This window comes from Neisseria sp., assembly GCF_030530745.1.
Classification (GTDB): Bacteria; Pseudomonadota; Gammaproteobacteria; order Burkholderiales; family Neisseriaceae; genus Neisseria.
Genome location: NZ_JAUMUI010000016.1, coordinates 1 through 57199 on the forward strand (window position 1 = coordinate 1; position 57199 = coordinate 57199).

Below are 57199 nucleotides of genomic sequence, written 5' to 3' on the forward strand. Positions count from 1 at the left end.
AACACATGGTGCAGCGGCGGCCGCGTTCGGGGTCCATTTCCATGCCTTTGGCGCGCTCGAACCAGTTGTCGACATCATAGTCGGCGTCGATAAAGGGAATATTGTGTTTTTTGGCAAAAGCGATGTTTTCGTTTTTGCGGATTTCGTATTCTTTTTTCGGGTGGATATTGGGGTTGTAGAAGAAAATGGTGTAGTCGATGCCGCTGGCGAGCATAGCTTCCATCACTTCGCCCGAGCAGGGGGCGCAGCAGGAATGCAGCAGCACTTTTTTGTGGCCGCCCGGCGGGGTGAGCACGGGGCGCTCGATGGGGGTTACTTCGGGTTTGTTGTCGTTCATGGTGTGTGGCCGTTGAAAGATTTTCAGACGGCCTCAATTAATCAGGCCGTCTGAAAAAAGGTTTTTGAATTCAGGCGTATTTTAGCAGAATCAAGGCCGTGTGAAACCTGTATAATGGCTGCTTTTCCAGCCGTTTTCTGCGCTTTTATTTATGATTTATCCGTGGCACCAAACCCAATGGCGGCAGCTTGCCGGACACCGCCGCAACCTGCCCAACGCTTGGCTGTTTACCGGCAGGCAGAACACCGGCAAAACCGCTTTTGCACGCCATACCGCCCAAGCCCTGCTGTGCGAGCGGCCTGATGCGGCGGGCGGCCCCTGCGGCGTTTGCCCCTCGTGCCATCTGTTCGCGCAAAACAGCCATCCCGATTTTTACGAACTCACGCCCGAAATTCCCGACGGCGAAGCGGTGGGGCGCAAGCTGTTGCAGATTAAAATCGACGCCGTGCGCGAAGTGGTCGACAACATCCACCTCACTTCCGTGCGCGGCGGGCGGCGCATCGTGCTGGTTCATCCGGCCGAAAGCATGAACCTCCAGGCCGCCAACGGCCTTTTGAAAGTATTGGAAGAGCCGCCCGAAAACGTGCTGTTTCTGCTGGTTACCCATGCGCGCGACAAACTGCTGCCCACCATCAAAAGCCGCTGCCGCCAAATGGTGCTGCCGCCGCCTTCGCACGAAGAAGCCTTGCAGTATCTGCGGCAGCAGGAAACCGACGATGCCGAAAACCTGCTGGCCTTTCACGGCGGCGCGCCCCTGTTCGAGCACCGGCCCGAACTCGACGGACTGCGCGAAGAACTGCTCGAACTTTTGGCCGCCCCGCGCCTGCTGGCGATACTCGACTACGCCGCCGGGTTCGACAAACACAAACAGCCGCTGGCCGTTTTTCTCGACTGGCTGCACAAATGGCTGATCGATGTGGGTTTGGCGCAACAGCATATGCCGCCGCTGTATTACCCGCAACACGCGCAGGCATCGGCGCAAACGGGCAGGCGCACATCCGGCGCGACCCTGTTTGCACTTGCAGGCCGTCTGAACCGCCTAAGCCCTTACGGATATCACACGCTGAGTGTTAAAATGCAGATCGAAAGTTTGCTGACCGAATATCTTGAGTTTTGGCAAAACAAATAACAACCGAACATTAAAAGGGAAAACCAATGACGAATGCCCCCAAAGACATACCCGGCCGCATGATGCGGCTGACACTGCGGGAAAAATCCGCACTTTATAACAGCTATATGCCGTTTCTCGAACACGGCGGCCTGTTCGTGCCCACCGACGATATTTTTTCACTGGGCGACGAAGTGCTGCTGGCTTTAGAGCTTGCCGACCACCCCGGCCAGAGATACCTGCGCACCAAAGTGGCGTGGATCAACCCTTCGCGCACATCGGTTAACCGCCCCAAGGGAGTGGGGCTGGCTTTCGGCGAAGACGAAATCTGCCAGCAGACCAAGATTCTGATCGAAGGCGAACTGGGCAGTGTGCTGCGCAGCGACAGGGTAACGTTTACCCTGTAAGCGCAGATTATCTTTGTGCCGGATGATGTTCAGACGGCCCGAGTCCGATTGGCGGATATTTCGGGCTGTCTGAACGCATTTTTTTTGCGCGGCTTTTTCACAACAAAGCATAGCGCGGTATTACTGCAGAAACACTGCCGGAGCAGGCCGTCTGAAAAAAACAAACAGGAAACCCCATGAAAGACACCGCATCGCTGAACCTTGCCAAACAACTGATTGCCCAAGTATCGGTTACGCCCGACGACAAAAACTGCCAGCGGATTCTGGCCGAACGCCTGCAAAAAATAGGTTTCACCGTTGAAGAAATGCACTTTGGCAACACCAAAAACATTTGGGCGCGGCGCGGCGGCAGTGCGCCCGTTTTGTGTTTTGCCGGCCATACCGACGTTGTGCCTGCGGGGGCGGAGGAGCTGTGGCACTCGCCGCCGTTCGAACCGACGGAGCGCGACGGCAGGCTGTTCGGGCGCGGTGCGGCCGATATGAAAACCAGCATAGCCTGCTTCGTTACCGCCTGCGAGCGTTTCGTGGCCGCTAACCCCGAGCATGCGGGCAGCATCGCGCTGCTGATTACGTCGGACGAAGAAGGCGACGCGTTCGACGGCACCACCAAAGTGGTGGATGCGCTCAAGGCGCGCGGTGAGCGGATAGATTATTGCATCGTGGGCGAACCCACCGCCGTGAACGTGTTGGGCGACACCATCAAAAACGGCCGGCGCGGTTCGCTTTCGGGCAATTTAACCGTAAAAGGCAAACAGGGGCATATCGCCTACCCGCATCTGGCGGTCAACCCCGTGCACACTTTCGCGCCCGCGCTGGCCGAGTTGGCCGCCACAGAGTGGGATGCGGGCAATGAATATTTCCCGCCCACCGGCTTTCAGATTTCCAATATCGACGGCGGCACGGGGGCAACCAATGTGATACCCGGTGCACTCAATGTGAAATTCAACTTCCGCTTTTCCACCGAATCCACCGAAGAAGGCTTGAAACAGCGGGTTCACGCCGTGCTCGACAAACACGGTGTGGATTACGGTTTGGAGTGGGCGTGTTCCGGCCAACCGTTCCTTACCGAAGCGGGCAGACTCACCGATACCGCCCGCCGCGCCATCGCAGAGGTGTGCGGCGTCGAAGCCGGGCTTTCCACCGGCGGCGGCACTTCAGACGGCCGCTTTATCAAGGCCGTTGCCGACGAACTGATCGAACTCGGTCCTTGCAATGCCACCATCCACCAGATAAACGAAAACGTGCTGTTGGAAGATATTCCCAAACTCTCGGCGGTGTATGAGCGCATGATGGCCGATTTGCTGTCAGCCTAAGCGGTTTTATCGAGCAGCGTAAATCCGTTATGATGCCGTCTGAAATAACCATATCAACGCCCAGCCATGCCGCAAACCCTGTTTATCGCCGATTTGCACCTGTCTGACGACACCCCCGCGCTCAACCGCCTGTTCCTGCAGTTTTTACAGGAACAGCAGGGCAGGGCGGACGCGCTGTATATACTCGGCGATCTGTTTGAAGTGTGGCTGGGCGACGATATTCTCAGCAACACCGCCGTTGAAGCAGCCGCCGCGTTAAAAGCATTCGGCCGCACCGCGCCGGTGTATTTTATCTGTGGCAACCGCGATTTTCTGATCGGTAAAAATTATGCCGAACGGGCGGGGATAACGCTGCTGCCCGACATCCGTGAAATCGAGCTTTACGGCACACATTATTTAATCAGCCACGGCGACGAAATGTGCACCGACGATGTGTCTTACCAACGTTTCCGCCGCATTATCCGCAACCCCTTGCTGCAAAAACTGCTGCTCGCCCTGCCGCAAAGCCGCCGCCGCAAAATCGCCGCCAAAATCCGCGCCGCCAGCAAAGGGAAAAAACAGGCGGTGGGGTATACGCCCGTTTCCGACGTAACCGGACAAGGCGTTCAAGCGGCCTTAAACGACCATCCGCAAACCGAGGCCCTTATCCACGGCCACACCCACCGGCCGGCGGTGCACGAACACGGTTTCAACGGCCGCACGGTGAAACGCTATGTGCTGCCCGATTGGTACGGCGGCAGCGGCGGCTATCTGAAGGTGTCGCCCGCAGGGGTGGAAATGGTGGTGCTGAAGGGGTGAATATTCTATATTTTCAATATAGTGGCTTGAATTTAAACCAGTACAGCATTGCCCCGCTTTGTCCTCTTTTAAATTTAAGCCACTATAGCGGATTAACACATCAATACAAGGCAGCAAGCCGCAGACAGTACAAATAGTACGGCAAGGCGCAGCAACGACGTATCGGAAGTTAAGTTAATCCGCTATATAATTGAATCCGCTATAGGGTATTGGAATATAAGAAAACTGCACCTTTCGTAAGTTGGGGACAACTTTCGGGGTGCAGTTTAAAAGTGTTTTCAGACGGCCTCCGGCTCTGCCTCAGCGTTAAATGTCGACAGCTCCTAGCGGCGGTTGAGCAATACGCCCACCACTAATCCGGCCAAGGCGGCGAAGCCCATGGCGTAGTAGGGTTTTTCCTGTACCAGTTCATCAGCCTGTTTTGCGGTATGTTTCACTTTGCGGGCGGCCTGCTCTTCGAAATCATACAGTTTGGTTTTGGCCGAGCTCAGTTTGTCTTGCAGTTTGGCTTTTAAGGCTTTGGCTTCTTCGCTGCCGCTTTCCACGCCGCTGTTGTATAACTCTTCCACATCGTTGAGCACGGAGCGGATTTCTTTCATCAATGCTTCTTTTTGCTGTTCAAAATCGTGTTTCATAAAATCTCCTTGCGGGTTTTGACTATAAGGTAAGGCTTCGGTATTGGCCGATATAAGGCTAAAGCATGTTTCAACACACAGGACGGCACATAAAGCGTCGCCCTACGTGTTGCCCTGATTGGGAATGGGTTACGTCCCTCCCCAATAAGCTCAAATTCTACCGCCATAAATAACGGGGTTTCAACCGCAAAGGAATTTTTGATGAAAAACCCTTGCACAAAATCTGCAAGGGTTTGCGGATGCAAATGAGGTTATTTGATGCGCATATCGCCGGTTTCGACGAAACGCTGGTGCCAAGAAAGGGCTTCCGGCAGCAGGTGCGGCGTGTGCAGGCCGCCTGCTGTTTCGGCACGGTCGAAATAATCGTTCAACTGGTCGCGGTATTCGGGGTGGGCACAGTTGTTGATAATCAGCTTCGCACGCTGGCGCGGTGATTTGCCGCGCAAATCGGCCATGCCCTGTTCGGTTACGATAAACATCACGTCGTGTTCGGTGTGGTCGTGGTGGGAAACCATCGGCACGATGCAGGAAATCGCACCGTCTTTGGCCACCGAGGGCGACACGAAGAACGAGAAGAAGGCGTTGCGGGTGAAGTCGCCGGAGCCGCCGATGCCGTTCATCATTTTGGTGCCCATCACGTGGGTGGAGTTCACGTTGCCGTAGATATCCGCTTCAATCATGGCGTTCATGCCGATAACGCCCAAGCGGCGGATAACCTCGGGGTTGTTGGTGTATTCCATCGGGCGCAAGATGATTTTGTCGCGCAGAAACTCGATGTTGTCGTTGAAACGTTGCAGCGCATCGGGGCTGAACGAGAGGGCGGTGGCGGAGGCCGATTTCATTTTACCGGCGATAATCAGGTCGAGCATACCGTCTTGCAGCACTTCGGTGTAGCCGGTTAAATCATCGAACGGTGCGTCTAACAGGCCGGCCAATACGGCGTTGGCCACATTGCCCACGCCCGATTGCAGCGGCAGCAGGTTTTTCGGCAGGCGGCCGGCTTTCACTTCGTGGGAGAAGAAGTCGATGATTTGCGCGGCGATGGCTTTAGAATTTTCATCGGGGTCGGCGAATTTGCTGTTGCGGTCGCCGCTGTTGGTGAGCACCACGGCCACGATTTTATTTAAATCGCATTCGAGATAGGGCGAGCCGATGCGGTCGAACGGGCCGGTAATCGGAATGGGTTTGCGGTGCGGCGGTACGCCGATGTCGTACACCACGTCGTGCATACCTTCCAGTTTGGCGTTTTGGGCAGCGTTTACTTCAATAATCACTTTTTTCGCTGCTTTCAGCGCTTCGTTACAGTGGCCGATGCCCATGGCGGGAATGATTTTTCCGTCGGCGGTGATGCCGGAGGCTTCGATGACGGCCATGTCGAAATCGCCGTAGAAGCCTTGGCGCATCTGCTGCTCAACGTGCGACAGGTGCATATCTTGATAGGCGATGTTGCCGGCGTTGATGCTGTTGCGGATGCCGGGGTCGGACTGGAAGGGGTTGCGGAAGCTTACACAATTGGCGGCAGCCAGCACGCCGTCGCATTCGGGGGCGGTGGAGGCACCGGTGATTATGCCGATGGCAAACGCTTCGCCGCGTGCGTGGGCGGCTTTGGCGCGTTCGGCAATGGCGGTGGGCAGCTCTTTGGGATAGCCCGCGCCGGTAAAGCCGCTGACAGCGACGGTCATGCCGTTGTGTACAAATTCGGCAGCTTGTTCGGCCGGCATGATTTTAGCGCGCAGGCCTTCGTGTTTTACGCGTTCTGATGCGTTGGCAGTCATGAGTGTCTCCTCTTGGGAATGGGAAACCGCTTTCCCCAAATTATTCGGGCGGTTCCGTTAAACGTTCAATAATGGTGTTCGGGAAAACGGCTGCCGTGTAGTAGGGTGTAGCCGTTCCATTCGGCAATATATAGTAAAGGTTTTGCGGTGTAAAGAAGGCGGCGGCCGTCGGGTTGCTGCGGTATGTTGCCAAACGTTGAAGTGTCCGGCGGTGCGCGGCCGGCCGGGGGGGTACCGTTTGATTGTGCGGCAGGGCAAGCTTTAATCTTCTGCGGAAACGGCCAGCAGCACGCTGCTGATGTCGGCAGGCAGAATGGCCAAAGCCTGTTTTACGATTTCGTGGGGAATTTCGCGGTAAAACGCTTCGGCGATGCTGCCGGCAATGGCGGCCAGCGTGTCGCTGTCGCCGCCGAGCGAAACGGCCAGGCGCACGGCGTGTTCGAAACTGCTGCTTTCCAAAAATGCGGTTAGCGCCTGCGGCACGCTGCCCGCGCAGCTTGCATCGAAGGTGTAGCCGGGGCGGATTTCGTCGCAGCTTCTATCCAAACCGTAACCGAACATTTTTTCGGTTTGCCGTTTGATAAAGGCTTTGCTGCGCCCCGTGCGTGCCCAGTAAACGGCAGCGGCCACGGCTTCGGCGCCTTTGGTGCCTTCGGGGTGGTTGTGAGTGATGACGGCGGAGGCGCGGGCGCAGGCAAGGGTTTCGGCCAGCGTGCCGAATGCCCAGCCCGCCGCCGATACGCGCATGGCAGAACCGTTGCCCCAGCTGCGGTAGGGTTGCGGATCGGGCTGCATAATCCAGCGTTGGAACGATGCGCCGTAGGCGCCGCGCGGTTCGGGATAGCGGCGGCACCATGCCTGCATCACGGCGGCCAGATCGGTGCGGCAGCCGCCGAGTACCCAGTCGGCCACGGCGGCAGTACAGACGGTGTCGTCGGTAAAACCGCTTTCGGGTGTGAAGAAAGTGAAGCGGGTACTTTTGCAGGGGGCGTGTTCGAAACGCGAACCTGCAATGTCGCCGATGGCTGCGCCTAACATGGTTCTGCCTTGTTTGTGCGGGTTTCAGACGGCCTTAACGCGTTTGCCCGGTTACGGCGGCTTTCAGACGGCTGTAGCCTTCTTCGTCCATTTTATCGAGCGGGATAAAGCGCAGGCTGGCGCCGTTGATGCAGTAGCGCAGGCCGCCTTTGGCCGGCGGACCGTCGGGGAAAACGTGGCCCAAATGCGAATCGGCGGCGGCGCTGCGCACTTCGGTGCGGCGCATGTTGTAGCTGAAATCGTTGTGTTCGGTAACGGATGAGGCGTTAATCGGGCGGGTGAAGCTCGGCCAGCCGCAGCCCGAATCGTATTTGTCGGCGGAACTGAACAGCGGTTCGCCGCTGACCACGTCGACATAAATGCCGGGCGCGGACAGGTGGTCGTATTCGTGGCTGAAGGCATATTCGGTGCCGTTTTGCTGGGTGATGCGGTATTGCTCGGCGGTGAGCCGTTTTTTCAGCTCGGCATCATTCGGTTTGCGGTAGGCGGCGGCATCGAAGCCTTTGCCGTTTTGCGGGGCGGTTTTGCCGGGCAGCGGTTCGTCGGCTTTGCGGATGTCGATGTGGCAGTAGCCGTCGGGGTTTTTAACCAGATAGTCTTGGTGGTATTCCTCGGCTTCGTAAAAATGTTTCAGCGGCAGGTTTTCCACCACTAAGGGTTGGGCGTATTTCTGCTGTTCCTGCTTCAGCGCGGCGGCAACCAAGGCCTGCTCGGCCGGGTCGGTGTGATACACGCCGGTGCGGTATTGCGTGCCGCGGTCGTTGCCCTGTTTGTTGAGGCTGGTGGGGTCGATAACGCGGAAAAAATATTGCAGGATATCGTTAAGGCTTAGTTTGCCGGTATCGTAAACCACGCGCACGGTTTCGGCGTGGCCGGTGTTGCGGCGCACCACGTCTTCATACGAAGGGTTTTCGGTGTTGCCGTTGGCGTAGCCGGAAACGGCGTCAACTACGCCGTCGATGCGTTGGAAATAGGCTTCCAAGCCCCAGAAGCAGCCGCCGGCAAGGTAAATGGTTTTGGTGTTCATCGCAGCAGGTTCCTTTTTCTGAGTGGGTGTGTAGAAGGTGTGTTTCAGACGGCCTATATCGGCTTCATGGTTTTCTATAGCAGTATTTTCCAACATACGGGCAGTTGCACGGAGGGCCTCCTGTTTTTTAAATGATTGGAGAAAAGCGGCCTGTTTCGGTATTTTAAGAGAACGTGATGCTGAAAACCATGCTTTTCCGTTATATGGCAAGCGTCGGAAACTCACACGGTTTGATGTAAAACTGACGGGAGGATGGATGCGGCTTGTGGTTTGGGGCTTGGCGAAATTCGCTCAGGCCGTCTGAATATTTTCAGACGGCCTGTTTTGCCTCTGATAAGACATTAAACGCCAAACGGTTTAAAATAACCGCTTCAGGCCTGTCTGACAAGCCTGAAGCGGCAGCAGGATTATTTGTACTGTCTGAGGCCCGCCGCTTTGTATTTGGCCTTAAACCGAATCAGTTATAAACAGGAATCCACATGAAAATCAGCACCCGGTTTGATGCCGGCGCCGTAACCGTAATCAATGCGGAAAACCCCGCCGATATCCGCCTGCAACTGCGCCCCGACAACGCCTCCGATTTCGCCCAATGGTTTTATTTCCGCCTACAGGGCGCGGCTTATCAGAATTGCGTGATGCACTTTGAAAACGCCGCTTCCGCCGCCTATCCCGCCGGTTGGGAAGAATATCAGGCCGTGGCTTCTTACGACCGCCAAAACTGGTTCCGCGTGCCCACCCGCTACGAAAACGGCGTGCTCACCATCGAGCACACGCCGCTGGCCAACAGCGTGTATTACGCCTATTTCGAGCCGTATTCCCATGAGCAGCACCTCAACCTGCTCGGCGACGCGCAAGGCAGCGGGTTGTGCCAGATAGATGACTTGGGCAGCACCGTGGAAGGCCGCGACATCAACCTGCTCACCATCGGCAATCAGGCTGCCAGCGATGTGAAAGTATGGATAACCGCCCGCCAGCACCCCGGCGAAACTATGGCCGAATGGTTCGTAGAAGGCCTGCTTTCGCGTCTGCTCGACCCGCAAGATCCCACCGCCCGCGCGCTGCTGGATCAGGCCACGTTCTATATCGTTCCCAATATGAACCCCGACGGTTCGGTGCACGGCAACCTGCGCACCAATGCCGCCGGTGCCGACCTCAACCGCGAATGGCAAAACCCGACCGTGGCGCGCAGCCCCGAAGTTTATTATGTGCGCGAAAAAATGCTCGAAACCGGCGTGGATTTGTTTTTAGACATCCACGGCGATGAAACCATCCCTTTCGTGTTTGTGGCGGGCACCGAAGGCGTGCCCTCGTATAACGGCCGTATCGCCGGATTGGAAACCCGCTTCAAAAACGCCTTCGCCGCCGCCAGCCCCGATTTCCAAGACGAACACGGCTACGCGCAAGACGCGCCCGGAGAGGCCAATATGGCCATGGCCGCCGCTTGGGTGGGTGAGCAGTTCAAATGCCCGGCCTACACGCTGGAGATGCCGTTTAAAGACAACGACAACCTTCCCGACGACGATTTCGGTTGGAACGGCCAACGCTCGCTGCGTTTGGGCGAAGCGGCGCTTTCCGCCATTTTGAGCGTGTTGCCGCAGCTGCGTTAAAAGAGGCCGGGCGGCGGAGCCGAAGACAGTACAGACAGTACGAAACCGGTTCTGTTACCGCTTCAGCGGCTTACAAAATCGTTCTCTCTGAGCTGAGGCGGGGCAACGCTGCACTGTTTTAAATTTAAGCCGCTATAAAATTATCAGGCCGTCTGAAAACCTGTTTTTCAGACGGCCTTGAAGTATTTTGCAAAGGTGTTTCAGCTTATCGGTTGTTTTTGTTTGCCAATGCCGCTTTGATATAGGCAGTAAACAGCGGGTGGCCTTTGCGCGGGGTGGAGGTGAATTCGGGGTGGAACTGGCAGGCGAAAAACCACGGGTGGCCGGGCAGCTCGATGGTCTCCACCAAGCGTTCGCGCCCTGCGGACACGCCGCCGATCACCAACCCCGCTTTTTCCAGCTCGGGCACGAAGTTGTTGTTCACTTCGTAGCGGTGGCGGTGGCGTTCTTTGATTTCGGTGCTGCCGTAGATTTTGGCAGCAAGGCTGCCGGGCTTCAATTCGACTTCCTGTGCGCCCAAACGCATGGTGCCGCCCAAATCGGCGTTTTCGTCGCGTTTTTCCACACTGCCGTCGGCGGTTTGCCACTCGTCGATCAGCGCCACGACGGGATACGGGGTTTTCAGATCGAACTCGGTGGAGTTGGCACCCTGCAGGCCGGCCACGTCGCGGGCGTATTCGATCAGTGCAATCTGCATACCGAGGCAGATGCCCAAATAGGGGACATTGTTTTCGCGCGCGTATTTGACGGCGGCGATTTTGCCTTCCACACCGCGCACGCCGAAACCGCCGGGCACGAGGACGGCATCCATATCGTGCAGGCAGCCGGTGCCTTCTTTTTCGATGGCTTCGCTGTCCACATAGGTAATCTGCACGTCGGTTTCGGTGTGGATGCCGGCGTGTTTCAGGGCTTCGGTCAGCGATTTGTAGGATTCGGTCAAATCCACATATTTGCCGACCATGGCGATTTTAGCGGTGTGTTTGGGGTTTTTGATGGCGTAAACGATTTTTTTCCATTCGGTCAAATCGGCCTGCTGCACGTTGAGCTGCAACTGCTCGCAAATAATGTTGTCGATGCCCTGGTTGTGCAGCATTTCGGGGATTTCGTAGATGCTGTCGGCATCGTAGCTGCCCGCCACCGCGCGCTCTTCCACATTGCAGAACAGGGCGATTTTGCGCTTTTCTTCTTCGGGCAGAATGCGGTCCATGCGGCAGATCAACACGTCGGGCTGGATGCCGATTTCGCGCAATTCTTTCACCGAGTGTTGGGTGGGTTTGGTTTTGATTTCGCCGGCGGCGGCGATATAGGGCACATAACTCAGGTGCACGTATAAGGTGTTGTTGCGGCCGAGCTGGCTGCGCATCTGGCGGATGGCTTCCAGAAAAGGCAGCGATTCGATGTCGCCCACGGTGCCGCCGATTTCGACGATGGCCACATCGTGCCCCGCCGCGCCTTCGTGGATTTTACGTTTGATTTCGTCGGTGATGTGGGGGATAACCTGCACGGTGCCGCCCAAATAGTCGCCGCGGCGTTCTTTGGCGATCACCTGTTCGTAAACCTGGCCTGCGCTGAAGCTGTTGCGGCGCAGCATGGTGGAATTGATAAAGCGTTCGTAGTGGCCCAAATCGAGGTCGGTTTCGGCGCCGTCTTCGGTAACGAACACTTCGCCGTGCTGGAACGGGCTCATGGTGCCGGGATCGACGTTGATATAGGGATCGAGTTTGAGCATGGTAACGTTCAAACCGCGCGATTCGAGAATGGTGGCAATAGAAGCGGCGGCGATACCTTTACCTAATGAAGATACGACGCCGCCGGTTACGAAAATAAACTTGGTCATGATTTTTACCGCTCGTTTCGAATGCGCGATTTTACCTTGAAAGAAGGGCGTTTTCAATAAGGCGCAGGCCGTCTGAAAACCTTTCAGACGGCCTGTTTGGAAATCGGGCGGGGCAGTGCGGCAATGCAGCCGTTATGCGCGGGTCGGGTATGCCTGACGGCTGTATTTTTATCCCGATACCCTTGCACAACCTCCGGATGCGGATGCAGTTCAAGGCGCAGTAGCGCAGCGGGCAACGCAGAAATGCGCGGCAGATGGGGATTTTGCGAAAGCTTCCGTCCTGTGTTGCCGTTTAAACGGCGGTATGTTGTGTGTGTGTTTGGGTGGTTTTTTTCTTGTTTGAAAACAGGCTGTCGTAAACAGCCCAAGCCGCAAGGCCGGTGTAGCCGAGCATGGACAGCACGCCGATAACGGCAAAAATGGGCATCAGGCGGTCAATCATGGGTATCTCCGGGTAAAGAAACGTTTGGATATGTATTGATTTATGATCTTGCTTTTTTTGGGGCTGCTTGCGCAGCCTGTTTTTTATTTTCAGTCAATATTTTTAAATATTAAAATTTTGTTGTCAATTTATATGACAATAAATTGATATTTTTAGAGAATAGTGTTGTAAATTTATGTAATCAATAGTTTGGAATCGATAACGTTGTTGGCCGGACGATGGGAACAAAACATGCAGCGGGCAGCGGAAAGTCCGAGGCCGTCTGAAAGGGCGGCGTGTCGTTGCCCGTGCCAAGCGCTGCGCGTACAATTCCGGCCTATGAAAAAAACATGCTTCCATTGCGGGCTGGATGTGCCCGACAACATTTCTTTAACCGTGGTTTACGAAAACGAACCGCGCGACACCTGTTGTGCGGGCTGTCAGGCCGTGGCGCAGGGGATTATTGATGCGGGGCTGGGCAATTACTACAAACAGCGCACGGCCGATGCCGAAAAAGCGGCGCTGCCGCCGCAGGAAATTCTCGACCGCCTGAAACTTTATGATCTGCCGGAAGTGCAGGCCGGTTTTGTGGAGGCGGGAACGGGCGAAGAGCGCGAGGCGGTGCTGATGCTGGAGGGTATCACCTGCGCCGCCTGCGTGTGGCTGATCGAGCAGCAGCTTCTGCGCACGGCGGGGGTGTTGCGGGCTGATCTGAATTACAGCACCCGCCGCGTGCGCGTGTTGTGGGACAACAGCCGCGTGCTGCTTTCCGATATTCTGCTGCGCATTCAGAAAAGCGGTTACAGCGCTGCTCCTTACGATGCCCATAAAATGGAAGAGCAGGTGCAGGCCGAACGCAAGCAGTTGCTGATACGTTTGGCGGTGGCGGGTTTGTCGATGATGCAGACAATGATGTTCGCCGTGCCCGAATATCTTTACGGCAATGAAATCGAGCCGGTTTATTTGGGCGTTTTGCATTGGGGCGCGTTTTTGATGGTGCTGCCGGCGATGTTTTATTCGGCGGTGCCGTTTTACTGCGGCCTATGGCGCGACCTCAAAAACCGCCGCACCGGCATGGATACGCCGGTGGCGGTGGCTCTGATTCTGACGTTTTCGGCCGGCGTGTACAGCCTGCTCAGCGGGGCGGGGCAGGGCATGTATTTCGAATCGATTGCCATGTTTGTGTTTTTTCTGCTCGGCGGCCGCTATATGGAGCAGATCGCAAGGCGCAAGGCGGGGGATGCGGCCGAGCGGCTGGTGAAGCTGGTGCCTGCGTTCTGCCATAAGCTGAGCGGTTATCCCGACAACGAAACGGCCGAAGAGGCGGCGGTGGTACAGCTGCGCCCGGGCGACGTGGTAGCGGTGTATCCCGGCGAAGTGATTCCGGTAGACGGTACGGTGCTGGCCGGTGAGAGCGAGGTAAACGAAGCCATGCTCACCGGCGAGAGCCTTCCCCTGCCCAAACAGGCGGGCTCGGCAGTGGTGGCGGGCACGCTCAACACGTCCGGCCCGCTGGTTGTCCGCACCGATCAAGTGGGCGGCGGCACGCGGCTGGCGCATATTGCGAAACTGCTCGACCGCGCTTTGGCGCAAAAACCGCGTTTGGCCGAGCTGGCCGATAAATATGCCTCATCGTTTATTTTGACCCTGCTGGTTATGGCCGTGCCGGTTTTTGTGGGGTGGACGATATACGCCGGCCCCATGCAGGCGTTGTGGATTACCGTGTCGCTCTTGGTGATTACCTGCCCGTGCGCGCTTTCGCTGGCTACGCCCACCGCGCTGGCCGCTTCCACAGGCGTGCTGGCTTCAGACGGCATCTTGATCAGCGGCAGCGGCAGTTTGGAAACTCTGGCTCAGATTGACGATGTGGTGTTCGACAAAACCGGCACGTTAACCCGAGGCACTTTGTCGGTTATCGAGGCGCGCCCGTTAGGCCGTCTGAACAGCCGCCTGGCCGCTGCCGTTGCCGGTGTGCTGGAAGCACAGTCGGAACACCCTGTGGCCAAAGCCATTCTGGATTATGCCGAACGTTCGGGCGCCGAAGGGCAGCACGAAATCCGTGCCGGACAGCGCACCAACCATGTGGGCAGCGGCGTGAGCGCACGGCTCACGGTAAACGGCGAAACGCAAATCTGGGCGTTGGGCAAGGCGGATTTTGTGGCGGGCATATCCGGCAAGCTGCCCGAAGCGGGCATGATCGAGCACGGCGGCGGTTTGGTTTACCTCGGCAACCAACAAGGTTTTCAGACGGCCTTTCTGATGGCCGACGAAACCAAAGCAGGCATTGCCGATATGCTGGCCGAACTTAAAGCGCAGGGTGTGCGGCTGCACCTGCTCAGCGGCGACCGCAGCCCCGCCGTAGAAAACCTTGCCCGCAGTTTGGGTTTGGACAGCTACCGCGCGGAAGCCTCGCCCGAAGACAAACTGGCCTATGTGGAAACCCTGCAGCGGCAGCAGCGCAAAGTGCTGATGGTGGGCGACGGCATCAACGATGCCCCCGTGCTGGCGCAGGCCGACGTTTCCGTGGCCGTATCGGGTGGTGCCGACGTTGCCCGCGAAGGGGCTGATGTGATACTGCTGAACGAAGATATGCGCGTGTTGCCGAAAACCATACGGCAGGCACGCCGCACCCGTTTGGTTATCCGCCAAAACCTGGTTTGGGCCAGCGTTTACAATCTGATTGTGGTGCCCTTGGCCGTGTGCGGTTACGTTACCCCGTGGGTGGCCGCACTGGGCATGAGCCTGAGTTCGCTGGTGGTGGTGGCGAACGCTTTAAGGCTGTTGAAAAAAGAGGCCGTCTGAAAAAACTGAGCTGTCCCCCCAAAAGTTGGACACCCGCCAACTTTTGGGGGGACAGCTCAGTTTTTTCAGACGGCCTTTGTCCTTATCGGGCAGCTTTACAACGAACGTGCCACTTCAACGATTTCAAACACTTCCAGCGTATCGCCTTCCATGATTTCGTTATAGTTTTTCAGCATCAGGCCGCATTCGTAGCCCATGCGCACTTCTTTAACGTCGTCTTTGAAGCGTTTGAGCGAAGCAAGCTCGCCGGTGTGGATAACCACGTTGTTGCGGATGAGGCGGACATGGGCGTCGCGCTTCACGATACCGTCGGTAACCATACAGCCGGCAATATTGCCTACTTTCGACACGCTGATAACCTGACGGATTTCCACCGAGCCGATAACCTGCTCTTTCTGCTCCGGTGCAAGCATGCCGCTCATAGCGGCTTTTACGTCGTCGATGGCATCGTAAATGATGTTGTAGTAGCGGATTTCCACGTTTTCGGTTTCGGCGAGTTTGCGGGCGGAGCCGTCGGCGCGCACGTTAAAGCCGATGATGAATGCTCCCGAAGCAATCGCCAGGTTGACGTCGCTCTCGGTGATGCCGCCCACGCCGCTGTGCAGCACGTTGACTTTCACCTCGTCGGTAGAAAGTTTTTTCAGGCTGCCCGACAAGGCTTCGTAAGAACCCTGAACGTCGGCCTTGATAATCACCGACAGAGATTGCGCCTGTCCCTCGCCCATATTGCTGAACATGTTTTCCAGCTTGGCCGCCTGTTGTTTGGCCAAACGCACGTCGCGGTATTTGCCTTGGCGGAATAGGGCGATTTCGCGGGCTTTTTTCTCGTCTGCCAGCACCATCGCATCTTCGCCGGCATTGGGTACGTCCGACAAACCCAGAATTTCCACAGGAATAGACGGGCCGGCCTCATCGATTGATTTGCCGTTTTCGTCCAGCATCGCGCGCACTTTGCCGAAAGCAGTACCGGCCAAAAGCATATCGCCTTTTTTCAATGTGCCGCTTTGTACCAGCAGTGTGGCAACGGTGCCGCGGCCTTTGTCGAGACGGGCTTCGACGATAATTCCTTTGGCGGGTGCATCAACAGGTGCGGTCAGTTCCAATACTTCGGCCTCGAGCAGCACCGCCTCAAGCAAGGCGTCAATGTTGATACCCTGTTTTGCCGATACATCAACAAACTGGGTATCGCCGCCCCATTCGTCGGGTACTACCTCGTGCGCGGTCAGTTCTTGGCGGATGCGCTCGGGGTTGGCGGCTTCTTTGTCGATTTTGTTTACGGCCACCACCATCGGTACGCCTGCCGCTTTGGCGTGGGCGATGGCTTCGATGGTTTGCGGCATTACGCCGTCATCGGCAGCCACCACCAGAATCACGATATCGGTGGCTTTGGCACCGCGTGCGCGCATGGCGGTAAACGCTTCGTGGCCGGGCGTATCGAGGAAGGTGATCACGCCGCGCGGGGTTCCTACATGGTAAGCCCCGATATGCTGGGTAATGCCGCCCGCTTCTCCCTGTACCACTTTGGCGCGGCGGATATAATCGAGCAGCGAGGTTTTGCCGTGGTCGACGTGCCCCATTACCGTTACCACCGGCGGGCGCGGCAGCTGTTCGGCTTCTGCATGTACGGCTCCGTCGTCTAAAAATGCTTCGGGATCGTCGGCAGCGGCGGGCTTGCCTATGTGGCCGAGTTCTTCCACCACAATCAGCGCGGTATCTTGGTCGATGGATTGGTTGATGGTTACCATCATGCCCATCTTCATCAGAGCCTTCACCACTTCTACGCCTTTTACTGCCATTTTGTGTGCCAAATCGGCCACGGTAATGGTTTCAGGTACCAATACTTCATACACCACAGGTTCGGTCGGTGCTTGGAAAGCGTGCTGGTTGGGTTCGAGTTTGAGTTGTTTTTTGCCTTTTTTACCGCCGCGCACACGATCTTCCCGGCCGGTATTTTGGTTGCGGCCTTTGCCGGCTTTACCGCCGCGCGGGCGGTTGTCGGCATCGTCCCTGCTGTGGCGTTCGTCTTTTTTCGAACGTACCGGAGATTCGGATTTACCCGGCGACACGGTTGAAAGCGGAGCCTTTTCAGACGGCTTGGCAGAACGCTGTTCGGCCGCTTTTCCTTCTTTGGCTGCTTTCGCGTCCTGCTGTGCCTGCAGTTTGGCCGCTTCCCGGCGGGCCTGGCGCTCCTGCTTTTCTTTCAACAGTGCTTCCTGATGGGCACGCATGGCGGCGGCACGGCGGGCTTCTTCGTCGCGCTGCGCCTGCTCTTCCGCACTGATTACCGGGCGGGTTGCCGCAGGCTGCTGTTTTGGCTCTTTGCTTTTGCCTTCTGCTGCTTTTTCTTTTTCGGTTTCGGCTGTTTGAACCGCTTTTTCTTCCTGTTTGGCCTGTTGTGCAGCCCGCTCTTCCTGTTCGGCCTGCAGGCGTGCAGCTTCGGCCGCCGCTTTTTCGGCCTCGGCACGTTCTGCCGCTTCCCGTTCGGCCTGTGCGGCTTCTTCGGCCGCCATCTGCTCCCGTGCCACCTGCTCTGCTTTGGCCCTTGCCTCGGCCGCCAAGTCTTCGGATGGCGGAATCACCACTTTGCGGCTGCGGCGGCGGGTTTCCACCTGCACCCCGCCTACGGTGCTGACTTCGGCTTTTTTACGGCTGATGCTGATGGTGCCGCTGTCGCTGCCGTGCGATTTTTTCAGGTAGGCCAGCAACTGTTGTTTGTCGTCGGAAGTGATGCTGTCGCTGCCGCTGCTTTTGTTCACGCCGGCGCTGGCAAGCTGCTTCAGCAAGTCTTCCACGGGTTTTTTAAGTTCGGCGGCAAATTGTTCTACGGTTGTGTTACTCATACTTCACCCCCTCAGTTTTCTTCGGTAAACCAGTGTTCGCGGGCAGCCATAATTACCTGTTTGGCCTCTTCTTCGCTCACTCCGGTGATTTCTATCAGCTCGTCAACGGCCAGTTCTGCCAAATCGTCGCGGGTGGTAATGCCTGCCTGCGCAAGGTCGCGCAGCATTTCCTGGTCGATGCCTTCGAGGTTGCGCATATCTTCGTCGATATCGTCGAGCTTTTCTTCCGAAGCAATGGCCAGTGTGAGAATGGCATCGCGTGCCCTGTTGCGCAGTGTTTCTACGATGGCTTCGTCAAAACCTTCAATTTCCAACAGCTCGGCAGCAGGCACATAGGCTACTTCTTCCAATGTAGCGAAACCTTCCTGCAATAGCACTTCGGCAGTTTCTGCATCCACGTTCAGATGCTCGGTAAACAGTTTGCGGATAGCTTCGTCCTCGGCGGCATTGCGTTCTTCGGCTTCAGCCACAGTCATGATGTTAAGTTCTTTATCTGTCAGCTCGGCTGCCAGACGGACGTTCTGCCCGCCTTTGCCGATGGCCAGTGCAAGTTGGTCTTCGGCAACAATTACATCAACCGACTCTTTGCCGTCGTCTTTTTCGTTTATGACGATACGGTTTACCTCTGCGGGCGACAGTGCATTGATAACAAATTGTGCGGTTTCGGGCGACCACAGCACTACATCGATGCGCTCGCCAGCCAGCTCATTGGTTACGGCATTTACGCGCGACCCCCGCACGCCGATGCAGGTGCCCTGCGGATCGATACGCTGGTCGTTGGCTTTGACGGCGATTTTGGCGCGGTTGCCGGGATCGCGGGCAGCTTCTTTGATTTCAAGAAGGCCGTCTTCGATTTCAGGCACTTCCATTGCAAACAGCTTCACCAGAAAGTCGCGCGAAGTACGGCTTAGAATAACCTGCTTGCGGCCGGAGTTGCCGATTTCGTCAACCCGAAGGAACAGTGCGCGCACGCGGTCGCCGTTGCGGAAGTTTTCGCGCGGAATCATCTGATCGCGCGGCAGCAGGGCATCAAGCCTTCCGATTTCAATAATGGTGCCGTGGCGCTCCACGCGCTTCACGGTGCCCATAACTATATCTTCTTTCCGTGCCAGAAATTCTTCTAAAATCTGCTCGCGTTCGGCATCGCGGATGCGTTGCAGGATAATCTGCTTGGCGGTTTGTGCGGCTTGGCGGCCGAAACCTTCGTTTTCCAGCTGTTCTTCGTAATACTCGCCGATTTGAATGGTGGTTCCGGGGATTTCTTCTTGGATTTCTTCAATGGTTTTTTCCACATCGGGATAGGTGTAGTCTTCGTCGGCAACTATCAGCCAGCGGCGGAAAGTTTTATATTCGCCTGTATCGCGGTTGATTTCCACGCGCACATCCATATGCTCGCGGCCGGCTTTTTTCTTGGCGGCGGTGCTCAACGCGAATTCCAGCGCGTTGAATACCACTTCGGAATCCACGTTTTTTTCGCTAGCCAGCGCTTCGGCCAGTTGTAACATTTCACGACTCATTTTTTTAATTCTCCGTTATAACGATATTTTTAAAATTTAAATTCGGGGCGCAGGCGGGCTTTGTCGATATTGTCCAACCCGATTTCGGCGGTTTTGCCGTCGAACGAAATGCGCACGGTATTGTTTTCGCAGGCTTCGATGCGGCCGATAAAGTTTTTCTGGCCGTCTATCGGCAGGCGCGTTTTGATTTTGGCCTGCTGCCCGGCAAAGCGCACGAAGTCGGCGGCTTTTTTCAGCGGGCGGTCGAGACCCGGGCTGGAAATTTCCAAGCGTTTGTAGTCGATGTCTTCCACCATAAACAGGCGGCTCAAATGGTTGCTCACGGTGGCGCAGTCTTCCACGGTGATGCCGCCTTCTTTATCGATAAACACACGCAAATCACCTTGCGCGGTCAATTCGAAATCCACCAGCTCGTAACCCAAGCCGGGCAGGGTTTTATCGAGAATTGTTTGAATATCCATAGTGCTCCGGAAACAAAAAAATGGCCGCGGGGCCATTTTTCGTGAAAACTGAAAAATTTTCTTATTATAACCGCTCTGCCTGCAAAAGCAAAGTAAAGATGTTGGCGGAGATTGAAATTCGGGCCGGTGTTTCGGCGGAACTCTGTCCGCCTCACCCGCCCTTGCGCTAAAGCCATGCCGTATCCAATATTTTCTTGACCAAGTTTGGCGGTTTCTATATTATCCGCGTTTCGTCTTTTTGAAGCCATCGTCTTCAGCCAACTTCGTATATCTTTCAAGCTTTCCGTTAAAAAGCTTTCTTACATGATTTGCTCCGCTTAAGGGCATATTTGCAGGTTGTCGCCGATGTTAACCACAAGCCGTAGGGCTTGCGACAACCTTGCGTACATCTTTTTCATTAGTAAATAAATACGTTATCCCATGCTTCAAGGCCGTCTGAAAACGTTCGGACGGAATGCGTTGTTGTTCCTTCCAGGAAAACCATGTCTGTAAAATTCGCCGACTTAAATCTCGATAAAAATATCTTGTCCGCCCTTTCGAGCGCGGGCTACGAATCGCCCACACCCGTTCAGGCACAATCTATCCCCCATGCTTTGGAAGGCTGCGACATCATGGCCTCGGCCCAAACCGGCTCCGGCAAAACCGCCGCTTTTCTGCTGCCCACCCTGCAACGCTTAACCCGCCGCAGCGACAAACCCGGCAAAGGCCCGCGGGCGTTGGTGCTTACGCCCACCCGCGAATTGGCGGCGCAGGTAGAAAAAAACGCCCTCACTTATGCCCAAAATATGAAATGGTTCCGCACCGTGAGCATTGTGGGTGGCTCTTCGTTCGGTTATCAAATCCGAGCCCTATCCAAACCTATCGATTTGATTGTGGCCACTCCGGGCCGCCTGATGGATTTGATGGACAGCGGCAAAGTGGATTTCAGCCGCCTTGAAGTGCTGATTCTCGACGAGGCCGACCGTATGCTCGATATGGGCTTTATCGACGACATCGAAACCATCGTCGCCGCCACCCCCGAAACCCGCCAAACCCTGCTGTTTTCCGCCACTTGGGACGGCGCGGTGGGCAAACTCGCCCGCAAGCTCACCAAAAACCCCGAAGTGGTGGAAGTGGAACGTGTTGACGAGCAAGGAAAAATCGAAGAGCAGCTTCTGTATTGCGACGATATGCGCCATAAAAACCGCTTACTCGACCACATTCTGCGCGATACCAATATTGATCAGGCGGTTATTTTTACATCTACCAAAGCCATGACCGAAGTGTTGGCCGACGAGCTCTACGACAAAGGTTTTGCCGCCAACTGCCTGCACGGCGACATGCCGCAGGGCTGGCGCAACCGCACACTGATGGATTTGCGCAAAGGCCGCTGCAAAATCCTGGTCGCCACCGACGTGGCCGCACGCGGCATCGACGTGCCCGCTATCACCCACGTTATCAACTACGACCTGCCCAAACAGGCCGAAGATTATGTGCACCGTATCGGCCGCACCGGCCGCGCCGGCCGAACCGGTTTGGCGATTACGTTTGCCGAAGTAAACGAATATGTGAAAGTGCACAAAATCGAAAAATATATCGGCCGCAAACTGCCTGAAACGGCCATTGAGGGCATGGAGCCCACCCGCCGGCGCAAACCCGCCGGTAAAGCTAAAGGCAAAGGCGGCTGGGACGGGCGCAGGTTTGGCAATAAAAAAAACGGTGAAAAGAAATTCGACGGCAAAAAGCACGGTGGTAAAAAATTTGCAGCAAAAAAAACCGGTGCCGCCGACGCTTTCGGCAAGAAAAAAACGGCAGGGGGAACGGGCAAGAATGCCCGCCCGTCGAGATGATTTCTGTCGGGGCTTATTGGATTGGCCCCTGCGGCGCAGCAACGCCGTGGCAGAAATAAAGTTTTACGCTATATAATCAAGCCCGCTATGATCCGACTATAGCTTCAAACGTTATGAGGCCGTCTGAAAACAAAATACTTTCAGACGGCCTCATAACGTTTGAAGCTGAAACGGAAACGGGAATGGGTTTCGCAGCAGGTAAAAGATTATTCGTCGTCTTCCCGTTGGCTGTTGATGCGTATTGCCGTGTGAACGGTGCCGGTGAGTGCGGCGGGCAGGGATTTGTCGGCAGAAAGTTTCTGCAGGTAGGCTTCGTCGATATCGCCGGTGGGATAGCGGCCGCTGAAGCATGAGGTGTCGAACGAACCAATGGCGGGATTGAGTGATTTCACCGCTTGTTCCAGTTCGGCCAAATCTTGAAAAATGCAGCCGTCGGCACCGATTTCGCGGGCGATTTCGTTTTTGTCGCGGCCGTTGGCAATCAATTCTTCGCGGGTCGGCATATCGATGCCGTATACGTTGGGATAGCGCACTTCGGGTGCGGCCGAGGCGAAATAGACTTTGCGGGCTCCGGATGCGCGGACCATTTCGACGATTTCGCGGCTGGTGGTGCCGCGTACGATAGAGTCGTCGACCAGCAGCACGCTTTTGCCTTTGAATTCGGACTCCATCGGGCTGAGTTTCTGGCGCACCGATTTTTTTCGGGTTGCCTGCCCGGGCATGATGAAGGTGCGGCCGATATAGCGGTTTTTAATCAGCCCTTCGCGGTAGGGTTTGCCCAAGTGGTGTGCCAGTTCCATCGCGCTCGGGCGACTGGTGTCGGGAATCGGCATGACAACGTCGATATCTTCGGGAGGCAGCTCGCGTTTGACCTTTTCGGCCAAGGCCACGCCCATATTCAGCCGGGACCGGTAAACGGATACGCCGTCGATTACCGAATCAGGACGTGCGAAGTAAACATACTCAAACAGGCAGGGGCTGAGGCAGGCGTTTTCGGAGCAGGGGCGCGAGAAAAACTGCCCGTCCAGAGAAATGAAAACGGCTTCGCCGGGAGCGATGTCGCGCGCCAAATCAAATTCGATTGCATTAAAGGCAACCGATTCGGAAGCCACGGCATAGGCGGTGCGGCCGTCTGGACCGGTTTGTGTGCCCAGCACCAGCGGGCGGATACCGAGCGGGTCGCGGAATGCCACCATGCCGTAGCCGGCTATCATGGCCACTACGCCGTATGCGCCGCGCACGCGTTTGTGCAGTTTGGCGACGGCATCGAAAATATTGCCGACGCTGAGCTGGGAAGTGCCGGAATCGGTTACTTCGCGGCGCAGTTCGTGGGCAAACACGTTGAGCAGCACTTCCGAATCGGAGCGGGTGTTGATGTGGCGCAAGTGTTTGTGGCACACGTTTTCATACAGCTCTTCGGTGTTGGTGAGGTTGCCGTTGTGCCCCAGCACGATGCCGAACGGCGAGCTGACGTAAAAAGGTTGCGCTTCGGCGGTGCTTTCGGCATTGCCTGCGGTGGGGTAGCGCACATGGGCGATGCCGGCGTTGCCCGTCAAATCGCGCATATTGCGGGTGCGGAATACGTCGCGCACCATGCCTTTGCCTTTGTGCATATGGAAAATGCTGCCTTCCACGGTAACGATGCCGGCGGCATCCTGTCCACGGTGTTGCAGCATTTGCAGGCCGTCGTAAAGGCTTTGGTTTACAGGTTGGTAGGCTACCATGCCCAATACGCCACACATTTTTCTCTCCGGATATTTTAAAGGGGTTGATACTGTATTTTATCTGCAACGGCACCCGGCAGATAGGGGACCGCGAATTGGGCCAGCGACTCGAAATAGCCGGCGCTGAGCGATTGGCGCCAGCCGTCGGTTTGCGGCAGGTCGGTAAACGAGCAGGCGATTACCGCCAGCGTAACCAGCAAAACACCTTTGAGTGCGCCGAATGCGCCGCCGAGCAGGCGGTTGAGGCCGCCCAAACCCACTGTTTTCGCGGCGCCGGTGAGCAGCGAACGTAAAAAACGCTGCACCAGCCATGCAGCGGCAAACAGAACAATAAAGGACAAGGCCACAGCCAAGGGGCGTGATTCGAACGAACTGAAGGCGGTTTCCGAAAACGGCACGGCAAATGTTTTGGCCGCAACAAACGCCACAATCCAAGTGATTAAAGAGGCCGCCTCGGCGATCATGCCGCGCATCATCGAAACGATGGCGCACAGGCCGATCAGGCCGAAGGCGAGAAGGTCGAAAGTTGTCATCAGGGCTGTCCGATCACGATACCGTTGGCGCCTTTTTTGCGCAGTCTCTCCAAAGCCTTGCCGGCGGTTTCCCGGTCGGGGTAGTGGCCGGTGCGCACGCGGTAGACTTTGCCTTTTTCGGTTTCTACTTCGGTGATGTAGGCGCTTACGCCCGCATCGGCCAGTTTCTGCTGCATTTGCTTGGCTTGGTCGCGGTTACGGTATGCGCCGGCCTGGATAATGGCTTTGGAGGAGGATCTGCCTTCCAAAATGGCTTTGGGATCGCTTTTTTCGACCGATGCCTGCGCGGATTTGTTGCTTAGTGCGTCTTGTGCGGCTTTGCGGTTGGCTTCCTGCTGTTTTTTCCTGGCTGCTTCTGCGGCGCGCTTTTCAGCTTCGGCTTTGGCGCGGGCTTCTTTTTGCGCTTTCAGACGGCCTGCTTCCTGTTCGGCCGAACGGGCGGCTTTCCGGCGTTCGGCTTCTTTGGCTGCGGCCTGCTCGCGCGCTTTGCGCGCCTGTGCTTCCTGTTGGGCTTTTTGCGCCGCTGCTTTTTGCTGTTCTTGGTGTTTCAAACGCTCGCGTTCTGCTGCTTTTTGCTGTTCCTGCTGTTTCAAACGCTCGCGTTCGGCCTCCGCTTTTTGCTGTGCCTGCCGTTTCAGGCGTTCGGCTTCGGCTTTTTTGGCGGCGGCTTTGCGTTCGGCTTCGGCATCGGGTTCGACGCGGTTGTTAATCACCACCACGGGCGGCGGGGCGGTTTCTTCGGGTTTGGGCTGCGGCTTGGATTGCGGTTTCTGTTGGGGTTTGGATGCTTCGGCCTGAACGGGTTTGGCAGCGGGTTCGGCTTCCGCCGTTTTTTTCCCTGCTGCTGCTTTTGCGGCTGCGGCCGTTGTGGCGGTTTGGGCGGCGGATTCGGATGCCGTTTGCCCCGCAGGTGCCGGCGGGGTGGCAAGCGGATTGTTCAGTTCGGTGGTTTCGGTGTCGGCCGGAGCGGGTTCCAGCACGGCGGCGGGCGACAAATCGGAAGCATCGTCGGAAGAGGCGGCCTGATTATTGGCCGGTGCTGCCTGCGGCGCAGTTTCTGATGCGGCGGAGGCGGTTTTTTCGATGCTGATGTTTTCGGCGGCTTCGTCTCCGCCGCCCCGGTTCAGAACATTGGCGAGCAGGATGCCTGCCAATATCACCAGCGCGGATGCGCCTACCAGGCGGCGGCGGTTTTTGCGTTTCAGTTTTTCGTATTCGTTCAGTGAATGGAAACGGTTGTCTGACATGAATCTGCCTTGTTATAAAGCGGCCATGACTTCGGCCACGGTATGGAAAGAACCGAAAACGGTGATTCTATCATTTTCCCCGGCTTGCGCCAAAGCTGCCTGATAAGCCGTCTGAATATTGTCGAAGCTGTGCACGGCATCAATGCCGCAGCGGTTGAGTTTTTTTTCTATTTCTGCCGCAGACATGCCGCGCGGCAGATGCAGCGGCGCGATATACCATTGGTCGAACTGGTCTTTCACAATGTCGATAACGCCGTCTGAATCTTTGTCGGCCAGAATGCTGAACACGGCGGTGCGCTTTTCGGCGAAAGGCAGGGCAACCAGCCCTTGGCGCAGGGCACGGGCGGCGTGCGGGTTGTGGGCGACGTCGAGAATGGTGAGCGGGCGGCCGGGCAGCACTTGGAAGCGGCCGGGGTTGTGAACCAGCAGCAGCCCGCGTTTGATGGAGCCGATATCGATGGGCAGGTGATGGTTGAGGCATTCGATAACGGCCAGCGCGCAGGCGGCATTACCCAATTGGCAGGCGCCGCGCAGGGCGGGCACGGGCAGGGCGTTGCGGTTGCGTTTGAGGCCGTCTGAACGCCCCGATGCGGCGTCGGGGTGGAAGTGGAACGACCATTGCTGCTGTTCCAGGCGGCTGAAACCGAAATCGCGTTTGGCCAAGAGCAGGTTGGCGCCTATGCTTTCGGCGTGCCGGCGCAGCGATTCGGGCGGCGGGTTTTGGCCGCAGACGGCGGGTTTGCCGCTGCGGAACACGCCGGCTTTTTCGTAGCCGACCGCTTCGATAGTGTCGCCCAGAAACGATTGGTGGTCGAGATCGACGCTGGTTACGACGGCGCAGTCGGCATCGAAAACGTTTACCGCATCCAAACGCCCGCCGAGGCCGACTTCCAGCACCATCACGTCAACGTTTTCGCGCATAAAGATATCGACGGCGGCCAATGTGTTGAATTCGAAATAAGTGAGGGAAATTCCGCCGCGCGCCGCTTCGATGCGCTCAAACGAGGCTGTAATCGCTTCGTCGCTTACAGGTTCGCCGTTGATGCAGATGCGTTCGTTGTATTTGAGCAGGTGCGGGCTGGTGAGCGTGCCCACTTTGAAGCCGGCCTGCCTGTAAATCTGGGTGAGAAACGCGCACACCGAGCCTTTGCCGTTGGTGCCCGCCACTACCACCACGGGGCATTGCGGCTCGAGCCGCATGGTGTTTTTCACTTCGCCCACGCGCGACAAACCCATGTCAATCAGCCCCGCGCTATGGGCGGTTTCGAGATGCGATAACCAGTCGTTTAATGTTTTCATTTTGAAGGTGATAGAAGGTAATAAATGTGTGTGGAGGCCGTCTGAAAACAGGAAGTGCAGGAACGGTGTTTCAGACGGCCTTGAAAGATAGGGTTAATCTTTAGGCTGCCCCCAGCGTGCCCAAACCAGCAGGCGGCGGAAGTTTTCGCGATCCGCCATATCGGGCAGCACAAACTGCCACAGAGTGCGGCCGCCCAAATCCCATTTCAAAAACAAGGCATAAGGCGAAATCAGGCTGCCCGGGCGCAACACGGCTTCGAAAGCGGTTTGCGGCCTGCCGACAAACACTACCGCACGCCCCTGCGGGCTGACGGCGATTTTGTGCACGGCATCGGCACGGCGCAGGTTTTGGTTGTGCCACGCCCGGAAAAAGGTGGCGGCCAGCAACAGCAAACCGATGATGCGCGCCGCGCCGTGAAACGCGGTAAGGCAGAGATAAGCCGCCCAAAGGTGCAGAAACACAGTCAGGGCTTTGCCGGTGCGTGAAGGTTTGAAGGCTGTCTGAAAAGGGCGCATCTTACCTCATGTTGTCGAATACGGGGGTAATGTCCAGCCCGGCTTCTTCCATATCGAGCACCATGTCGTGGATTTCCACTTCGAAATATTCCCAAAAGGCTTTCAGGCCCATATCGGCCGGCCACCGGCTGCGGGGGATGTCCCAACCGGAAATTTCGGCTTCAAAAATGGTTTGGTAGCGATCGTGGAAATAGGAAACCACCGCTTCGGGTTCGTCGAACTGCGGCACGAGAAACACCGAGCAGTTGGCGCGGATTTGTTCCAGCGTCAAATCGGGCATATTTTCATCGGCCTGTTTGAGCCAGTCGAGAAAGTTTGCGGTGGGCTTCAGCACCACGGCGGTGCGGTCGACAAAATACATGGCTTGTCCTTACGGGTAAATTTCAGACGGCATTGTACTGAATATCGGCAAGGTGCGGGGGCTTTCTTGGCGTCCCGGTGCCGGGTATGCCGCAGGCGGCTGTTTGTAAAGGCTACGGCAGAATATTTACTTATAATCTTTCCAAGCATAGAATAAATAAAAATTATTATCTTTATATCGGAAAGGTAATGAGAAGGGTTTTATGGATGCTTGCTGCGGGTTGTGTGGCGCAGGTGTCGGCGCAAGGGCAGGAACAGTTGGCTGATGCCGGCGAAATCAGATCCTTGAAAGAGTTTGCTCCGCCCAAACCGGTTACGCCCGATGCGGCTCAGGGCTATATGCCCGAAAACCAGTTCGACCGAACCGACCGCAGCGGTTACTATTTTGTAACCGGCAATATCGACAAAGCCATGCGCCCGGTGAAGGCCAACAGTGGCTTTTACGGCCGCAGCTTCTACAATTCGGCCTCAATCCAGGCGCGCGGTGCGCGGTTTTACGGCAACGCCAATATCAACCACACCAAGGCCGGCGACTATAAAGACGGCGGGGGCAGTAAAGCCGGCTGGGGCTACAGCCGTTTCAACCAAGCTTTGGTGTTGGGTTTTGTGCCGTCTGAAAACCAGGAATACCGCCTGACTTATCTGCACGACCGTATTGATGACGACAAACAGCCGCAGTTTGCCAACGATGCGGTTAAAACCGACCGCAATATCGTCCGGATGGGTGCGCGCTGGGGCGGTTCGGATTTAAACAACACCCTGCGCGCTGAGGCGGGCTTTACCCGCCTGGACCGCCGCGCCGACAATTATTCGCTGCGAAGCGGCGGTACCAACCGGATATTTGTCGGCCTCGACCGCAAAATCTTCAATTTTTCCCTCAAACACGATTATGGCAGGGGAAAATTCCACAATGCTTTCATTGCGGGCTACCAGCACGACAGCCACGACGGCATCCGCCATACCCGTACCGACGTGCTTGACTTTCCCAATGCCTACCGTTTCGCCGGCATCCGTACCGGCAGCTACCGCCTTTCCGATACGCTGGCCTACCGTTTCGACAACCGCCACAAACTCGGTTTGGGGTTGGGCTATGAATACAATGATGCCGAGGTGCGCAAAAATACTGCGCAACTGCCCAACCCTGCAAACCCTGCCCTGGCTTTCGCCAGTGCACAGCAGGTGTGGCGGGATTATTACGGTTTCGACTTTAACGGCAAAGTTCGCCGCGAGGCCTTTTCGGGGGAGCTGAAATATGATTTCACCCCGTCGGAACTGCACAAATACAGCATCAGTGCCGCCCATATCGAACGCATCGGCGACAACACCGAACGTTTCAATTCGCTGGCCTCGTTGGTATACGACCGCCGCAGCGGCGCGCGGCGCAATCAAAATCCTGCCGCCGCCATGGTCGGAAACCCGTTGCTCAAGCCGGAAGGGCATAACTTTGTCAGAATCAGCGCCGATCTGAAAAACAGCGCCTACAACGGCTACATGGATTCCCTCATGGGACGGGGCTGGAATGCCGGCGGCTCGCTGATGTACGACAAAGTGAAAAACCTGATTATCTTCGACCGTGCGCGCGGCCAGGCCGGTGTGGCGGCAGACAACGGCGGCATCATTGTACGCAATGCGGATGCAGACATCGTGTCGGCCGATATTTATGCCCGCTACAATTTCAATCCGCGCTGGGCGGCCGGGGCAAAAGCGTTTTACCGTTACGGCCGCAATGCGGACGACGGCAGGCCGCTCTACCAGATACGGCCGTTCGAGCTGGCCGTGCAGGCCGACTATAAAAATTATTTCCGCTACGGAAGCTACAGCATGGGTGCGGCAGGGCGTTATGTGGCGAAGCAGGCGCGCGGCGATTTCGACACGGCGTCGGGTCTCGGCATCGACCGGCGCGAGGCTGCCAAAAGCTTTGCAACGGCCGATGTTTATGCTGCGGTGAACGTGAAAGACCGCTACGGCCTGCGCGCGGGTGTCAACAATATTTTCAACCGCAGGTATGCCGACTTTATCAGCGGCGATCATGTGGAAGCGCTCGCGCCCACACGGGTGGTATATGCGCCCGGGCGGACTTATTGGCTGAGCCTGCATGCGGCGTTTTAAGGCTTTCAGACGGCCTGCATGAAAATGCCGTCTGAAACAATATAGGAGAAAAAAATGCACAGACGCAGATTTTTAAAATGGGGCGCGGCACTGGCGGCGGCAGGCGTTCTGCCTCCGGTATCCGCCGCCAGAGCCAAAGAGGCGTTTACCGTATACGGTGCACCTGCACTGCCGACCATGACCATCGCCGTAGCCGCCCTGCAGGGCAGGCTGGCGAAGCAGGCGGCGGTGTCGGTAAAAACCTGGCGTTCGCCCGACCAGCTGCGGGCGGGCGTGGCGGGCGGCACGTTCAAGGTAATGATGAGCCCGAGCAACGTGGGCGTTAATCTGCGCAACCAGGGGCGCAAAGTCGGCATGGTGAACATTCTCACCAACGGCATCATTCAGCTGGTGGGCAAGGGTAAAGCCATTGCGCATCCGCGCGAATTGGCGGGAAAGCGGGTGATTATCCCGTTTAAAAACGATATGCCCGACATTGTGTTCCAAGCCTTGCTGAAAAAGCTGGGTATCGATGCGCGTCAAGTGCACATCACCTATGCGGCGACGGGCGCGGAAGCCGTGGGGCTGTTTTTGAGCCGCAACTTTGATGCCGCGCTGGTGCCCGAGCCGCTGGCCGCCGCCGCCGTATTGCGCGGCAAAACCATGGGGGTGAACGTGGTGCGCGGTTTCGACGTTGCCCGCATGTGGGGGCAGGCTTTCGGCACCCGGCCGGTGATTCCGCAGGCGGGGCTGATTGCCGATACGGACTTCTACCGCGCCAACAAAGCCAAATTCGACCTCTTCCACCAAGACTTGAAAAACGCGCTGGTGTGGATAAACGCCAACCGCCAAAGCGCGGCGGAAATCGGCAAAAACTATCTGGCCGCGCCCGTGCCCGCGATTGTTTCGGCCATTCCCCACGCCAACCTTACGGTAACCAAAGGCTCGGAGCTGAAAAACGGCATCATGGCGTTTTATGAAGAACTGATGCGTTTCAACCCCAGGCTTTTAGGTGGCAGACTGCCCGACGACGGCTTCTTTTTATAAGGACTTCCGGCCGCCCGTACAAAAACGGGCGGGGCGGCTTTCAGACGGCCTTTTCGCAAAAACGGAACGGTAACGATGATTAAAACCGACAAAATACGCAAACGCCAGGCGGCAGTGTTTTATGTGGCCGACTATCTGTGGGGCGGCTTCGCCGGCTTGGGTGTGGCCATGATGGCGGTGGCGCTGTGGTCGTGGGGCAGCACCTTGGCCGGTGAATTTATACTGCCCGCACCGACCGGCGTATTCACACAGGCCGTTGCCCTGCTGCGGGATTACGAAACGGGCGGGTTGGGTGTTTCGCTGTGGAGGGCGGCCGCCGGTATCGGCGTATCGCTGCTGCTGGGTACGGCGGCAGGGCTTTTGGCAGGCAGTTTTCAGACGGCCATGGCCATGCTGAAACCCGTGATTACCGTTTTATTGGCGATGCCGCCGATTATCTGGGTGGTGATGGCGCTGTTTTGGTTCGGTTTCGGCAGCCCGAGCGTACTGTTTACCGTGATCATTATCGTTACGCCGCTTACTTTTGCAAGTGCGGCGGCAGGCATGGCGGGCATCAACAGGCAGTACGGGGAAGTGTTTGACGTTTACCGCACGGGCCGTCTGAAAAAAATCCGCTATTTCTACCTGCCCCACCTTACCGGCTACATGATTTCCAGTGTGGGCGTGGCAGTGGCGATGGGGGTGAAAGTGGTGGTGATGGCGGAACTTCTGGGAGCGGAGGAGGGGGTGGGCGCGCGTATCGCCGATGCCCGGACGATGCTGGAAACTTCTACGGTGATGGCCTATGTGTGCCTGATAGTCGCGCTGGCGGCGCTGTTCGAATATCTGGTAACCAAGCCTTTGGAAATCCTGTTTATGCCGTGGAGGAGGTAATGTTGGAAATGTCGCATGTGCGGTTCGACATCCTGCGCGATGTCGTGGTACGCGATTTCAGCCTCACCCTGAGGCCGGGCGAAGTGAAAACCCTGTTCGGCCCCAGCGGCTGCGGCAAAACCACGGTTTTGCGCCTGATCAGCGGCCTAGAAACGCCCAAGACAGGCCTTATCCGCAACGGTTTTAAAAAAACCGGCTTCCTGTTTCAGGAAAACCGGCTGTTGGAAAACCTCAGTGCGATGCAGAACATTACCGTTTTTATGGAAAAAGCCGATGAAGGCGCAGTGGCGGAATTGGCTGCCGAGGTGGGATTGGGCTCGGGCGACTTGAACAAATACCCGGCAGAACTGAGCGGCGGCATGGCCAAGCGGGTGGCTTTTCTGCGGCTTTTACTCAGCGGCTGCGGCCTGGCCCTGCTCGACGAACCTTTTGTGGGGCTCGACAGGGATCTGCGCGATATTCTGGCCGGAATGCTGACAGAAAAAATCCGCCGCCGCGAACTGGCCTGCGTACTGGTAACGCACGACCGTTTCGAAGCGGTGCGGCTCAGCCACGAAATCATGCTGCTCGCCCCCAAAGGCATGGCCGTTTGCCGGCGGGTGTGTTTGAACGAAGATTTGGCAGATCGCGATACGGCCTATGAAACAAGGGTGGCGGCGGAGCAGTTTCACGGAATCCGCTATTATGAATAATTTCTTCAGCCACCCCATGCGCGGCTTTTTTACCGCCGCAGCCCTGTTCGGCATTCTCGGCAGCGCCTGTTTTTTCGTCAGCCGCGATGCTGTTACGGTGCACCGCCTGTTTTTCCTCAACCTGCTGCCTGCCTGTGCCTACAGCGGCTTTCTGCTGACCGCCATGCCAAGTTGGACGGATTACCGCGGCAGTATTGCCGGCGCGGCCAAAATGCTCGGCGGCACCGTTGCGGCGGCATGGGCGGTTTCGTTTTTCAATGTACGGGCGGGTGCGGCTCTGCTTGCCTGCTTGTGGCTGATGCTGTTGTTTTTTTGCGCCCGTATGGTTTTTTTGGGCAAAGACCGCCGCAATTTTTCTGTTTTAATGCTGCTCTTTTTGTTGGCCGCGTTTCAGACGGCCTATGCTTTCAGCCTCGACGGCCGCTTTCTCAGGGCGCAGCTGCACCTGAACATTGCCGCCACCGTGCTTATCGGTTTCCGTATCAGCATCGTGATGGGGGCGGAAGCATTGAAAGAATGCCGTCTGAAAGACCCGCTGTTTGTTCCCAACGCCGTTTATAAAAACATGGCGGTTGTTTTTCTTGCCGCCTATGCCTTTATCGAGCTGCTGCTGCCTGCCGAAGCGGCGGGCTATGCCGCTTTGGGCTGCGGCTGCATCCTGCTGGCAAGGCTCAAAGAGCTGCACCACCGTGAGCTGCTGCGCAAACACTATCTGGCTCTGTATTACGCCGTGCAGCTTTCCGGCGCATGCGGTTATTTGTGGCTGGGTGTCGGAAAAATCCGCATGATGCCGGATACCCCGCCGCTGCACCTGATTGCTTTGTGCTGCATGTTCGGCACTGTTTTGCTGGTTTTTATTACGGCGGGTTTGCGCCACAGCAGCTTCGTTCGCCTCGACTACCCCAAACTTTCCCGCGCAGCGTTCGCCTGTCTGGCCGCCGCCGCCGTATCGCGCACGCTGCTGTTCGGGCACGGCGCATGGTTTTATCTTTATCTGCCCGCGCTGTTCCTTGCCGCTGCCTTTACCCTCTACCTGGCCGATTTTGTGCCGGTTTTTAAAAACCGGCCGTTTTACGGCGATCCTGAGTAACAACAGGCCGTCTGAAAGTGTTTTTTCAGACGGCCTGTTGTCCGGCAGGGTTTACAGCCGCACTTTCTCGATGCCGCCGTTGTTGGCTTTTTCAACGAAGTCGTTCTGCCAGTTGTCGCCGAGGATATGCTTGGCCATTTCCACTACGATGTAGTCGGCGGGCAGTTGGTTGTCGTCGGTGTAGCGGCTTAAGCCTTGCAGGCAGGCGGGGCAGGAGGTGAGCATTTTCACCGGCCCGCCCTGCGGCAGTTGGTTGAGGTTTTTCTCGATTTCTTCCTGCTTGCGGAATTTCACCTGCGTGGCGATGTCGGGCCGTTTGACGGCAAACATGCCGCTCTCACCGCAGCAGCGGTCGCTCAACACCACTTCTTTGCCCATCAGCTCGCTGGTCATTTTGGCGGCGTTCATGGTTTTGATCGGGCTGTGGCAGGGGTCGTGGTAGAGATATTGCTGACCGCTTATGCCGTCGAGCTTGATGCCTTTTTCGAGCAGGAATTCGTGGATGTCGATGATGCGGCAGCCGGGGAAAATATCCTCGAAGCGGTATTTTTCGAGCTGGTCGTAGCAGGTGCCGCAGCTCACCACCACGGTTTTGATGTCGAGGTAGTTTAAGGTGTTGGCCAAACGGTGGAACAGCACGCGGTTTTCGGTGGTCATCTGCTCGGCTTTGGCTTTGTTGCCGCCGGCATCCTGCGGATAGCCGCAGCAGAGGTAGCCGGGCGGCAGCACGGTTTGCACGCCGGCGTGCCACAGCATGGCTTGGGTGGCCAGCCCCACTTGGCTGAACAGGCGCTCGGAGCCGCAGCCGGGAAAGTAAAACACGGCTTCGGCGTCTTCGCCGGTTTGCGGGTTGCGGATAATCGGCACGGTTTTGGCGTCTTCGATGTTCAGCAGCGCGCGGGCGGTTTTAATCGGCACGTTGCGCGGCAGCGGGCGGTTGATAAAGTGCACTACCTGCTCTTTTATCGGGGCTTTGCCGGTGGTGGCTTTGGGGGCGGCTTTCTGGCGGCATGCGCCGATGTGGAGTTTTTTGCCCCATTGGTAGCCTATGTTTTGCAGTTTGAAACCGGCTTCCACCACGCCTTTGCGCAGAATATTGATGGTGCGCGGGTCGGTGGCGTTGAGAAAGGCCATGCCTGCGGCCACGGCGGGGTTGAATTTGCGTTTGCCGGATTTGTGCAGGTAGTTGCGGATGGCTACGGTAACGTCGCCGAAGTCGATGTTGACGGGGCAGGGTTTGACGCAGCGGTGGCAGACGGTGCAATGGTCGCCCACGTCGTTGAGTTCGTCGAAATGTTTGACCGACACGCCGCGGCGGGTTTGTTCTTCGTATAAAAACGCTTCGGTTAACAGGCCCACGCCGAGGATTTTATTGCGCGGGCTGTAGAGCAGGTTGGCGCGGGGAACGTGGGTGCTGCACACGGGTTTGCATTTGCCGCAGCGCAGGCAGTCTTTCACCGATTCGGCGATGGTGCCGAGGGCGGACTGCTCCATAATCAGCGATTCCACGCCCAATAATTCGAACGAAGGCGTGTAGGCGTTGCGCAGATCCGAGCCTTTCATCAGCTTGTGGCGGTTGAAGCGGCCTTGCGGGTCGGTTTTGGCTTTGTAGTCCCAGAAGGGCTGCATTTCTTCGTCGGTGAGGAATTCGAGTTTGGTGATGCCGATGCCGTGTTCGCCGGAAATCACGCCGCCTAAGCTGCGGGCGATGGCCATGATGCGCTCCACGGCTTTGTGGGCCGTCTGAAGCATGTCGTAATCGTCTGAATTAACAGGGATGTTGGTGTGCACATTGCCGTCGCCGGCGTGCATGTGCAGCGCCACAAACACACGCGATCGCACCACTTTGGCATGGATTTTTGCCAAGCCCTGCATGATTTTGGTGTCGGTTTTGCCGCTGAAGATTTCAGACAGGGGTTTCATCACGTCGGCTTTAACCGATACGCGCAGGCGGAAATCGCGGAAGGCGGTAAAGCTGCTTTCGCTGTCGCTCGCTTCGGGTGCGGCGTGCACGGCGGCGCCGTAGCGCTGTTTATAGCCGGCCAGCGGCGCGTCGAGATGGGCGAGCAGCCATTGCCAGCGTTCCTGCACGGCCTCTACATGCGCGAGGGCGTGGTTGGCGCGTTCGCCCAACAGTTCGCTTTTGGGCAGGTCGGTGCCCATCTGCTCGACGGGCAGGTTGCCTTGCAGGTATCGGATCAGCGCTTCGCAGAGGGCGAGTTTGTTTTTAATCGACAATTCGATGTTGATGCGTTCGATGCCGTCTGAATACTCGCCCAAGCGTTCCAACGGAATCACCACGTCTTCGTTGATTTTGAAGGCGTTGGTGTGTTTGGCGATGGCGGCGGTGCGGCTGCGGTCGAGCCAGAAGGTTTTGCGCGCTTCGGGGGTAACGGCGGTAAAACCTTCGCCGTCGCGCGCTTGCGCCAGCTTCACGATGTGGTCGGCCGCTTCGTTTACGGCAGCTTCGTCGTCGCTGACGATGTCGGCAATCAGCACCATTTTCGGGCGGCCCCTGCCCGCCGCTTTGGTGGCGTAGCCGACGGCGCGCACATAGCGCCAGTCGAGGTGTTCCAAGCCGGCCAGTTGCACGCTCTCGTGGCCGAGCAGGTAGTCGCGGATTTCCACAATGGAAGGCGTGGCGTTGGCGACGGTGCCGAAAAATTCCAAACAGATGGTGCGGATGTGTTTGGGCATGGTGTGCAGCACAAAGGCGCAGCTGGTGATGATGCCGTCGGTGCCTTCTTTCTGCACGCCGGGCAGGCCGCTTAGGAATTTGTCGGTAACGTCTTTGCCGAGGCCGACTTTGCGGAATTGCCGGCCGGGGATTTCCAAACGCTCGGTTTTCACGGTGTTCAGGCCGTCTGAAGTGAGCGTGTGCACGTCGAATATCGCGGTGTCTTCGTCGTGGATTTTGCCGAAGTTGTGGCGCACGCGCTCGATTTTCAGCCATTCGCCCTGCGGGTTGACCATTTTCCAATAGGCGAGGTTGTCCAGCGCCGTGCCCCACAGCACCGCTTTTTTGCCGCCGGCGTTCATCGCTACGTTGCCGCCCACGCAGGAAGCGTCGGCGGAAGTGGGGTCGACCGCAAACACGAGTTTGGCGGCGGATGCTGTTTCTTCCACCCGCCGCGTAACCACGCCGGCGCCGCAGTGGATAATCGGATGCGTGCCCTCGAGTCCGGGCAGTTCCACATATTGCACGCCGTTGTGTTTGTCGAGTTTTTCGGTGTTGATCACCGCGCTCATCGCATCGAGCGGCACCGCGCCGCCGGTGTAGCCGGTGCCGCCCCCTCGCGGAATAATGGTCAAATCCAGCTCGATTAAGGCGCGCACCAGCGGAGCGATTTCGTCTTCGCTGTCGGGGTTGACCACTACAAACGGATATTCCACGCGCCAGTCGGTGGCGTCGGTAACGTGGCTCACGCGGGCGAGGCCGTCGAACATGATGTTGTGTTTGCGGGTGATTTTGCTCAAACGCGCCAGAATCTGCGCCCGTTTTTGGCGGGTGGTTTCGAAGCTTTTCTCAAAACGGGCCACGGCCGCTTCGGCTGCTTCAAGCAGTTCGGCCACCTGCTCGTTGTTGTCGCGCCGTTTTTGGATTTCTCCCAAACGGTGCCGCATTTCACCTACCAATGCGGCCAGGCGGGCAGGGTGGTCGAGTAAGTCGTCGACCAGATAGGGGTTGCGCACTACCACCCAGATGTCGCCGAGCACTTCAAACAGCATGCGCGCCGAACGGCCGGTGCGGCGTTGGCTGCGCAATGCCTGCAATATGTCCCAAGCGTGCCCGTCCAGCAGGCGGATAACGATTTCGCGGTCGGAATAAGAGGTATAGTTGTAAGGGATTTCGCGGATGCGTTGGAGGGCGGCAGTCATAAGCGGGCGGTTCCGGAATATTTGTGTTGTGTTTGCGGATTTTGTTTTTCAGACGGCCTCTCAAACCGGATGAGGCCGTCTGAAAGCATAAACAAAAAGGTTCAATGTAATGTAATTTCCGGCTGTTTTCAATGGAAAAATATGGAAGTGCAATATGCAGGGCGTTCATGCAGGCCTGTTTTTTGTTGACAATCCCGCCGTACCGGCACGCGGCGGGCGCAATTATGGCTTGGTATGCACGGGTAAAGCAGATATAATGCGAACCTTACGGCGGGTCTCCCCGCATGGTAATCCGGAACAACGGGTCAGGGGCGGAAGCCAGCAGCCCACTCCGGTGCGCCAGTGCCGGGGGTTTGGCTCGCCGCCCTAATCTGAAAAACACCGGCGCATTGAATAATGCGCCGGTGTTTTTTTTGATCCTTACCGTTTCATATTTTTGTCATACAGTTTCTATTCTGCCCGTTGCCGTTACCAGCCATGCCTTCAAACCGGGGAGGGCGGCGGCGGTTTTTTCAACGGCGGTTTTGTCCATTACTGAAAATGCGGTAGACAGTGCGTCGGCAACGGCGGCATCGGCAGCCGTTACGCTGACGCTGCGGTAACGCGGGCTGCTGCTGCCGGTGTGCGGGTTGAAAAGGTGGGTGAACCTGCCCGCTTCGTCCATGTGCGTGCCGTAGCCGCCAGAAGTGGCAAGGGCTTGGTTTTGCAGCTCAATGTTCAGCAATACGGCGGTTTCGTCATCAGGGTTGCGGATGCCGGCCTGCCATGTGCGGCGGCGTGCGGTATCCAAGGCGCGGATTTCGCCCAAGTCCACCAGCGCCTGTTCCAGCCCGGCATTGCGCAGCATATCGGTGATGCGGTCGGTGATGTAGCCTTGGGCGATGCCGTTGAACGACAAGGCCATGCCGGGCTTGTCAAGGCGGACGCTGCGGCTGTCGAATCCGACGGCGTTGAAATCCGCCAGTGTCAGGGCAGCCGCCAAATCGGCGGACGGCGGGGCGGACGTGCTTTGCGGATGGCGGGCGAAGTGCTTGGCGTAAACGTTCCACAGGGGCTGTATGCCGGGGTTGAACGCGCCCTGCGTGAGCGCGTGGATGCTGCGGCTGAGGCTGAGCAGGGCTAAAAAGTCGGCGGGCGGGTTGTTCAGGCGGCCTGTTTGGTTCAGGTGCACCAGCAGGCTGTCGTCGCGGTAGAGGCTGAAGGTTTTTTCTAAACGCGCTATTTCGGCCACGGCTTTGACAATCAGGTTTTCGGCAAAACGGCGGTCGGGGTGGTAGAGGCGTATTTCGGCACCTGCGCCCAGCGCGATACCCTGCCAGACTACGGGTTCGGGCAGCGTTTTGCCGGCTGCCGCGCCGTGCCGCCAGACGGAGGGTACGGCGGCAAGGGCTGCGGCTGCGGCGGTGATGCCGATAAAGCGGCGGCGGGAAAACTTCGTGGTCATGGTCGGCTCCGTTTTTGGGGAGGGAAGGTTTGTTTGGCGGCAAAAAAAAACCGCATCTTCCTTCCTGCCGTTTTCAGACGGCTTCAGAAGGCATTGCCGTTTTTTACCTGAAAATATATTCGTCGGGCATTTCGTCGAATGCCACCACCCTGCCGCCTTTTTCGGCGGCGAATTTCTGCGCCTGTGCTTTGTCGGCAAAGGGCAGTGCGTCTTCCGCGCCCATGCCGCCGATAAAGCCGCTTTCAATCACATAATGGGCTTTGCGGGCGTCTGTCCAGTGGTTGTCGGCATCGGGCGTGTTCCAGTCGGCCACTTTGCCCATATCGGTTACATAGATTGCGGCAATGCCTTTGGGTTCTTCGGGCAGCCTGGTGTAGCCGAACATCTGTTTGATGGTGGAAAACCACACCGGTTTTTCGGGGCGGCCGTTTAAGAAAATCTGGGCTTTGGGGCCAACGTGTTCGGAAAGGTTCATGGTGCAGTAATGGCCGACGGCTTCGTCGGTAATCTGCTGCGGCGCGGGCGGTGCGGCTTCGGGTCCGCTGCCGCAGGCGGCCAGAAGCAGGGCTGCCGGCAGCAGGTAAAGAAAAGGTTTCATTCTGTTTTCCTTTTTTATGTTGGGGCGGATACGGTTTTCAGACGGCCTGAAACGGTGCATAAGCCCCGATCCTTTAAATCTGCCGCTTCCCGAATACCCATGATGCCAGGACGAAAGGGACGGCAATCCACAATAATTGCGCCGCCAGCAGCACGGGCCGGCCCAGCGACAGCTGCGAGCTCAACCCCGCCATGCCGGCATACATGGCGGTGTTTTCGTAGCCGGTCAGGTTCAGCAGGCGGTAGATGTCGGCAGGGTTGAACAGCAGCACGGCTTCCAGCATGGGGGCGGTGATAAGCTGTTTGGTGTCGGCAACCAAAACGCCCAACAGCGCCATATCGAAAATCACCACGAAAAACAGCCATACGCCTACGGCAACGCCCGCCGCCGTGCCGCGCTCTTTAACTTTGGCACTGATCAGGTAGCCCATTGCCAGAAAAGCGGCGCCCAGCAGGATGCTGGCGGCAATCAGCAGCAGAAACGGCTTCCATGCGGCGGGGTCGGATGCGCCGTTTGCCAGTTGCAGTGCGACGCCCGCCAAGCCGTAGCCCGCCCCGGTGGCTAGTGCGAGCACCGCCAGATGGCCGGCAAATTTGCCCACCAGCACCTGCCCGCGCGAAACGGGGTAGCTCAGCAGCAGCGCCATGGTGCCGCGTTCGATTTCGCCGATCAGCGCATCGTGGGAAAGCAGCATGGCAATCAGCGGAATCAGGAAAATCGACAGGCTGGAGAGGCTGACCACGGTAACGGTGAGCGGATCGGCCTTCACTTCGCCGGCGGGTGCGCTGCCGAGGAAGCCCAGCGACAAGGCCAGCGCGGCCAGAAGGAGCGTGGCGGCCAGCACCCAGCGGTTGCGCAGGCTGTCGCGGATTTCTTTTGCGGTGATAATCCAAACGGGGTTCATGGTGTGCGGTTTCCTTAATTTTCAGACGGCCTGAACCGGCTATACGTCTTCGCGCTTGAGCAGTTCGGCATACATATCGTCCAAGGTCGGCGTGCGGATGTCGATTTGGGCGATATTGTCCATGCCGCCCAAGCCCTGCAACAGCAATGCTTTGTCTTCCACGCGGCATTGCGCGGTGTGGGTGAGGCCGTCTGAAACCCATTCGGGCGGCATGGCGGCGGGCTGTTTCAGACGCACGGTTACGGTGGCGGGCAGGCCGCTTTGGGTTTGCAGCTCGTTCATGCTGCCGTCGGCGATTTTGCTGCCGTTTTTCATCACCACGATGCGTTCCGCCCTGCCGTCCAATTCGCCCAGGGCGTGGGTACTGAGCAGCACGGTGGCGCCTTCCCTGCCCAGCTCGTGCACGATTTCGTAAAACAGCTGCCGCGATGCGGGGTCGAGGCCGGTGGTGGGTTCGTCGAACAGCAGCACTTTCGGTTTGCCGAGCAGTGCCTGTGCCAAGGCCAGCCGCTGGCGCATTCCTTTTGAATAGGTGCCGACGCGGCGGCCTGCGGCTTGGGCGATGCCGACGCGTTCGAGCAGGGCGGTGTTTTTGGCGGTGGGCTGTTTTTTCAGCTTGGCGTAAAAATCCAAAGTTTCCCTGCCGGTGAGCGAGGGGTGCAGCGCCACGGTTTCGGGCAGGTAGCCGGTCTGGCTGCGCACGGCGGCGGCGCGGCGGCCTGCCGCACCGCCGCCCAGCAGCGACACGCTGCCGGAGTCGGGGCGGATCAGGCCGAGCATCAGTTTGATCAGGGTGGATTTTCCCGCGCCGTTGTGCCCCGCCAGCCCGACGCACTCTCCGGCATTCAGGGTCAGGTCGACGTTTTTTACGGCAAAGCGGCCGCCGTACTGTTTGCTGACTGCGTTTAAAACAACGTGTGCCGTACCCATTGCTGCTCCTTGTGTGCCGGTGTTTTCAGGCTGCAGGCTGCCTTGCGGCAGGCCGTCTGAAAATATTTTGGAAAACGGAATACTGCCATGCCGTTTGTCATATTTTTCCCTTCATGGTCCGGTAGCGCTCGAACGTTTCGTTTTCGGGCGGCACCATCAGCGGTTTGCTGTCGGTTACGCCGCCGGGCAGGATGGCGGGAAACTGCGACTGCGCCCATTTGACGATGCTTACGGCAGGGCTGTTCATCAGCAGGCGGGCGGCGGGGGCGCGCCAGACAATCTGGTCGATGATGCCGTTGGGGCGGTAGGCATGATCGCCGAAGCCGTCGCCGTCGAGGTCGAAGGCGCTGTTGTCGCTCCAATAGTTGCCGCGTCCGCCTTCCGCCCAATCAATGTGGCGGGTGCTGACGTATTTAATCTGGTTTTGGTTGTTGACAAAGGCGTTGTCGTGAATGGTGTTGCCTTCGGCGGCGGCGGTGAAATGGATGCCGATGGCGCAGGATTCGAAACGGTTGCCGGTCAGGCGGTTATAGTTGGCGTTATATACGAAAACGCATTTGCCGGCTTTGTCTATCACGTTGCCGCGTATTTCGGAATGGTTGGCATAATTGAGCATCAGCCCCTGGTTGGTGCTGTTGACGGCGATGTTGTCATTCACTTTCAGCCGTTCGGAAAACATGATGGCGTAGCCGATTTCGTTGCCGTCCGAAAAATTGCCGCTCACCTCGCTGTCGTGGGTATACATATAGTGCACGGCGTAGCGCAGTTTGGAAAACCGGTTGCCGCTGAACACGTTTTTGGTGCTGGCGTTGGAAAAAATGCCGTCGCGCCCCTGAGAAATGTCGTTGCCGATGACTTTGGAGCCGGGCGCGTTCCACACGGTTACGCCGTTGCCGCGCTCGTTGCGGCGCAGTCGGGTGTCGCCGACAATGGTGTTTTCTTTCACCAGCGCATCGGGCGCGCCGTGCAGGTAGACGCCGACGGAGTTTTCCAGAATATTGTTGTGTTCCACCAGGGCGCGGGCGGCGCTTTGGTGCAGGTAGACGCCGGCATCCATGGCGGGCAGGCTTAAGCCGGAGCGGGTTACGGTGAGGTTGCGCAGGGTAACGTCGGGCGCGTGCACGGATACGGTGCGCCCCGTGCGGTCGCCCTCGATTTCGGCGCTCCTGTCGGCAGGCCCCTCAATCGTGAGCGGTTTGCCGATAACGATTTTGCCGGGGTATTTTCCCGGGGCAAGGCGCAGGATGTCGCCCGCCTGCGCGCGGTCGATAACGCTTTGCAGGCTGCTGCCTGCGGCAACGCTGACCGTGGCGGCGGATGCCGTCTGAAAGGCGGCGGCGGACAACATCAGGAATATTCGGATGCGGATGTGCATGGTGTCGGTTTTTTTATTTACGGATAGGGCGTATGCTTTCGCTGCCGGTACTGCAAAACCGCCCGTTTCAGGCTGCTTTGCACCGAAGGCCGTCTGAAACGCCGTTAAACGGTTCAGACGGCCTCTTTGGTGCGTTATTTCGGTTTCACAATCATCTGGCCCGACATTTCCATATGCAGCGCGTGGCAGAACCACTGGCAGTAATACCAGTGCACCCCGGGGCGGTCGGCGGTGAAGGTTACCGAGGCGGTGGCCTGCGGGCCGATTTCCATGGCGATGCCGTAGCCTTCGAGCGTGAAGCCGTGGGTGAGGTCTTCGATGGTTTCCGTGTTGGTAACGTACACGGTTACCTCGTCGCCCAGTTTCACTTCAAACTGCGGCACACTGAACACAGGCGCGACGGCGGTCATGTATACGCGCACTTTGTTGCCGTCGCGGATAACGTTTGCGGCACTCTCCAGCTTCACGCCGTCTTTTTCGGCCTGCTTCACCGCATCTTCCCACATCCACGGGTCTTCGCGGTTCCACGTTTTCAGGGGCTTCACCTTGGAGGCGGCCACCAGCAGCATATCGTGCGGTTCGGCAAAGCTCGGGCCGTCGTGCACCAGCTTCATTTCGTCGCCGGAAATATCGATGAGCTGGTCGTTTTCGGGTTTTAAGGGGCCTACGTTCAGGAAACGGTCTTTCGAGAATTTGTTCAGCGACACCAGCCATTTGCCGTCGGCCTCTTTGGTTTCGCCCATGGTGGTGTGGTTGTGGCCGGGCTGGTAGTGCACGTCGAGCTTCTGAACGATGTAGTCGCCTTTTTTATCCTGATTCTTATAGGCCTCAATGGCTTTGGCGATGTTCCATTTCACCATCTGGCTGTCGATAAACAGCGTGGTGTAGGCATTGCCGCGACCGTCGAAGGCGGTATGCAGCGGCCCCAGACCCAGCTCGGGTTCTGCCACGACCACGTCGCGCTCTTTGATTTTGCTGGCAAACAGATCGTCGAGCCTGTGTACGTCCAGCACGGTAACGGTGGGCGAAAGCTTGCCGTTGAGCATGATGTAGTTGCCGTCGGGAGAGGCGTTGCAGCCGTGCGGCGAGTTGGGCACGGGAATGTAGCGGGTGTATTTGGAGTTGGCTTCGGCGCGGCCGTCCAACACTTTCACACCGCCGATTTCTTTGAAATCGCCGTTTTTAATGCCTTCTTCAATGGCGGCAATATTGAACACCACGCACCAGTCCTGCTCGTTGGCCGAGGCTTCGGTAACGGTAACGCCTTTTTCGGAGTTGTAGCAGGTGGCAAACGAATATTTGCCCTGATAGTCGGCATCGCCGTTGTCGAGGTTGCCGTCGACCATCACCTGCCAGGCCACTTCCATGGTTTCGCCGTCTACCGCCGTGTAAACCGCCCACCAGTTTTTCTTGGGGTCGTCCAAAAGGGTGCCGTTATTGGGCACAGGCACGATATGCTCGCCGTTGGCAAACACATAGCCCGTTTTCGGATAACGCTGCGGACGCAGGCCGTGCACGCCGGAAACATTGGGGATTTCCAGAATTTTGTCGGTTTTCATCACATCGCAGCGGATGCGCGCCACACGGTTGTTGGCTTTGTCGTTCACATACACATAGCGGCCGTCGTAGGTTTGATCGGTAAACGACATGTGCGGGTGGTGCAAATCGCCGTTGGGCATCACCGGCTGGCCGGTTTTTCTCAGGTATTCGCGGGTTTCGGGCGTGAGGTTGGCATTGAGGATTTTGCGGCTCTCATTGGTGCGCCCCCAACCGGTGGCACTGCACATGTTGAACACGGGGATGCGCAGCAGTTCGCGCATGGAGGGCACGCCCAAAACACGCAGCTCGCCGGTTTGGCCGCTGGAGTTGAAAGCGTAATACTGGTCGAGCTCACCCGGCCCCACATGATAAGACTGGCCGCCCGCCGCACCGCCTGCTTTGGCCGCGCCCGACGCGCCCGATGCCGCGCCGCCTTCGCCGCTGCTGCCGGAGCAGCCCGCCAGCCCCAAAAGGCCGGCACCCGCCAAACCCGCGCCAGATACTGCGGCCGTACCTAAAAACGATCGCCGGCTCAAGCCGACCGGATCTGGTTTCTCTTTGTTTTCTGACATTTCAACTCTCCTGAGTTAGTGGGAAAATTCCGGCGGCCTTTCAGACGGCCTGCCGTAACGGATGAAACGGCTTGTTTTTCCGTATCAAAAACATTTGTTGTTTTCAGGCGGCTTCTTCACAAACCGCACCACCTGCTCCTGCGGCCCTGCCGCCGTTTCGGTTTTGGCCGCCGCCTGTTTGGCTTTTTTCTTCAGCGTGGCGACAACCTGCGGGCAGCGGGTAGTGTGGTGGTAGAGCACCTGGCAGTGCAGGCACTGGATGCATTCGTTGGGGTTGATTTCGCCTTCGGGGTGAATGGCCTGCACCGGGCATTCGTTGGCGCAGAGCTGACAGGGGTTGCCGCACATATGGTAGCGGCGCAGCCAGTCGAAAATCCGCAGCCGCGCGGGAATGGCCATGGCCGCACCCAGCGGGCACAGGTAGCGGCAGAAAAAGCGTTCTATAAACAGCCCCGCAGCCAACAGTGCCGCCGCAAACAAAACCCACCACCATTCGCGCATAAATTTGAGGATGACCGCCGTTTTAAACGGCTCGATTTCAGAGAGCTGTTCGGCCAGCCCCAAGTCATACAGCGATACGCCGAACAGCACCATAAAAACCACGTATTTCAGGGCGGCCAGGCGGGTGTGCACGCCGAAAGGCACGTTGATCTGCTTTACGCCCAGTTTTTTGGCGATGCGGTTAGACAACTCCTGCATGGCGCCGAACGGGCACAGCCAGCCACAAAACGCGCCGCGGTTCCAAAACAGCAGCGACACCGCCGATGCGCTCCACAGGATGAACACAATCGGATCCATCAGAAAATAGTCCCAGCTGAAACCCGTGCGCAGCGAAGTGGTGAAGGTGAGCACGTTCACCACCGAAAGCTGGGCCTGCAGGTACCAGCCGATGAAAAACAGGCTGAATGCGAGGTAGGCCAGGCGGAAACGGTCGTAGAAAACGGGATAACGCGCCAGCGTGTCCTGAAAGAAAAACACCGCCGCCAGCACCAGCAGCGAAAACGACACTACGGCAATCTGCCATGCTTTGCCCGCCCAAACCTGTTTCCACAGGTGCGCCTGCGCACCGTTGTCTTCGGGGGCTGCGGCAGGATCGGCAGAGGCCGTCTGAACAGGTGCGGCCTCAGGCGGGATTTCCACTGGCGGCGCATTCGGATCGTCAATATAGAAACCCGGCGGCAGTTCGTAATCCAAATCGGCGGTAACGAAGGCTTTGTCGTGTACGCCGGTGGTGCGCTGTATCACCAGCTGCGCCCGCCACGGCTCCGCACCGTCGAAACCGGCATCATCGGGCACGGTAAACAGCGATACTTCTTTAAACTGCGGCGCTCCGGCGGCTTCCAGAGCGGTCAATCGTTCGTGTTGTGCGTCGGTAAAGCGGAAGCTGGTGTCGCCCTGGATAATCTCGATGCGGTCGAAAATGCCGCCGCGCACATAGCCCGAACCTTTCCACGAATAACGCCCTTCGCCTGCAATCACCAATGCCGACTGATTCGGTTTCAGACGGCCTTGAAGGGCGTTCCAGCCCGCTTCGCCGAGCAGGCTTTTGCCGACGGCAGGCTGAGAGGCCAGCGCCACATACAAATCGACAAACACCGCATCGCCGGGGCCGGGTTCGGGTTGTTGTGCGGCTGCGGCTTTGCCGCCGGTTTCAAACAGTTTATTGGCTTCGTCTACGGTAAGGTGCAGCTTTGCCACCGCTTTCTGCGCCAGCAGTTCTTCCCACGAAAGCACGTCCTGCTTGTCGGGATTGACGGCGCGGCGCGGGCGGGAGGCTGCTGCCTGCGGTGCTGCCTGTGCGGTTTGGGACGCGGCACCCTGCGTTTCGTCAGATGCCGTCCGAACCACCCCTGCCGCCTGCGGCGTGCCGAGTTTGTAGGCGGCGGCAACGGCTTTAATGGAACGCTGGATGCTGTCGTTGATTACCATCAGCGTTACCGTAGCGCCGCTGACGATATCGGAAGGCATGCTGCCGGGTTTGAGCGGTGATTTCACCAGGTTCAGACCCACATAATCCTGAATGAATTTGTCTACTTTCGACTGCGGGATACCGATCAGCACAATCGGCTCGTTGTGCGCCACCAGTTTGGCGCCGACGATTGTGCCGTCATTGGCCAGCGCCACCATCGTATCGATAGGCTTGCTCGAGTAGCCGCGCGTATTCACCACATCGGTGGTAATGTATACCAAGCCCAGCTGCTCCTGTCCTTTATAAACGCGGGCCGCCATCGGCTTGCCTTCCGGTTCGCCGTAACGGTCGGCATTCGGAAAGATTTCTGACGGCGGTATTTTTTTCAGAAATTCAGGCAGCCGTTCGGCGTATGCCGCGTCGGGAAACAGCAGCAACACCAGTAAACCGAATATGCAGAGCCCGATCCGCACTCCACCCGAAAAAAAAGCAGACATAACGTCCCCATTACCCGATGCTTTCAAATATGTACATTATATGAATCTTTGTTGGCATTTGTTTGATTTAAATCAAGAAGCACAATATTCCATATTTTTATCTGTGAAAAGTTTGTTAATAAATAATCAATAATATCAAATGGTTTAAAGTAAACTGAAAAACAAACAGGCCGTCTGCCTTAATCAATGTGCAATGCCTGCGGGAAATGCCGCCGGTGCAAGATTTTTATATTTTCTTTTTTTAAAACAGTTGGTTTTTAATTGGTCGGTATCTTTAAGAATTAAAGATTCGGAAAATTTGAACGTTTTTCAGAAAGAAGGGCGGCCAACTCCGCCGGTATGAAGATTTCAGTCTTTGTTCGGCCTGAAAGCGATATTGTGATATAAAGGCCGTCTGAAAATGAAAATACCGTTATTTTGTTTACTGGGGAGTGCCGGCATCCTGCACGGCGGCTGCTTGATCAAAAAGCCGTTTCGCCGGCCGATGCCGGCATACCTTGGAACTGATGGATTACAGAGAGGTTTTTTTATGATGAAAAAATTCAGTTTCAGCATACCGTTTCTGGCCGCGGCTGCAATTTCAACCGCTTCCGTATCGGCCGCACCGCTTCCGCAGTCGGCAGAGCTGCACTACACCGGCAACTACGGCATTCCCGCCGTGATGACCTTCACCCGCAGCGGCAGCCGCTATAAAGTGGTTTCCAACATCAAAGTGCCGCTTTACAGCATACGCTTCGAATCAGGCGGAACCGTTTCCGGCAGCCGCCTGATTCCGTCTTACTATCAAGACGTGCGCGGCGGCAAACCTTATGCCGGTGCCAAATTCGGCGGCGGCAAAATCAGCTACGGCAAGGCAGGGCAGCAGCAGACCCGGGCCGCTTCGGGCACCACCATGGATTTGTTCACCCTCGCTTGGCAGCTTGCCGCCGCCGACGGCAAGCTGCCGCCCGGCCTTAATGTAACCAACGGTAAAAAAATCTACCCGGTCAGCGGCCTGACCCGCACCGGCAGCGGCAGCTATAAAATTGCAGGCAGCAGCACCCCCGTCAACAAATACCGCCTGCGGCGCGGCGACAGCACCGTCAATTACGCCTTTGCTCCCGAGCTGGGCAATATTCCCGTGCAAATCAGCTACACCGACGAGGGCAAAACCTATAACCTGAAGCTTACCAAGGCGAAAATCAACGGCCGGGCGGTGCAAAAATAAAAATACAGCCTCCTTGTTTGCAGGCCGTCTGAAAGAATATGCCGCTTTTCATTTTTCAGACGGCCTCAAAGCTTTTTCTGCCATTGAACGGATTTTTAGAAAGAACACCGGTATGCCGGCCAACCATTATGAAAACTTCCCCGTCGGTTCGATTGTGCTGCCGCGCCGCCTGCGCAAGCCCACTCATGCCGTTTATGCCTTTGCCCGAACTGCCGACGATATTGCCGACGAAGGCAGTGCAACCGATGCCGAACGCCTGCACGGCTTGGACGGCCTGCGCGCCGAATTAGACAGAACCGGCCGCGGCGAAACGCCTCAAACCGCTTTGGTTCAGCGTTTGCAGGCCGAAGCGCTGCAACCTTTCGGCCTGCCTTTGCAGCCGTTTTACGACCTGCTTTCCGCATTCGGGCAGGACGTGCGGCAGAAGCGTTATCAGAATTTCGGCGAGCTGGTGGATTATTGCCGCCGTTCCGCCAACCCCGTGGGCCGCATCATGCTCCACCTTTACGGCGAACACGATCCTTTGAGCAAGGCGCAGAGCGACGGCATCTGCACCGCGCTGCAACTGGTTAATTTCTGGCAGGATGTGGCCGTAGACTGGCAAAAAGGACGCGTGTATATCCCGCAGGACGATTTGCAGAAATTCGGCGTGAGCGAGGCGCAGATTGCCGAGGGCAGGGCGGATTTCGCTTTTCAGCGGCTGATGGCCTATGAATGCGGGCGCGCCCATAAAATGCTCAAGGCCGGTTCGCCGCTGGCCAAAACGCTTAAAGGACGGATGGGGCTGGAACTGCGTATGATCGTTCTCGGTGCGCAGCAGGTTCTGCACAAACTCGAAACCAACCGCTACGACGTGTTCAACCGCCGCCCTGTGCTGGAAGCCAGAGACTGGTGGGTGGTGGTGAAGCGGGCGCTGCTGAAGAAATAGCTTTGAAAAAATCAAAGAAAGCGCCTTTGGCGTTTCTTTTTTATTTTAATGTAATGGAAATCCTGCATCTGAAACATTTTATGGCCTGCGGCGGTTTTCCGGGCGGGAAAACGGGGGCGGTATGCGCAGCCGCCCGAGGTCTGCTTTGCGGGGCAGGCACGGCGGGGCAGGAATCCGAAAACGGGCTGGATAAGTAAGGCTGCTTTGTTATAAAATGTAGCGGAACTCAGGTAAGCAAGAAATTGCTTGTTTTTTTAATTTTCATGTTAAGAGGAAAACGAAATGTTCCCCGAATACCGCGATTTGATTTCTAAATTAAAACAAGAAGACGGCCATTTCGCCCGTTTGTTTGACGAGCATAACGAGCTGGACGACAAAATCACCGGCCTGACCAACAACCCGGTTACCGAGGGCTTGAACGAAATCGAAGAGCTGAAAAAACAGAAACTGCATCTGAAAGACCAACTGTATGCGATTTTGCTGAAAGCCGACAAAGGAGGCAGATAAGCATTATCGGGCAAGGCCGTCTGAAACATGTTTTTCAGACGGCCTTTTGCCGTTTGAGGCCTTTGCAAAACCGTCAGATGTGGATGCGGTTCAAGGCGCAACAGCACAGCGAATGCGCCGCATCTGACGGTTTTGCAAAGGTTTCCGTTTACAGGCAGCAGCTGCCGAAACGCAGTTTTTTGCTGAATACCAGTTCGTGTGTGAGTTGTTTTACCACCAAAATATTGGTGCGGTCTTCCAGCGCGCGGATACTGTGTGCCTCGTGCGGTTCCAAACGCACCACCTGAAGCCCGCGGGTGTCGAGGGTTTCTTTTCCGGCGGTGATTCGCGCGCTGCCGTTGAGCACAATCAAAAGCACGATGGCATCGGTTTCGTAAACGGGGATTTCATTGCCGCATTGCAGCGAAAGCTGCACGAGCTGCTGATCGTTGTCTTCGGCGATTACGCCGCCGATAAGGGCTAGAGGATCCAAGGAATATTGTTTCATGGCGTCGGTTTTCTGTGAAATTTAATTACGCCGACCATTATAAAACCGCCGCAAACGACGGGCGCGTTTTTTCAGACGGCCTTTTGATATAAGGCAAAGGCACGGCTTTGCAGTATTAGTAAATCCACTTAATTTCCATTACGGCGTTGCTGCGCCTTGCCGTACTATTTGTACTGTCTGCGGCTTGCTGCCTTGTACTGAAAATTAATTGGATTCACTATACAATACGCGCCATCTTCAAATACTCCAAACCATGCCGATAACCATGCCGAAAAAAATCCTGATTATTTCCCCCAGCTGGATAGGCGACTGCGTGATGACGCAGCCGCTCTGCCGCCGCCTGCGCGAGCTGCACCCCGGAGCCGTTATCGACGTGTTCGCCCCCAAATGGTCGATGGCCGTGTTCGAGCGTATGCCCGAAATCAGCGAAATCATCGAAAACCCGTTCGGCCACGGCGCGCTGGAACTGAAAAAACGCTGGCAGACGGGGCGGCAGTTGGGGAAGCGCGGCTATGATCAGGTTATCGTGCTGCCCGGCTCGCTCAAGTCGGCCCTGATTGCGGCGGCTACCGGCATCAGGCAGCGCACGGGCTATGTGGGCGAATCGCGCTATCTGCTGCTTAACGATATCCGCAAACTCGATAAAGCTGCGCTGCCGCTGATGGTTGACCGCTATACCGCACTGGCTTATCCCGCCCAAGCCGGATTCAACGGCTGTTCGGATAATCCGCAATTGCAAATCAATGCCGCCGGCCGGGCTGCCGCACTGGCCGGACACGGTTTAAACACAGCCAAACCCGTTCTGGCTTTCTGTCCGGGGGCCGAATACGGCCCCGCCAAACGCTGGCCTGCCCGCCACTTTGCCGAACTGGCCCGCCGCTATGCCCGATCGGGCTGGCAGGTTTGGCTGTTCGGCTCGCAAAAAGACTTTGAAACCGCAGAAGAAATCAACACGCTTTCAGACGGCCTCTGCATCAATTTGTGCGGTAAAACCAGCCTTGCGGAAGCCATCGATTTATTGTCCTGCGCTGAAGCCGTGGTCTGCAACGACAGCGGCCTGATGCATCTGGCGGCCGCTTTGGGGCGCAGGCTGGCGGCAGTATACGGATCGTCCAGCGCAGATCACACACCGCCGTTAAGTGATAATGCCGCCACCGTCAGCCTGAATTTAGACTGCTCACCCTGTTTCAAGCGCGAATGCCCGCTGGGGCATACCGACTGTTTGAACAAGCTTGCGCCTGATTTGGTGGAGCAGGCTTTAAAATTGCCGGAATAGGCCGGAGTCTGTAAATTTGTTTCACTGTAAATTATGAGGCCGTCTGAAAGGTGCAGTGCCGTTGCTGCGTTCCGAACAGGGTGTGCTTTACCGGATGCATGTTTATCGGGCAAAGCCGGCGGAGAAAGGCATGGTGCAAAGTATGTCGCGCAAAGGCACGTAGGGACAATGCGCGGTTAAATTTAAAAAAGCTGAGTCCTGTTGCCTACAGAATTCAGCTTTGAATAGGCTGTTTGAGAACGGTTCTTAACTTGTCCGAATTTTTGTGGACAGTTCGTAGTTTTCAGACGGCCTCCGGCTTTCCGTATACGCGCTTTACAAACTGCCGTGCAGTATTTTTGCACTTTCAAACGCCGCATCCGCATCGGCGGCCAACACCGTGAAGTGCCCCATTTTTCGGCCTTTGCGGGCGGCTTTTTTACCGTATTGGTGCAAGTGGGCGGCGGGGTGGTTTTGCAGCGGCAGCCAGTTCGGCCCTCCGCCGTTTTCACCCCACACGTCGCCTAGAATATTGGCCATGCAGCAGGCCGAAAGCAGGCGGGTGTCGGCGGGCGGCAGGCCGCACATAATGCGCACCTGCTGTTGGAACTGGCTCGCGGCGCAGGCATCAATGGTGTGGTGGCCGCTGTTGTGCGGGCGCGGGGCGATTTCGTTCACCACCAATTCGTGCATGTCGCCGACCACAAACATTTCCACCGCCAACACGCCCACATAATCCAGCTCGTCGGCCAAGCGGCGCGCCATCTGCCGCGCCTGCTGCTGAACATCGGCGCTGAAGCGGGCAGGAACGATGGAATAGGCGAGAATGCCGTTTTCGTGAATGTTTTCGGCAGGATCGAAAGTTTGCACGTTTTCGCTGTTCAGACGGCATATCACCACCGAAATCTCGCCGCGCAAATCCACCGTTTTTTCCAGCACGCAGGCTACGCCGCCCAGTTCGGCAAACGCGGCACGCAGTTCGGTTAAGGTTTTCACGCGGACTTGGCCTTTGCCGTCGTAGCCCAGCGTGGCGGTTTTCAGAATGCCGGGCAGCAGCGCCGCGCTCGCGTCGGTAATGTCTTCGGGTTTGCAGACGGCCTGATACGGCGCGGTTTGCAGGCCGGCTTTTTGAATCCACGCTTTTTCCTGAATGCGGTTTTGGGCAACGGCAACGCAGTCGCCGCTCGGCGAAACGCGGGTGTGTTGTGCCAAAAAACGCATCGCATCGGCACTCACGTTTTCAAATTCTGTGGTTACGGCGGCACATTTCGCCAGCTCGTTCAAGGCCGTTTCATCGTCGAACGGCGCGCACAAATGACGGTCGGCAAATTCCGCCGCTGGTGCGTTCGGATCGGGGTCGAGCACGGTAACGCGGTAGCCCATGGTTTTGGCGGCAACGGTAAACATACGGCCGAGCTGGCCGCCGCCGAGTATGCCGAGCGTGGCGGGGGGGAGAATGGGAGTGTTTTGCATAATATTATTTATTCTCAATATTTTATCGGGAGGCCGTCTGAAAAGTTTTCAGACGGCCTTGCTGTTGTTATCCGCTCTGGTTGCGTATTGTGGGCTAACTTTATTTCCGCTGCAAATTACCGTGTGCAAGCATATCATGCCGTGCAGTTTTGTGTTGCGGCTTTATCCGCGCCTCCTGTGTTGCTTGTACCTTTCCGCCAAGTCATAAAGAATCATCGCCGTCATGCCCCAAATATCGTAATGCAGATAGGGCAGAAAAGGGGTGGAAACGGTTTGACCGTTATGGCTGAAGTCGCGGTGGCGGTAAAGGCTTTTATCGAGGGCGGAATCAAGCGGTAGATAGAAAACCTCGTCCACTTCGTCGGCATTCGGGTAAACGGGCGGGCTGGTGGTGCTTAATGCCGGCACGGGCGAAACGGTATAGCCCGACGGAGTGAAATAAGGGGGCAGCGGCGGAAAGGTTTGCCAGTAGCCGGCGGTGATGCCTGTCTCTTCGGCGGTTTCGCGCAGGGCGGTGTGGATGAGGTCGGTGTCGCCCTCGTCGCGCCGCCCGCCCGCAAAGGCAACCTGGCCGGGGTGGTGGGGCAGGGTGGCGGTGCGGCGGGTGAGCAAAACCTGCCATTGCCGCTCGCGGAACACCACGGCCAGCAATACGGCGGCCTCGTGCATTTCGATGCCGTTAATCAGGGCGTTGCGCAGGTTGCGGGTTGCGGCGGGATAATCGGCGGCGTGGCGGAAAAATCGGGTTAGTTCGGCGTGGGTCATGATGTGTTATCTGTTGTTTTCAGACGGCCTGCATACTTTTACATAGGTAGGGGGCGGTAGGCAATATCAACAAAGCCGCGGGCTTGTGATAAAGTATTGCACATTTGTATATCGGGGTACAGGCCGTCTGAAAGCGTGCCGGTTTTGCCCGCCATTAAGGAAAGTGTATGTTTTTTGGCCGAACCGAAATCCATTCTGCCGCGCTGGCGGTGATGCTGCTGTTTGCCGGCAGCGCTTACGCCGTGGGTGAAACGTCAAAACAGCCGCCCCAGGTTGTGCAGAAGGCTGCAAAAAAGAGTTTTTATTCGCCCGAGGAGCGGGCCTTGGAATACGAACGCCGGGCGGGTATCGTCGAACGTGCCAACGATATGTTTACCTTGCTGGGCGGAGAAATGGCTTTGCAGAAAGGCGAACCCGGCACGGCGCTGGCCACTTATCTGGTGATGCTCAACCGCACCAAAAGCCCCGAGGTGGCCGAGCGTGCGATGGAAATGGCAGTTTCGCTGAACGCCTATCAGCAGGCGGAGCAGATTTATCGGAAATGGCGCGAAATCGAGCCCGTGCCGGGTAATGCGCAAAAGCGTATGGCGTGGGCACGCGATTTGGTTACCGGTAAAACCGACCGCACAGGCAAAGATTTGGACGATATTCTGAAACATGCCAACGAAGAGCAGGTGCGGCGCATTTTCTTGTTGTTGTCGCAAATCAGCGTGCAGCAGCCTGCGCTGGCAGGAAAAATCGGTAAAGACGTACACAAAGCCACCAAGCGCCATACAGATCTGCCTGAAGCGGCCATCGCCGATTTGATTTTCAGCGCGCAAACCAATAAAGAACGCGATGCCGTGCGTGCTTTGCAGCGTTTGGCCAGGCTCGACACCGAAATACTGCCGCCCACCGAAGCCACCCTGCGTTTGGTAGCGCAGCACAGTCCGAAAATCCTGCGCCGCTTTTTTGCCGAAACCGACACTGCCAAATTGTCGCCGGTGTGGCAGGAAATGGAAATCAGCAGCCTGATGGCCGACGGTCAGAACGACAAGGCCTACCAACGCCTGCAAACCCTGCTGAACCAAAACCCGAATGCTGATTTATACATTCAGGCGGCCATTTTGTCGGTCAGCCGTGAAGAAAACATTTCAACGGTGGGCAACTATCTTGATAAAGCCTACCGTACCGGCACCAGCGAGCAGAAGAGCCGTGCGGCGGTAATCGGCGCAATGCGTTATGCTGACGCCAAAGATTTCAAACAGGCCAGAGCTTGGGCGGATAAAATCAGCGCGCCCGAATATGTGTTTGACAAAGCCGTGCTCAAAGCCTCTATCGAGGCCGAGCAGGGCAACGGCAGCAAGGCGCTGGCAGAAGTCCGGCGAGCCCGGCGCCTGCCGGAACAGCAAGGCCGTTTTTTCAGTATGAGCGACGTGCAGCGGGTGTATCTGTTTGCCTTGAGCAAGCACAACAGCCCGCGTGAGGCGTTGGCAGAATTGAACGTTTTGGCTGCCAATGCAGAAAAACAGCCTGACGGCAAAGAGCATTTGCCCGATATCCTCTACCAGCGCGCCATGCTGTATGCCGACAAACTCGGCCAGCCTGAAAAAGCCGTGGCCGATTTGCGCCGTTATCTCGAGCTGAATCCGAACAGCGCCGCCGGCCTGAATGCGTTGGGCTATACCATGTTTTCGTTGCCGGAATATGATGTAGAAGAAGCCTTCAGGCTGATTCAGGCTGCCTACCAGCAAGAGCCGGAATCCGCCGCTATCAACGACAGCATGGGCTGGGCGTATTATCTGAAAGGCGACGCACAGGCAGCGCTGCCGTATCTCGAATACGCATACGCCCAGTTTCCCGATCCCGAAGTGGCCGCCCACTTGGGCGAAGTGCTCTGGAAACTGGGGCAGCAGGAAAAAGCCAAATCCATATGGCGTGAAGGTTTGCGCAAAGGATCCAATGATGCCGTGCTGCAAAAAACCTTGCAGCGCTTGGGCGTGAAGCTGTCGGCTTCCGGTTCGAAAAACAACCGCAGAAAATAAATGCGCGGGCCGAAAAGTTTAAAACCAGCCTATTTCATTTTTCATTTTCAGACAGCCTTAAATGAACTTAACCGCCGGCCAGTTGTCAACAGACCCTAGATATTGAAACCGGCCGTTGCAGGTTTTGCAGGCCGTCTGAAAAACAACCAAACAGGTATTTCATGAAAAACAAACACACTAAATTTATTTTGTGCAGTGCTGCCGCATTGCTGCTTGCCGCCTGTGCCCAGCCGCGTTTGACGGATAAAGCAGGCTGGCGTGCACAAACCGATATAGCCGATTTTACGGCCGACGGCCGGTTGGCTGTGAAAGTGAATGAAAAAGGGTCGTATGCCAACTTCGACTGGACTTACCAGAACCAAGTCCAGACCATCAACGTCAATACCCCGCTGGGCAATACGTTGGGGCAGCTTTGCCAAGACAGCATAGGAGTGTTGGCTGTTGACAGTAAAGGTAAAAAATACCGGGCAGCTACCGCCCAAGAGTTGAGCGAACAATTGCTGGGTTTCTCCATGCCGGTGCAATACCTGCATATATGGGCGAACGGCCAATGGGTGAAAAACGCCCCCTACCGGCTCCTGCCCGACGGCCGTCTGCAGCAGTTTGAATGGACTATTTCGCGTTCGCTGAATGAAAACGGCACACCGCGCATACTGTTGCTTGAAAGCTCCAAACTGACCCTGCGGCTGGTGTTCGACCAAATGGAAAAAAACAAAGATGCCAATGCCCCCGCACAGTGTGCGGCCCGCCGTTAAGGGTGCACCATGGCACTGATTGTGCCTGCCGGCGTACAAGCTTATCCGGCTCCGGCCAAGTTGAATTTAGATTTGAGAATCACCGGCCGCCGTGCAGACGGTTATCATGAGTTGGAAAGCATATTCTGCCTGATCGATTTGTGCGACACGGTTTACATCGCTCCGCGCAACGACGGACAAATCATATTGCACACCCCGGTTAGCGGCGTGCCTGCCGAAGCCGATTTGTCCTACCGTGCTGCAGCTGCCTTGCAGCCTTTTTCAGACGGCCCGTGCGGTGCGGACATTTGGTTGGAAAAACGCATTCCGATGGGCGGCGGTTTGGGGGGCGGCAGTTCCGATGCCGCTACCGTGCTGATGGTGTTGAACAAACTGTGGCACTGTACGCTGACGAAGCAGCAGTTGATAGACCTTGGTGTGAAACTTGGTGCGGACGTGCCGTTTTTCATATTCGGTAAAAACGCGTTTGCCAAAGGTATAGGTGAAAAGTTGACTGAACTGCATATTCCGCAGCAATGGTATGTGATAGTGAAGCCTCCCGTACACGTCAGCACTGCCGCGATTTTTTCTCACGAACGCTTGACACGAAATTCCGAACCCAGCATAATGCCGTCTTTCCAATCTCTGCAACCGTTCAGAAATGATATGCAGGCAGTAGTTTTTCAGGAATATCCCGAAGTTTCAGAAGCTTATGGCGATCTTGAAAAATTTGGAAAAACATTAATGACGGGCTCCGGTGCCTGTCTGTTTGCTGCTTTCGGCAGCGAAGGCGAAGCTGCTGCCGTATTCGGCTTGGTTTCAAAAAGCCATGAAGCATATTTTGCGAAGGGTCTTACCCGTCACCCGTTGCAGATATAGATACAAGTTTTATTGCGTTGGGGAGTCGTCAAGTGGTTAAGACACTGGATTTTGATTCCAGCATGCGAAGGT

At 56.9% G+C, this 57199-nt stretch carries 45 protein-coding genes, 1 other RNA gene and 1 pseudogene; 20 read left to right on the top strand and 27 right to left on the bottom strand.

Translation table 11 applies throughout. The features are described 5' to 3' along the window. Positions 1-337 (bottom strand): epoxyqueuosine reductase QueH (locus Q3970_RS07140; protein WP_303099896.1); only part of this gene is annotated, 337 nt, incomplete at its 3' end. A gap of 151 nt (positions 338-488) precedes the next feature. On the opposite strand from Q3970_RS07140, the gene Q3970_RS07145 reads away from it, so the two are divergent. The 4 genes from Q3970_RS07145 (at position 489) to Q3970_RS07160 (ending at position 3963) form a co-directional block, all read left to right on the top strand. Further along, on the top strand, positions 489-1466 hold the full coding sequence (locus Q3970_RS07145) for a DNA polymerase III subunit delta' (protein WP_303099897.1): 978 nt from the start codon (positions 489-491) through the stop codon (positions 1464-1466). 26 nt (positions 1467-1492) lie between these two features. Continuing rightward, a complete protein-coding gene (locus Q3970_RS07150; RefSeq protein WP_303099898.1) occupies positions 1493-1852 on the top strand; it encodes a PilZ domain-containing protein in 360 nt (119 codons plus the stop codon). Positions 1853-2028: 176 nt separating this feature from the next. Continuing rightward, positions 2029-3165: a succinyl-diaminopimelate desuccinylase gene (dapE, locus tag Q3970_RS07155; RefSeq protein ID WP_303099899.1), complete on the top strand. Its 1137-nt coding sequence runs from the start codon at positions 2029-2031 to the stop codon at positions 3163-3165. A gap of 66 nt (positions 3166-3231) precedes the next feature. Further along, positions 3232-3963: a UDP-2,3-diacylglucosamine diphosphatase gene (locus Q3970_RS07160; protein WP_303099900.1), complete on the top strand. Its 732-nt coding sequence runs from the start codon at positions 3232-3234 to the stop codon at positions 3961-3963. Between the two features lie 323 nt (positions 3964-4286). Here the strand turns inward: Q3970_RS07160 and Q3970_RS07165 are convergent, their stop codons facing one another. The 4 genes and pseudogenes from Q3970_RS07165 to msrAB all read right to left on the bottom strand — a co-directional run. Further along, on the bottom strand, positions 4287-4598 hold the full coding sequence (locus tag Q3970_RS07165; RefSeq protein ID WP_303099901.1) for a YqjD family protein: 312 nt from the start codon (positions 4596-4598) through the stop codon (positions 4287-4289). 251 nt (positions 4599-4849) lie between these two features. Further along, on the bottom strand, positions 4850-6373 hold the full coding sequence (locus Q3970_RS07170; RefSeq protein ID WP_303099902.1) for an acetyl-CoA hydrolase/transferase family protein: 1524 nt from the start codon (positions 6371-6373) through the stop codon (positions 4850-4852). 261 nt (positions 6374-6634) lie between these two features. Next, positions 6635-7411: an ADP-ribosylglycohydrolase family protein gene (locus tag Q3970_RS07175; protein ID WP_303099903.1), complete on the bottom strand. Its 777-nt coding sequence runs from the start codon at positions 7409-7411 to the stop codon at positions 6635-6637. 34 nt (positions 7412-7445) lie between these two features. Further along, a pseudogene (msrAB, locus tag Q3970_RS07180) lies at positions 7446-8516 on the bottom strand (bifunctional peptide-methionine (S)-S-oxide reductase MsrA/peptide-methionine (R)-S-oxide reductase MsrB); the annotation flags it as partial. A 401-nt stretch (positions 8517-8917) separates the two neighbouring features. Between msrAB and Q3970_RS07185 the strand changes: the two are divergent. After that, positions 8918-10045, top strand: a complete 1128-nt coding sequence (locus tag Q3970_RS07185) for a M14-type cytosolic carboxypeptidase (RefSeq protein ID WP_303099904.1) — start codon at positions 8918-8920, stop codon at positions 10043-10045. Between the two features lie 205 nt (positions 10046-10250). Here Q3970_RS07185 and Q3970_RS07190 read toward each other — a convergent pair whose 3' ends face one another. Beyond that, entirely contained in the window at positions 10251-11882 is a 1632-nt protein-coding gene (locus Q3970_RS07190) for a CTP synthase (RefSeq protein WP_303099905.1), read from the bottom strand. A gap of 292 nt (positions 11883-12174) precedes the next feature. Further along, positions 12175-12324 carry a hypothetical protein gene (locus Q3970_RS07195; RefSeq protein ID WP_303099906.1) on the bottom strand — a complete coding sequence of 50 codons (150 nt, stop codon included), beginning with the start codon at positions 12322-12324 and terminating at the stop codon, positions 12175-12177. 318 nt (positions 12325-12642) lie between these two features. Here Q3970_RS07195 and Q3970_RS07200 point away from each other — a divergent pair, with 318 nt between their 5' ends. Further along, positions 12643-15105 (top strand): heavy metal translocating P-type ATPase, encoded by a 2463-nt coding sequence (locus tag Q3970_RS07200; protein ID WP_303099907.1) that lies wholly within the window; start codon positions 12643-12645, stop codon positions 15103-15105. Positions 15106-15200: 95 nt separating this feature from the next. Here the strand turns inward: Q3970_RS07200 and infB are convergent, their stop codons facing one another. The 3 genes from infB to rimP are packed head-to-tail and all read right to left on the bottom strand — an operon-like array spanning position 15201 to position 19923. Further along, the gene (gene infB / locus Q3970_RS07205; RefSeq protein WP_303099908.1) at positions 15201-17945 is read right to left on the bottom strand and encodes a translation initiation factor IF-2; all 2745 of its coding nucleotides are present in this window, start codon (positions 17943-17945) and stop codon (positions 15201-15203) included. Between the two features lie 11 nt (positions 17946-17956). Further along, positions 17957-19462 carry a transcription termination factor NusA gene (gene nusA / locus Q3970_RS07210; RefSeq protein ID WP_303099909.1) on the bottom strand — a complete coding sequence of 502 codons (1506 nt, stop codon included), beginning with the start codon at positions 19460-19462 and terminating at the stop codon, positions 17957-17959. A gap of 29 nt (positions 19463-19491) precedes the next feature. Next, entirely contained in the window at positions 19492-19923 is a 432-nt protein-coding gene (gene rimP / locus Q3970_RS07215; RefSeq protein ID WP_257065506.1) for a ribosome maturation factor RimP, read from the bottom strand. A 482-nt stretch (positions 19924-20405) separates the two neighbouring features. On the opposite strand from rimP, the gene Q3970_RS07220 reads away from it, so the two are divergent. Further along, on the top strand, positions 20406-21752 hold the full coding sequence (locus tag Q3970_RS07220) for a DEAD/DEAH box helicase (RefSeq protein ID WP_303099910.1): 1347 nt from the start codon (positions 20406-20408) through the stop codon (positions 21750-21752). Positions 21753-21958: 206 nt separating this feature from the next. On the opposite strand, the gene purF is transcribed toward Q3970_RS07220, so the two are convergent. The 6 genes from purF to Q3970_RS07250 all read right to left on the bottom strand — a co-directional run bounded on the left by purF (position 21959) and on the right by Q3970_RS07250 (position 27432). Beyond that, positions 21959-23494: an amidophosphoribosyltransferase gene (gene purF / locus Q3970_RS07225; protein WP_303099911.1), complete on the bottom strand. Its 1536-nt coding sequence runs from the start codon at positions 23492-23494 to the stop codon at positions 21959-21961. Between the two features lie 17 nt (positions 23495-23511). Then, positions 23512-24009 carry a CvpA family protein gene (locus Q3970_RS07230; RefSeq protein WP_303099912.1) on the bottom strand — a complete coding sequence of 166 codons (498 nt, stop codon included), beginning with the start codon at positions 24007-24009 and terminating at the stop codon, positions 23512-23514. Further along, positions 24009-25256, bottom strand: coding sequence for an SPOR domain-containing protein (locus Q3970_RS07235; RefSeq protein ID WP_303099913.1), 1248 nt, complete (start codon positions 25254-25256; stop codon positions 24009-24011). The genes Q3970_RS07230 and Q3970_RS07235 overlap by 1 nt, the downstream gene beginning before the upstream one ends. Before the next feature lie 12 nt (positions 25257-25268). Next, a complete protein-coding gene (folC, locus tag Q3970_RS07240; RefSeq protein ID WP_303099914.1) occupies positions 25269-26555 on the bottom strand; it encodes a bifunctional tetrahydrofolate synthase/dihydrofolate synthase in 1287 nt (428 codons plus the stop codon). 93 nt (positions 26556-26648) lie between these two features. Continuing rightward, positions 26649-27071 carry a protein YgfX gene (locus Q3970_RS07245; protein ID WP_303099915.1) on the bottom strand — a complete coding sequence of 141 codons (423 nt, stop codon included), beginning with the start codon at positions 27069-27071 and terminating at the stop codon, positions 26649-26651. 1 nt (position 27072) lies between these two features. Continuing rightward, positions 27073-27432 (bottom strand): hypothetical protein, encoded by a 360-nt coding sequence (locus tag Q3970_RS07250; RefSeq protein WP_303099916.1) that lies wholly within the window; start codon positions 27430-27432, stop codon positions 27073-27075. Positions 27433-27638: 206 nt separating this feature from the next. On the opposite strand from Q3970_RS07250, the gene Q3970_RS07255 reads away from it, so the two are divergent. From Q3970_RS07255 to Q3970_RS07275, 5 genes are all read left to right on the top strand, one after another. Beyond that, a complete protein-coding gene (locus Q3970_RS07255) occupies positions 27639-29540 on the top strand; it encodes a TonB-dependent receptor (protein ID WP_303099938.1) in 1902 nt (633 codons plus the stop codon). Between the two features lie 54 nt (positions 29541-29594). Next, positions 29595-30566: an ABC transporter substrate-binding protein gene (locus tag Q3970_RS07260; protein ID WP_303099917.1), complete on the top strand. Its 972-nt coding sequence runs from the start codon at positions 29595-29597 to the stop codon at positions 30564-30566. A gap of 75 nt (positions 30567-30641) precedes the next feature. After that, positions 30642-31439 (top strand): ABC transporter permease, encoded by a 798-nt coding sequence (locus Q3970_RS07265; RefSeq protein WP_303099918.1) that lies wholly within the window; start codon positions 30642-30644, stop codon positions 31437-31439. Further along, positions 31439-32131, top strand: a complete 693-nt coding sequence (locus Q3970_RS07270) for an ATP-binding cassette domain-containing protein (protein WP_303099919.1) — start codon at positions 31439-31441, stop codon at positions 32129-32131. Before Q3970_RS07265 ends, Q3970_RS07270 begins: the two co-directional genes overlap by 1 nt. Then, positions 32124-33221 carry an NnrS family protein gene (locus Q3970_RS07275; protein WP_303099920.1) on the top strand — a complete coding sequence of 366 codons (1098 nt, stop codon included), beginning with the start codon at positions 32124-32126 and terminating at the stop codon, positions 33219-33221. The genes Q3970_RS07270 and Q3970_RS07275 overlap by 8 nt, the downstream gene beginning before the upstream one ends. 51 nt (positions 33222-33272) lie before the next feature. On the opposite strand, the gene Q3970_RS07280 is transcribed toward Q3970_RS07275, so the two are convergent. Then, on the bottom strand, positions 33273-37100 hold the full coding sequence (locus Q3970_RS07280) for a DUF3683 domain-containing protein (protein ID WP_303099921.1): 3828 nt from the start codon (positions 37098-37100) through the stop codon (positions 33273-33275). Between the two features lie 269 nt (positions 37101-37369). Between Q3970_RS07280 and ffs the strand changes: the two genes are divergently transcribed. Further along, positions 37370-37466, top strand: an RNA gene (gene ffs, locus Q3970_RS07285) — signal recognition particle sRNA small type. 73 nt (positions 37467-37539) lie between these two features. On the opposite strand, the gene Q3970_RS07290 is transcribed toward ffs, so the two are convergent. The 7 genes from Q3970_RS07290 to Q3970_RS07320 all read right to left on the bottom strand — a co-directional run bounded on the left by Q3970_RS07290 (position 37540) and on the right by Q3970_RS07320 (position 46868). Continuing rightward, entirely contained in the window at positions 37540-38544 is a 1005-nt protein-coding gene (locus Q3970_RS07290; protein WP_303099922.1) for an FAD:protein FMN transferase, read from the bottom strand. Between the two features lie 103 nt (positions 38545-38647). Beyond that, entirely contained in the window at positions 38648-39142 is a 495-nt protein-coding gene (locus tag Q3970_RS07295; protein ID WP_303099923.1) for a nitrous oxide reductase accessory protein NosL, read from the bottom strand. A 73-nt stretch (positions 39143-39215) separates the two neighbouring features. Further along, a complete protein-coding gene (locus tag Q3970_RS07300; protein WP_303099924.1) occupies positions 39216-40046 on the bottom strand; it encodes an ABC transporter permease in 831 nt (276 codons plus the stop codon). A 39-nt stretch (positions 40047-40085) separates the two neighbouring features. Then, entirely contained in the window at positions 40086-40976 is an 891-nt protein-coding gene (locus tag Q3970_RS07305; protein WP_303099925.1) for an ABC transporter ATP-binding protein, read from the bottom strand. 97 nt (positions 40977-41073) lie between these two features. Beyond that, entirely contained in the window at positions 41074-42351 is a 1278-nt protein-coding gene (locus tag Q3970_RS07310; RefSeq protein WP_303099926.1) for a nitrous oxide reductase family maturation protein NosD, read from the bottom strand. Between the two features lie 134 nt (positions 42352-42485). Further along, positions 42486-44462 (bottom strand): TAT-dependent nitrous-oxide reductase, encoded by a 1977-nt coding sequence (gene nosZ, locus Q3970_RS07315; protein ID WP_303099927.1) that lies wholly within the window; start codon positions 44460-44462, stop codon positions 42486-42488. A gap of 84 nt (positions 44463-44546) precedes the next feature. Then, complete coding sequence (locus Q3970_RS07320; protein ID WP_303099928.1) at positions 44547-46868, bottom strand: NosR/NirI family protein; 2322 nt, start codon at positions 46866-46868, stop codon at positions 44547-44549. A 532-nt stretch (positions 46869-47400) separates the two neighbouring features. On the opposite strand from Q3970_RS07320, the gene Q3970_RS07325 reads away from it, so the two are divergent. The 3 genes from Q3970_RS07325 (at position 47401) to Q3970_RS07335 (ending at position 49510) form a co-directional block, all read left to right on the top strand. Beyond that, complete coding sequence (locus tag Q3970_RS07325) at positions 47401-48075, top strand: DUF3108 domain-containing protein (RefSeq protein WP_303099939.1); 675 nt, start codon at positions 47401-47403, stop codon at positions 48073-48075. Between the two features lie 112 nt (positions 48076-48187). Then, positions 48188-49003 (top strand): squalene synthase HpnC, encoded by an 816-nt coding sequence (hpnC, locus tag Q3970_RS07330; RefSeq protein ID WP_303099929.1) that lies wholly within the window; start codon positions 48188-48190, stop codon positions 49001-49003. A gap of 282 nt (positions 49004-49285) precedes the next feature. Beyond that, complete coding sequence (locus Q3970_RS07335; protein WP_303099930.1) at positions 49286-49510, top strand: YdcH family protein; 225 nt, start codon at positions 49286-49288, stop codon at positions 49508-49510. A 148-nt stretch (positions 49511-49658) separates the two neighbouring features. Here Q3970_RS07335 and Q3970_RS07340 read toward each other — a convergent pair whose 3' ends face one another. Beyond that, complete coding sequence (locus Q3970_RS07340; protein WP_303099931.1) at positions 49659-49997, bottom strand: hypothetical protein; 339 nt, start codon at positions 49995-49997, stop codon at positions 49659-49661. 265 nt (positions 49998-50262) lie between these two features. Here Q3970_RS07340 and waaF point away from each other — a divergent pair, with 265 nt between their 5' ends. After that, positions 50263-51273, top strand: coding sequence for a lipopolysaccharide heptosyltransferase II (gene waaF / locus Q3970_RS07345; RefSeq protein WP_303099932.1), 1011 nt, complete (start codon positions 50263-50265; stop codon positions 51271-51273). 315 nt (positions 51274-51588) lie between these two features. Here the strand turns inward: waaF and Q3970_RS07350 are convergent, their stop codons facing one another. Together Q3970_RS07350 and Q3970_RS07355 are read right to left on the bottom strand one after the other, a co-directional pair. Further along, entirely contained in the window at positions 51589-52725 is a 1137-nt protein-coding gene (locus Q3970_RS07350) for a 5-(carboxyamino)imidazole ribonucleotide synthase (RefSeq protein WP_303099933.1), read from the bottom strand. A 162-nt stretch (positions 52726-52887) separates the two neighbouring features. Next, positions 52888-53490 carry a CoA pyrophosphatase gene (locus Q3970_RS07355; protein WP_303099934.1) on the bottom strand — a complete coding sequence of 201 codons (603 nt, stop codon included), beginning with the start codon at positions 53488-53490 and terminating at the stop codon, positions 52888-52890. 167 nt (positions 53491-53657) lie between these two features. Between Q3970_RS07355 and Q3970_RS07360 the strand changes: the two genes are divergently transcribed. From Q3970_RS07360 to ispE, 3 genes are all read left to right on the top strand, one after another. Continuing rightward, positions 53658-55514, top strand: a complete 1857-nt coding sequence (locus Q3970_RS07360; protein ID WP_303099935.1) for a tetratricopeptide repeat protein — start codon at positions 53658-53660, stop codon at positions 55512-55514. A 161-nt stretch (positions 55515-55675) separates the two neighbouring features. Then, positions 55676-56269, top strand: coding sequence for a lipoprotein insertase outer membrane protein LolB (lolB, locus tag Q3970_RS07365; RefSeq protein WP_303099936.1), 594 nt, complete (start codon positions 55676-55678; stop codon positions 56267-56269). 9 nt (positions 56270-56278) lie between these two features. Continuing rightward, a complete protein-coding gene (gene ispE / locus Q3970_RS07370; RefSeq protein ID WP_303099937.1) occupies positions 56279-57127 on the top strand; it encodes a 4-(cytidine 5'-diphospho)-2-C-methyl-D-erythritol kinase in 849 nt (282 codons plus the stop codon). Positions 57128-57199: the final 72 nt, after the last annotated feature.

Excerpts from the sequence above, each read along its gene's own strand:
- Q3970_RS07145 (WP_303099897.1), top strand. The coding sequence starts at position 489 with ATGATTTATCCGTGGCACCAAACCCAATGGCGGCAGCTTGCCGGACAC.
- Q3970_RS07150 (WP_303099898.1), top strand. The coding sequence starts at position 1,493 with ATGACGAATGCCCCCAAAGACATACCCGGCCGCATGATGCGGCTGACA.
- dapE (WP_303099899.1), top strand. The coding sequence starts at position 2,029 with ATGAAAGACACCGCATCGCTGAACCTTGCCAAACAACTGATTGCCCAA.
- Q3970_RS07160 (WP_303099900.1), top strand. The coding sequence starts at position 3,232 with ATGCCGCAAACCCTGTTTATCGCCGATTTGCACCTGTCTGACGACACC.
- Q3970_RS07165 (WP_303099901.1), bottom strand. The coding sequence starts at position 4,598 with ATGAAACACGATTTTGAACAGCAAAAAGAAGCATTGATGAAAGAAATC.
- Q3970_RS07170 (WP_303099902.1), bottom strand. The coding sequence starts at position 6,373 with ATGACTGCCAACGCATCAGAACGCGTAAAACACGAAGGCCTGCGCGCT.
- Q3970_RS07175 (WP_303099903.1), bottom strand. The coding sequence starts at position 7,411 with ATGTTAGGCGCAGCCATCGGCGACATTGCAGGTTCGCGTTTCGAACAC.
- Q3970_RS07185 (WP_303099904.1), top strand. The coding sequence starts at position 8,918 with ATGAAAATCAGCACCCGGTTTGATGCCGGCGCCGTAACCGTAATCAAT.
- Q3970_RS07190 (WP_303099905.1), bottom strand. The coding sequence starts at position 11,882 with ATGACCAAGTTTATTTTCGTAACCGGCGGCGTCGTATCTTCATTAGGT.
- Q3970_RS07195 (WP_303099906.1), bottom strand. The coding sequence starts at position 12,324 with ATGATTGACCGCCTGATGCCCATTTTTGCCGTTATCGGCGTGCTGTCC.
- Q3970_RS07200 (WP_303099907.1), top strand. The coding sequence starts at position 12,643 with ATGAAAAAAACATGCTTCCATTGCGGGCTGGATGTGCCCGACAACATT.
- infB (WP_303099908.1), bottom strand. The coding sequence starts at position 17,945 with ATGAGTAACACAACCGTAGAACAATTTGCCGCCGAACTTAAAAAACCC.
- nusA (WP_303099909.1), bottom strand. The coding sequence starts at position 19,462 with ATGAGTCGTGAAATGTTACAACTGGCCGAAGCGCTGGCTAGCGAAAAA.
- rimP (WP_257065506.1), bottom strand. The coding sequence starts at position 19,923 with ATGGATATTCAAACAATTCTCGATAAAACCCTGCCCGGCTTGGGTTAC.
- Q3970_RS07220 (WP_303099910.1), top strand. The coding sequence starts at position 20,406 with ATGTCTGTAAAATTCGCCGACTTAAATCTCGATAAAAATATCTTGTCC.
- purF (WP_303099911.1), bottom strand. The coding sequence starts at position 23,494 with ATGTGTGGCGTATTGGGCATGGTAGCCTACCAACCTGTAAACCAAAGC.
- Q3970_RS07230 (WP_303099912.1), bottom strand. The coding sequence starts at position 24,009 with ATGACAACTTTCGACCTTCTCGCCTTCGGCCTGATCGGCCTGTGCGCC.
- Q3970_RS07235 (WP_303099913.1), bottom strand. The coding sequence starts at position 25,256 with ATGTCAGACAACCGTTTCCATTCACTGAACGAATACGAAAAACTGAAA.
- folC (WP_303099914.1), bottom strand. The coding sequence starts at position 26,555 with ATGAAAACATTAAACGACTGGTTATCGCATCTCGAAACCGCCCATAGC.
- Q3970_RS07245 (WP_303099915.1), bottom strand. The coding sequence starts at position 27,071 with ATGCGCCCTTTTCAGACAGCCTTCAAACCTTCACGCACCGGCAAAGCC.
- Q3970_RS07250 (WP_303099916.1), bottom strand. The coding sequence starts at position 27,432 with ATGTATTTTGTCGACCGCACCGCCGTGGTGCTGAAGCCCACCGCAAAC.
- Q3970_RS07255 (WP_303099938.1), top strand. The coding sequence starts at position 27,639 with ATGCTTGCTGCGGGTTGTGTGGCGCAGGTGTCGGCGCAAGGGCAGGAA.
- Q3970_RS07260 (WP_303099917.1), top strand. The coding sequence starts at position 29,595 with ATGCACAGACGCAGATTTTTAAAATGGGGCGCGGCACTGGCGGCGGCA.
- Q3970_RS07265 (WP_303099918.1), top strand. The coding sequence starts at position 30,642 with ATGATTAAAACCGACAAAATACGCAAACGCCAGGCGGCAGTGTTTTAT.
- Q3970_RS07270 (WP_303099919.1), top strand. The coding sequence starts at position 31,439 with ATGTTGGAAATGTCGCATGTGCGGTTCGACATCCTGCGCGATGTCGTG.
- Q3970_RS07275 (WP_303099920.1), top strand. The coding sequence starts at position 32,124 with ATGAATAATTTCTTCAGCCACCCCATGCGCGGCTTTTTTACCGCCGCA.
- Q3970_RS07280 (WP_303099921.1), bottom strand. The coding sequence starts at position 37,100 with ATGACTGCCGCCCTCCAACGCATCCGCGAAATCCCTTACAACTATACC.
- Q3970_RS07290 (WP_303099922.1), bottom strand. The coding sequence starts at position 38,544 with ATGACCACGAAGTTTTCCCGCCGCCGCTTTATCGGCATCACCGCCGCA.
- Q3970_RS07295 (WP_303099923.1), bottom strand. The coding sequence starts at position 39,142 with ATGAAACCTTTTCTTTACCTGCTGCCGGCAGCCCTGCTTCTGGCCGCC.
- Q3970_RS07300 (WP_303099924.1), bottom strand. The coding sequence starts at position 40,046 with ATGAACCCCGTTTGGATTATCACCGCAAAAGAAATCCGCGACAGCCTG.
- Q3970_RS07305 (WP_303099925.1), bottom strand. The coding sequence starts at position 40,976 with ATGGGTACGGCACACGTTGTTTTAAACGCAGTCAGCAAACAGTACGGC.
- Q3970_RS07310 (WP_303099926.1), bottom strand. The coding sequence starts at position 42,351 with ATGCACATCCGCATCCGAATATTCCTGATGTTGTCCGCCGCCGCCTTT.
- nosZ (WP_303099927.1), bottom strand. The coding sequence starts at position 44,462 with ATGTCAGAAAACAAAGAGAAACCAGATCCGGTCGGCTTGAGCCGGCGA.
- Q3970_RS07320 (WP_303099928.1), bottom strand. The coding sequence starts at position 46,868 with ATGTCTGCTTTTTTTTCGGGTGGAGTGCGGATCGGGCTCTGCATATTC.
- Q3970_RS07325 (WP_303099939.1), top strand. The coding sequence starts at position 47,401 with ATGAAAAAATTCAGTTTCAGCATACCGTTTCTGGCCGCGGCTGCAATT.
- hpnC (WP_303099929.1), top strand. The coding sequence starts at position 48,188 with ATGCCGGCCAACCATTATGAAAACTTCCCCGTCGGTTCGATTGTGCTG.
- Q3970_RS07335 (WP_303099930.1), top strand. The coding sequence starts at position 49,286 with ATGTTCCCCGAATACCGCGATTTGATTTCTAAATTAAAACAAGAAGAC.
- Q3970_RS07340 (WP_303099931.1), bottom strand. The coding sequence starts at position 49,997 with ATGAAACAATATTCCTTGGATCCTCTAGCCCTTATCGGCGGCGTAATC.
- waaF (WP_303099932.1), top strand. The coding sequence starts at position 50,263 with ATGCCGAAAAAAATCCTGATTATTTCCCCCAGCTGGATAGGCGACTGC.
- Q3970_RS07350 (WP_303099933.1), bottom strand. The coding sequence starts at position 52,725 with ATGCAAAACACTCCCATTCTCCCCCCCGCCACGCTCGGCATACTCGGC.
- Q3970_RS07355 (WP_303099934.1), bottom strand. The coding sequence starts at position 53,490 with ATGACCCACGCCGAACTAACCCGATTTTTCCGCCACGCCGCCGATTAT.
- Q3970_RS07360 (WP_303099935.1), top strand. The coding sequence starts at position 53,658 with ATGTTTTTTGGCCGAACCGAAATCCATTCTGCCGCGCTGGCGGTGATG.
- lolB (WP_303099936.1), top strand. The coding sequence starts at position 55,676 with ATGAAAAACAAACACACTAAATTTATTTTGTGCAGTGCTGCCGCATTG.
- ispE (WP_303099937.1), top strand. The coding sequence starts at position 56,279 with ATGGCACTGATTGTGCCTGCCGGCGTACAAGCTTATCCGGCTCCGGCC.